We start from the raw sequence: 57531 nt of genomic DNA, 5'->3' as shown, positions 1-57531 counted from the left end.
ACGGACACTCGTATCCGGCTGGAGCATGCTTCATAAGGCCTGACCCTCGCGTCGGTCCGTTTCTTGCTCGCGCGCGTTCATGCGCGGATTAAAATTGTCGTGCGGTAAAACCAGCCGAATTCGAGCAGCGGTACAACCGTACGGTCGTCATCCCGGCGAAAGCCTGGACCCAGCGACTTCGCGGCGCGAATAGAGACACTAGGTCCCGGCTTTCGCCGGGATGACGGGATGGCGTCGTGATCGGCGTGTTGTGCCCGGTCCACGTTCGTCGCGGCTCAGTCCAGCACGATGCCGGCCAGGCGCTTGAGCGCCTCGGCGTAGCGCGCGGCGGTGCCTTCGATGATGCGGGTCGGCAGCGACGGGCCGGGTGCCTTCTTGTTCCAGTCCAGCGTCTCCAGGTGATCGCGCACGAACTGCTTGTCGAAGCTCGGCGGGCTGGTGCCGACCTTGTACTCGTCGGCTGGCCAGAAGCGCGAGGAGTCGGGCGTGAGCATCTCGTCCATCACGTACAGCGTGCCGTCGGCGTCGGTGCCGAACTCCAGCTTGGTGTCGGCGATGAGGATGCCGCGCTCGGCCGCGTGCGAGGCGGCGAAGCGGTAGATCGCCAGGGTCGCCTCGCGCACCTTCTCCGCCAGTTCGCCGCCGATCTTGGCGACCATCTGGTCGAAGCCGATGTTCTCGTCGTGGTCGCCGGCCGCGGCCTTGGTCGAAGGCGTGAAGATCGGTTCGGCCAGCTGCTCGGCCTGGCGCAGGCCGGTCGGCAGGTCGATGCCGCAGAGCTGGCCGGTGGCCTGGTAGTCCTTCCAGCCCGAGCCGATCAGGTAGCCGCGGGCGATGGCCTCGACCGGCACCGGCGTCAGTTTCTTGGTCACCACGGCGCGCTTTTCGTACAGGGCGACGTCGGTGCCTTCCGGCAGCACCTCGGCGACCGGCGTGCCGGTGAGGTGGTTGGGCATCAGGTGTGCGGTCTTGTCGAACCAGAAATTGGAGATCTGCGTCAGCATCTCGCCCTTGCCCGGGATCGGGTCGGGCAGGATCACGTCGAACGCGGACAGGCGGTCGCTGGCGACGATCAGCAGGCGCTCGTCCGACAGTTCGTAGACATCGCGGACCTTGCCGCGGTAGGTCGGTTGCAGACCCAGCAGGTCCGATTGCATGAGGCAGGTGGGCACGGCGAGACATTCCTGGGGAACGGACACTCATTGTAGCGGCGCGCGGCGGCGAACGCGCGGCGTCGGGCTGGTAGAATGAGGGTCTTTGACACGGCTTCGGAACGGCGATGAAGGCTTTTCCCCTGTGGGCGGCACTGCTGCTGGCCGCACCCGTCGCGGCGCAGGCTGGCGCTGCAACGCCTCCGCCGCAGCTCGGCATGTGCGCGGCCTGCCACGGCGAGCACGGCATCGCGGTGGTGCCCGGTGCACCGAATCTGGCGGCGCAGCGCGTCGACTACCTGCTGGACGCGATGCACCAGTACCGCGACGGTCGCCGCGACGTGGCGGTCATGCGCGCGGCGCTTGGTCCGCTCAGCGAGGCGCAGCTGAAGGCGCTGGCGACATGGTTCGCTGCGCAGCCGCCGGCGTCGCCGCAGACGGAGGCGTCGCCGTAATGGGCGCGATCATCGGCGCGGTCATCGGATACCTGGTGCTGCACAACTTCATGGGGGCGCTGCTCGGCGGCGTGATCGGCTGGTTGCTGACGTCCTCGCAGCGCGCCGCGCGGCCGCGCACCTCGTTCGATCAGGTGGTGCAGCCGCTGTTCGCGCTGCTCGGCGCGGTGGCCAAGGCCGACGGCCGCGTCAGCGAGAAGGAGATCGCGGTTGCCGAGCGCCTGATGACGCGCATGGGTCTGAACCAGGAACAGCGCCGTCACGCTGTGGCCAGCTTCAACCTCGGCAAGCAATCGGACTTCGACCTCGACGCGGCGCTGGCGCAGCTGCGCGCCTGGACCGGCGGTCGCCGCGACCACGCCATCACCATCCTCGACGTGGTGGTCGAGACGGTGCTGGCCGAAGGCGCCAGCGAGGGCAAGATGCAGCTGCTGCGCCGGCTCGCTGCGGCTCTGCGCATCAGCGAGATGGAGCTGATGGCGGTGATGGCGATGAAGGGCTACGCCTGGACGCCGCCGGGCGGCGGCGGACGCGGCTGGGGCGGCGCGGGCGCGGGCGGCGGATACACGCCGCCGCGACGCGAACCGTCCGGTCCCGATCCGCACGCGATTCTCGGTGTCCAGCGCGATACGGACGACCGCGCCATCAAGCGCGCCTACCGCAAGCTGATCTCCGAACATCACCCGGACCGCCTCGGCGACCTGCCCGAGGATCTGCGCAAGCGCGCCGAAGATCGCGCCAGCGAGATCAATGCCGCCTACGAACGCATCAAGGCCGAGCGCGGCTTCAAGTAAGTCCGCGCGGGCCGCTCGTGCTACAACGGCCTGCGTGCAGACAGGCCGCTCCTCGTCCCTTCAACGACCGGATTCCATCATGGCCAGGCAAACTCCCGTCATCGCTCCGTCCATTCTCTCGGCCGACTTCGCGCGGCTGGGCGAGGACACCCGCGCCGTGCTGGAGGCCGGCGGCGACTGGGTGCACTTCGACGTCATGGACAACCACTACGTGCCCAATCTGACGATGGGGCCGATGGTGCTCAAGGCGCTGCGCACGTACGGCATCACCGCGCCCATCGACGTGCACCTGATGGTCAAGCCGGTGGACCGCATCGTGCCCGACTTCGCCGAGGCCGGCGCGACCCTGATCAGCTTCCATCCGGAGGCCGTCGAGCACGTCGACCGCACCCTGGGCCTGATCCGCGAGTGCGGCTGCCAGGCCGGTCTGGTGTTCAATCCGGCCACGCCGCTGAGCTACCTCGACTACGTCATGGACAAGGTCGACCTGGTGCTCATCATGTCGGTCAATCCGGGCTTCGGCGGGCAGAAATTCATTCCCGCGGCGCTGGACAAGCTGCGTCAGGCGCGCGAGCGCATCGATGCCAGCGGCCGCGCCATCCGCCTGGAGATCGACGGCGGCGTGAAGGCCGACAACATCGGCGACATCGCGGCGGCCGGCGCGGACACCTTCGTCGCCGGCTCGGCCATCTTCGGTGCGACCGATTACAAGGCTGAAATCGACGCGATGCGCCGCGCGATCGGCTGACTTTTCGGTGTGGCTCGGGTGAGCGGATGCGAACCCTAGAGAGGGTTTCATCGCAAGCATCGAGGGACCACGGATTCCGTGGTGTTGGAGTTCGCGCTGCTCACTCCAGCACGGTGCAGTCACCGTCAACCGTGATCCCCCGCCTGCGCGGACGCGACGCGCTGCGCAAAGACCGTGTAGCGCAGCGGCCCGCCAGCCATCACCGCGTCGAACGGGTAGCAGGTCACCAGCAACAGGCCGTCGGCGCTGTCGGCGGCCGGCAGGCGTGTGCGGCGGCTGTCGACGACGTCCGCGCGCACGACGCGGTAGCGGGTCGTGCCCTTGGCGCTGTCCAGCACGATGCCGTCGCCCGCGCGCAGCGCGCCGAGAAAGTCGAATTGCGTGTCGCGATGGGCGCTGATGACGCTCAGACCGGGTGCGCCGGGCGCGGCGCTGGAAGGTGTCCAGCCCGGTCCGAAGGCCAGCGCCTGGCCGCTGTCGCGATCCAGCACGATCAGATCCCGGTGCAGCCGCGGCACCCGCAGCCGCGCGATCGGCGCCATGTCGGCCCACGGCCACGGTCGGCGCAGATGGCGGCCGTGGTCGCTGCCGGCCCAGGCGCGTTCCAGCAGCACCTGGGCCAGCATCGCCTTGGCGTGAATCCAGCCGGCGCGGCCGCCCAACAGCACGGCGATACCGAGCAGCGCGGGCACCAGCCAGCGGGCGCGGCGCAGACTCACGCACGTCCCTCCGCGTCGCGCCGCTGCCACCACGATGCGGTCAGGGCGAACAGCAGCATCAGCGCCGCCAGCAGCATCCACACGCGCGCCGACGTGGCGGTCTGGGCGAAGGCCGAACCAGCCGGCAGCACGTTGGGAATCTGCGTGTCGCGCAGCGCCTGCGGTTTGTCGCGCGCCGGCGTGCGGTCGACGGCGACCAGGCTGGTGTAGCGGCTGACCAGATGCGCATCCAGCGCGGTCTTCACGATCTGCGGGCGCAGCGTGTTCTCGTCGCCGCCCTGACGCAGCTGCTCTTCGAGATGGTCGATGCGTGCCTGCGCCCACAGCCGGTTCAGGCCGCGCGCCGGGCGCGCCGCATCCAGCGATACCGGTGCGGTCCAGGCGCGGTCGGCAAGCTGGCCGTGCAGCTGCACGCGGCCGCCGGGCGCGTCGAGGCGCGCGGTGACCAGCAGCGGCTCGCCCAGGTACAGGTCGGGCAGGGCGCGCGGATAGGCCTGTGCGCCGTGCGGCCAGTCGATGCGCAGGTTGCGCAGCGCCGGATGGCCGAGCCGCGCCAGCAGACCGCGCATGGCGTCGCCGACTTCATGCAGATCGGGAATCAGCGTCTCGCTGCCGCGGCCGTGCACCGCCGCCTGCTTCAGGAATCCGGCGTTCGGCGCGCTGCCGATGCCGACCGGGAACAGGCGCGAATCGCCGAGATCGCGATCGATCAAATGAATGAGGCCGGCATCGTTGTCGACCGCGCCGTCGGTGGCGAACACGACCTGGCGCACGTAGCCCTCCGGCGCATGCCCGTCGAGCGCGGCCTTCAGCGCCGGCGCCATCTCGGTGCCGCCGCCAGCATTCAGCGCGGCGACCCAGTCGCGTGCCTGCTGCACGGCTTCGGGCGTGGCCTGCACCGCCTGCGGATGCAGCATCTTCATGTCGGAATTGAATTCGATGACGTTGAAGCGGTCCTCCGGGCGCAGGTTCTTCAACGCCAGATCCAGTGCCGCGCGCGCCTGGCGGATCGACGCGCCTTCCATCGAACCGGACGTGTCGATCACCAGGATCAGCTCGCGCGGCAACGTGCGCGCTTGTTGTTGCGGCGGCATCACCATCAGCGTGGCGTAGTGCGCGTCGCCGACGGTTTCGACGAAGCTGGCGACGTTCGGCTGGGTCTGCGGTTGCGGCGTCCAGCGCAGGATGAAGTCGCGGTCGGGCACCACGCTGGCGTCGCGCAGCTGCACGTTCCAGGTCGCGCCGTGGTGCGAGGTGTCGATGGCATGGCTGGGGCTGACGACGTTGGCCAGCGGCACGCCGGTATTGAGCGTGACCGCGATCTGCGTACGCAGCGGCGGTTCGCTCTTGGCCGAAGCGAAGGTCTGCGTCGCGGCGATGCCGGGATCGTGCGCCGCCGGCATGGCGCCTTTCGCCATGTGGTAGCGCGGCGTGTAGGTCAGCGGGAAGTGCAGCGAGAAGGTGCCGTCGCGGTAGTCCACGCGCTGCCAGTAGTGCAGCTCGATGTCGACCTGCTCGCCGGGCGCGACGTTGGTCACCGCGGTACGGAACAGGTTCCCGCTGTCGGCTTCGATCAAGGCGGCCTTGTGCCCGCTGGCGCGCGCTTGCGCGAAGACCTTGCGCGCGGCCTCCTTCTCGCGGATCTCGCCGACGACGGTGCGCTTGCCGATGTGCAGCGTCATCGCGTACACCGCCGCACCGTCGGGCAGCGGCAACAGATACGTGCCCTGCATCCAGTCCTTGCTGTCGTTGCGGAAACGCTGATGCACGGTGACGTCGGCGACCAGGCCGTCGACGCGGTAGGCGACGTCGGTGTCGAGACTGGCCTGCACGTGTGCCATGCCGCCGGCGTCGATCAGGCGCAGTTCGCCGCTGCCGGGCGCCTGCTGCGCGCGCAGCGTGGCGGTGCACAGCAGCAACAGCAACAGGACCAGCGGCGGGCGCCAGTCCAGGCGGCGGGCGGAGCGTCGAGCGAGGTCGTTCATGGCGAGGCGTCCTTTCAGTGGCGGTGATGCCATTGCAGGACACGCGTGGGTCCGGCAAGCGTCCGCGATCGGACCGAATGCGGGCCGCATATGGCGCATTGCGGGCAGTGCTATTTGGGCGGCCAAAAAAAAAGACCCCCGCGAGCGGGGGTCAATCGGAATCACCCAAGGGCGGGCGGGAGTTTTACAGCGGATGCCAGTCCGGATCGGGCTCGACCGGTTCCACGACGGCGGCGAATCCTTCCGCCGCCGTCGGGCCGGCGCCTTCCACGGCAATCGGCAGAAAGTCGTCGAACAGGTTCATGGGCGTCTCCTGAAGCTTCATCACAGCAGGCCGACCAGCAGGCCCAGCAGCAGCGCGCCGATCGCCAGGATCACGCGCAGCGGTTCGATGCCGCGTTGCAGGTCGGTGTTGTCGGTGGCGGTGGTCATGGTCGTCTCCTGTGTGCGTCCTCGGTATCCATGAAAGACGGCGGCGCGGCGCGCGCGGGGACGCGCTGCGGGCAATCCGCCGACCAGATGTGGCCGAATGCGGGCAGAGGCGGTTTGCGCCTTGCGCGGGACCGCGCGCCGATGCAGGCTGCACGACAACGACCACCCATCCGCAAGGAGCCCGCTTATGGGGCGCAGCATCGCTATCGTCGAAGACGAACCGTCCATCCGCGCCAACTACGTCGAAGCGCTGACGCGTTTCGGCTACGAAGTGCGCGGCTATCCTTCGCGCCGCGACGCCTCCAACGCGTTCGGCTCGCGGCTGCCGGAACTGGTCATCATCGACATCGGCCTGGGCGACGAACCGGAAGGCGGCTTCGACCTGTGCCGCGAGCTGCGCGCGAAGTCGTCGACGCTGCCAATCATCTTCCTGACCGCGCGCGATTCGGATTTCGACGTGATCTCCGGTCTGCGGCTGGGCGCCGACGACTACCTCAGCAAGGACACCAGCCTGCACCACCTGGCCGCGCGCATCGGCGCGCTGTTCCGCCGCATCGAAGCGCTGAAGACGCCCGAGGCCAGCGAAACGGTGATCGAGCACGGCCCGCTGAAGCTGGAATCCGAGCGCATGCGCATCACCTGGAACGGCGCCGAGATTCCGCTGACGGTGACCGAGTTCTGGATGGTGCACACGCTGGTGCGCTTCCCCGGCCATGTGAAGAACCGCGATCAGCTGATGCGCGAAGCCGAACTGGTGGTCGACGACGCCACCATCACCTCGCACATCAAGCGCATCCGCAAGAAGTTCGTCGCCATCGCGCCGGACTTCGACGCCATCGAAACCGTGCACGGCGTCGGTTACCGATGGAAGCCTTGAGAGCGATGCCGCGCGCCATCCTTCTTGGCTTCGCGTTGTTGCTGGGCCTGTGCGCAACAGCCGCACAGGCGGCGTCTCCAACCGGAAAGTCCGCCGTGGCCTATGGCCGGGCCGGGGACAAGTGGCCCGGTTGGTCCATCGTTACCGACGTGCCGGCGGGTTGGACGGCGGACTGCTGCGATCATGCACGCTGGGTCGGCGTGCCGATGGTGATCTATCGCGGTGAATGGACCGGCAAGCCCGAGGGCGTGATGGTGCTGAACGTCTGGCTTTCGGACGGCAAGACTCTCGGACAGGATCTGGACAAGGATCGGAGCGAGTATCTGCGGCGCGATCCGAAAGCGACCGTCGCCGTGCTGTCGGCGCCGGAACCCAAGGGCGTGACGTGCGTCGGAGTGCGGTACCGCGGCAGCGATCGTGTCGAGGATGCCGTGGTGTTCTGCGATCCGGGCAAGCGCACCGGCATCCACTACAGCTGGTCGATCAGCATCGGTGCAAAGGACCCGCAGCGCGCCGCAAAGCTGACCGCGTTCGAGCGGGTGGTCACGCATTCGCGGTACCTGCGCTACGACCCCGCTTCCGGTCCGCCCGCCGTGTCCGGGACGAAGTAAGCTGGTGAGCGATGTGATCGCGCGACGGAACCCTCCTGCATGACCCTGCGCCGCAAACTGCTTCTGGTCGCCCTGTGCACGCTGGTGCTGCCGTTGGTGGGTCTGCTCTATGTGCGGCAGATGGAGACGCTGCTGCGGCGCGGGCAGGCGCAGGCGCTGGCGGCCTCGGCGCATGCGCTGGCGCGTTCGCTGGTGGTGGTCGGCGCGGCGCTGCCGAAGAGCAGCGGCTGGTACGTGCAGCGTCCGGTCGATGCGATCACCGTCGACGGCTACGGCGACGACTGGGGGCCGATGACGCCGTGGGCGCAACCGCTGGGCGATCGCGGCCGGCTGATGCTGGCGCACGACGATGCCTGGCTGTATCTGTTCGCATCGATCCGCGACACCACGCGCACGCGTCGCGACGCCGATGCGCCGGACGCGATGCGCGCCGATCACGTGCTGCTGACGCTGGCGCGTGGGCAACGGCTGTGTACCTATCTGATCGCCAGTGCCGCGCCGGGCGGTTTCTCCGCGCCGGCACTGAACGACTGCCGCGACGACGGCTTTCCCGACCACATCAACGGACAGTGGCAGGACGACGGCAGCGGCTACCGCATCGAACTGCGTCTGCCGCGGTCGCTGGGCGTGAACGGACTCGGCCTCAGCGTGCACGACGCCGATGCCGCCACGGCCGATCTGACCGAACCGGTGCGGCCGCTGCTCAGCTATTCGCGCTCGCTGTCGGCGGAACTGGCGCAACTGGCGCCGGACGGCGTGCAGGCGCGCGTGCTCGGTACGCGCGCGTGGCTGCTGGCGACGGCCGGTTCGCTGCGCACGCACGAGGACCCGCAACGGCGTCCCGGCTGGCTGGCCTACACCATCTACCGCCTGCTGATCGCCGCGCCGTTCGATGCGGCGCAGCCGTGGACCCAGGACGCGCCGCGCTTGGACACGCCGCAGGTGCGCGAGGCGCTGGCCGGCAAGGAGGCGATCTCGTGGACGCTGGGCGAACAGCGCGGCAGCGTGATCCTCAGCGTCACCGTGCCGGTGCGCGACGCCAACGGCGTGCTGCGCGGCGCGTTGCAGCTCGATCAGGCCAGCCTGGCGGTGCCGCTGCTGGCCAACCGCGCGCTGTTCGCGCTGCTGCTGGCCAGCCTCGGCGTGCTGCTGGCGGCCGGACTGGTGCTGTTCGGTTTCGCCACGCGCCTGAGCGTGCGTCTGGGTCGGCTGCGCGACGCCGCCGAGCGGGCGCAGGCGCGCGACGGCCGTCACTCGGGCGCGTTCCCGTCGCACGACGATACCGACGAGCTGGGCGATCTGGCGCGCAGCTTCGAGCGTCTGACCCAGGCCGTGGCGGGGTACACCGATTACCTGCGCACGCTGGCTTCCAAGTTGTCGCACGAACTCAACACGCCGCTGGCGATCGTGAAGTCGTCGCTGGACAACCTCGAACACGCCGGCCTGCCCGAACATGCGCGGCCCTATCTGCAGCGCGCCCGCGATGGCGTCACGCGCATGGGCTCGCTGGTGCGGGCGATGAGCGAGGCCAGCCGCATGGAGCGCGCCATCGAGGCGGCCGAGGCCGAGACCTTCGACCTGCGCGAGGTCGTGCACGGCTGCGCCGAGGGCTATCGCGCCTTGGCCGCGCCGCGTCGCATCGAACTGGAACTGCCGGCTTTGCCGGTGACCTTGCACGGTGCGCCCGAACTGATCGCCCAGGCGCTGGACAAGCTGTTCGGCAACGCGGTGTCGTTCACGCCGGAGGACGGCTGGATCCGTCTCGGCCTGCACGTCGAGGGCGACGAGGCCGTGCTGGAACTGGCCAACCAGGGTCCGCCGCTGCCGGCGGCGATGCAGGACCGTCTGTTCGATTCGCTGGTCAGCGTGCGCGAGGATCGCGGCCACGAGGGCGCCACGCATCTGGGGCTGGGGTTGTACGTGGTGCGGTTGATCGTCGAACGGCATCAGGGCCGTGCCGAAGCCCGCAATCTCGACGACGGCAGTGGCGTGGTGTTCACGCTGCGTCTGCGCGGCATGCCGCGCGAGCGGCTGGCCTGACGCAAAACCTCGGCGGCTTCACGTTGATGGCGTCACGCTTGCAGTAGGATCGAAGTCCGGTCGCGGCATGGCGTTCGTTTGGACGTCCATGCTTGCGCCGCAGGGGAGGCTGGACAGGGGCGGTCTCGCATCCCGCGCATCCGCATGCGTCGAAGTCCTCGACGCATGCGCGATCGCGCGCTTCGAAACATGGAGGGATCGCCATGAGGCTGTGTCTGTCCGCTCCGCTGCGCATGGCAGCGGTATTCCTTTTTTCCTGTTCTCTGGCCGGCGCCGCATGGGCCGCAGGCGCGTCGTCGGACGCATCGCCCCCGCCGCTGCTGGGCGAGACCGGCGCGGTCACCGCGCTGCCCGACGTGCCCACGCCGCCGACGCGACCGTGCGTGGTGCCGCTGTTCTCCGACGTGCCGTTCGCCAATTTCACGCCCAAGTCCTTCGATTACACGCCGCCCGCGCGTTGCCGCGGGCCGTGGGCGCGCGTGGTGCTGGTGATGGACTGGTCGGTGACCGCCGGACGCCAGTTCGACCGCACCGCGAGCCTGTGGCTGGGCGGCGTCAACATCTACTTCGGCACCACGCAGGAACCGTCCTCGAACATCAGCCCGCACTGGCAGATTCAGCGCGATCTGACCGACTACAGCGCGCTGCTGCGTCAGCCGCAGTCGGGCCGCAGCATCCTCGGCAACGTCGTCAACAGCACCTACACGGGCATCATCAGCGGTAGCGCCAAGCTGGTGTTCTATCCCGGGCCCGCGCCGAAAACGCCGGACATGATCGTGCCGCTGTCGTCCAACCCGGACGGCGACACCATGTCGGTCAGCCCCGGTGCGCCGCAGGTCGGCCGCACGCTGGACCTGCCGCGCAACATGGTGGCGATCTACATGGACGTGTACGCGCAGAGCCAGGCCTCGGACGAGTTCTGGCCATTCTGCGTGCCGGATGTCGTGGCCGACGAGCTGTATACCTGTGGCGGCTCCGGCTTCCGTCAGACGATGGTCTACATCGACGGTCAGCCGGCCGGCGTGGCGCCGGTGTATCCGTGGATCTACACCGGCGGCGTCAGTCCCGCATTGTGGCGCCCGATACCGGGCGTGCAGACGCTGGATTTCCGCCCGTTCCGGGTCAACCTGACGCCGTTCGCGGCGCAGCTCGACGACGGCCAGCCGCACGCCGTCACCCTGGGCGTGACCAACACCGGCGATCATTTTTCGATGGCCGCGAACCTGCTGATCTATCGCGACCCGGTGCGCAAGATCGTGACCGGCGCGCTGACGCGCAACACGCTCGAGGCCGATCCCGCGCAGCAGGACGACATCGAGACGCTGAGCGACACGCAGACGCGCGTGACCACCACCTCGGCGCGTGATTTCAGTCTCGCCGGTTACGTGATGACTTCGCGCGGCCGCGTCGATACGCAGGTGCATCAGCAGATGGCGTTCTCCAGCGTGCAGGACTTCACCATCTCCGACACGCAGTATCGGCAGACCCTGGACCAGCACACGCAGGTGCACGTGACCACGCAGGTCGACGGCCTCGGCCCGACGCGTACCACCACGCGCACGATCGCCTTCCCGCTGTACTTCGACTACAACGACTACGTCGGCAGCGACGGTCTGGAACGGCTGGCGATGCAGGTCGATCAGTCCTTCGACCGCACGCGGCGCAGCGAGCAGGCCGGGCACGTGCTGTTCCGCGATCACCTGCACAACGAGGTGACGCCGGCAGTGCAGTACAACTTCGATGCGTCGGGCAACCTGACCAGCGTGTCGCCGTGGACCGGCGCGCAGCACGTCCATTACGACAACAGCCTCGGACAGTGCTTCGACCGCCGTCTGACCAGCGATACCTACGACCTGCTGGACGTGACGGACGGCGAGGGTTGCGGCGGCCACAATCGCTACAACTGGACGCCGCTCATGAATCTGGGCGGCGGCTTCGTGATCGGCAACGAGGATGCGTTGTGGCGCTGGTGAGCCTCTGACGCGGGACTGCGCTTCCACTGCCTGGATGGCGGAAGCGCGGAGGCGGCAGGCGGCACGCTTATGCCGCCTGCTGCTGTCCCCGCACCGGCGCGGCCTGCTATCTTGCCGCGACCGATTCCCTGCCATGCCATGCCCGTGATCACCCAGGACGAATTCAACGCGCTCGCCGCCGCCGGCCACACCCGCATCCCCGTGGTGCGCGAAGTGTTGTCCGATCTCGACACGCCGCTGTCGGTGTACCAGAAGCTCGCCGACGGCCCGTACACCTTCCTGTTCGAGTCGGTGGAGGGCGGCGAGAACTGGGGCCGCTACTCGATCATCGGCCTGCCGGCCAAGCGCGTGTTCAAGCTGCGCGCGAACACGCTGGAAGTCGAGGACTTCGGCGAGGTGGTCGAGACGCGCGAGCTGGACGATCCGCTGGCCGAGATCGAGGCGCTGCGCAAGAGCTACGATGTGCCGAAGCTTCCTGACCTGCCGGCGTTCACCGGCGGCCTGGTCGGCTACTTCGGCTTCGAGACCATCGGCTACATCGAGCCGCGCCTGGCTCAGTGGGACCGCCCCGACGAACTGGGCACGCCCGATGTGCTGCTGATGCTGGCCGAGGAACTGGCGGTGTTCGACAGCCTCAAGGGCCGCCTGTACCTGATCGTGCACGCCGATCCGGCGCAGCCGCAGGCGTGGGCGCGCGCGCAGCGGCGGCTGGAGGAGTTGACCTTCCGTCTGCGTCATTCCGGTTCGACCTACCCGGAGAACCTGCATCCCGAGCCGCTGGCCGAGAGCGACTTCAAGTCCTCGTTCACCCGCGCCGAGTTCGAGGCGATGGTGGAGACGGCCAAGGAATACATCCGCGCCGGCGACATCTTCCAGGTGGTGCCATCGCAGCGGCTATCGGTACCGTTCCACGCGCGACCGGTCGACGTCTACCGCGCGCTGCGCGCGCTGAACCCGTCGCCGTACATGTACTTTCTGGACCTCGGCGCGACGCAGATCGTCGGCTCCTCGCCGGAGATCCTGGCGCGGTTGAAGGACGGCAAGGTGGTGGTGCGTCCGCTGGCCGGCACCCGCAAGCGCGGTGCCACGGATGAAGAGGACAAAGCGTTGGAAGCCGAGCTGCTGGCCGATCCGAAGGAGTGCGCCGAGCACGTCATGCTGATCGACCTGGGTCGCAACGACGTCGGCCGCGTCAGCGTCGACGGCAGCGTGCAGGTGTCCGACGCCTTCAGCATCGAGCGCTATTCGCACGTCATGCACATCGTCTCGGAGGTCCAGGGCACGGTGCGCGACGGCATCGGCTACATGGATGTGCTCAAGGCTGCGTTCCCGGCGGGCACCCTCAGCGGCGCGCCGAAGATCCGCGCGCTGGAGATCATCCAGGAGCTGGAACCGTACAAGCGCAACATCTACGCCGGCGCGATCGGCTGGATCGGCTGGTGGGGCGACGCCGACACCGCCATCGCCATCCGCACCGCGGTCATCCACGACGGTCGCCTGCACGTGCAGGCCGGCGCCGGCATCGTCTACGACTCCGATCCGGCCGCCGAGTGGGAAGAGACCATGAACAAGGGTCGCGCCCTGTTCCGCGCAGTGGCGCAGGCGGCCGAAGGGTTGTAGCTTCGTCGCATTACCCGGGGAGGGAGCGACGATGAAACGATGGATGTTCGTGCTGGCGGCGCTAGTGTTGCCGGCCGTGGCGCAAGCGCAGGTTCATACCTTGCCGGACGCGCCGCATCTGCTGGTCAAAGGGCATGCCGAAGGACGCTACGTCCCGGACCGCTTTACGGTCGATATTCAGGTGACGGTGATCGACCCTTCGCCTGGAAAGGCCCGGGTCGCCGTGGAGCGGCATGTGCTTGCATTGTTCAAGTCCATTGACGCGCATGGGGCCATCAAGCACCTCACGCGTGCCAGCAGTCTGTCGATGAGCGAAGCGACCAGCTACAAGGATGGCGAGCAGGTCCACAAGGGGACCGAAGTCGATCGCAACGTGTCGGTCACATTCGATAGCCTGAAGCGACTGCAGGGCTTCATCAGCGACCTTCCCGCGAGCAAGGAAGTCCTGGTGCAAGCGACACGAGTGGGCCGCAGCGATCAGGCCCAACGGATGATGACATTGCGTACGCAGGCCATAGCCAACTCCAAGGTTGCGGCACGTGCGCTGGCAAAGGCCTACGGCATGCAGATCACGGGCGTGTACAGTATTTCGGAGGTCGCTCCAGATTTTAGTTACGGTGTTCAGGCTGGAAGTTGGGATGTAGGCCCTACGGGTAGCGGGAATGCTCCGCCACCGCCGCCAGTAGGGCGTGGCCCAGCATTGGCATCCATGGATGTGAAAGCCGTGCCCACAGCCCTGCGCACGGGGACGATTGAGCTGAGCCAGAACATGTATGCGGTGTATCTGATTGCTCCGAAGAATTAATGATCCATCGCTTTGATTGTCGTGTTGATGACTGTTCGAGCTGACTCGAACGGTCTGTCGTGACGATTAAGAGACAGGAGAACGGACATGCTGGTCGTCACCACCGAAAACGTCCCCGGCAAACGGGTGCGCGAAGTGAAAGGGCAGGTATTCGGCGTGGTTGTGCGCAGCCGCGGCATCGGCGGCAACATCATGGCTGGCCTGCGGTCCCTGGCGGGCGGCGAGATTCACGAATACACCTCGCTGCTGGAAGAGGCGCGCCGGCATGCGCTGGATCGCCTGGTCACCAATGCCTCGGCGATGGGCGCGAACGCGGTGGTGATGATGCGCTACGACTCTTCGGAGATCGGCCAGACCATGAGCGAGATCGTCGCCTACGGCACCGCGGTGGTGCTCGAGCCGGACGCCTGAGGACGCGGTCATGTTGCGCACCGTCTTGCTCACGCTCGGCGTGTTGTGCCTGCTTGGCGCACTCGCAGCACTGCTGACAGGACACGGTCTGCATGCGCTGCCGTGGCTACTGTATGGCGCGCTGGTGCTGGGCGCGGGCGTGGCGTTCGAGCGCTGGCGTTACAAGCGCATCGGGCCGACGCGCATCGAGTCGCACTGGCAGGACACCGGCGAGCGCTTCGTTGATCCCGAGACCGGTGTCACCACGGCGGTCTACTTCGATCCGCGCACGGCGGAGCGTCACTACGTGGCCGTCGACCCACAGCAGCGTTGATCGCCATGCATTCTGGCGCAGAGCCTTCGTGAGCACGACAGGGAAGCCGTCGCCTTATCGCTGGAGAACGGCGATACGGAGGCATTTGCCCTGGTTTTTTATCGAGGGCGGTCTCTGTGGCAAGGGAGAGGATTGCGAGGCCGCTGGCGGTAGCCACTCCTGGTACAACCACGAGGGCGAGAGCAGCGCGTGCTATCACTGCAAGGTGATTCGGTCTGGTCGCTTGTGGGAGGAGTTCGATGCCTGATCATGCATTCGAGACATGCGGTGTTACCGAGGTTGGGCTCAGGTGATGGTCGCCATGTCTGACAGCGGTTATTGGCTCATGCTGTTTGTGATGTTCTATGGCCTGATGGCGTGGATGCCCATCCTGTGGCCGACCTGGATCGCATGGCGACACCGCCGACGGATGCCTCGCCGCGCGTGGTTCGTGGGCACGGTGGCCAGTCTGTCCTATGGCGTGCTCATGCTGTTGTTCTTCGCCGTCGTGCTGCCGCTGGAGCTGTATGCGACCCATGTGGCACCGGTGCGGCAGGACAGTGGGCATGCATACGCTTCGCCGTTGGTTGCGGGCGCCTGGTTCTTCGGCGGCTACGCGTGGTTGATTGCGCCGCTTCTGCTGCTGGCGGTCACGTTCTTCGTGACGCACCGTCTTGCCGCGCGGTGGCCCGGCATCTGCGAGGCATTGCGCAGCTGAAGTCTCAAGGACTCGACTGTGTCGGCTCCGTTGTTTCGGATGTGCGCAGCGCGGCGAGTCGGGCGTGGCGCGCCTTCGCGGGCAATACCGACAGTCTGCGCACAGCCTGGAAGAAGGCTGGCCAGCTGCGATGGACTTGCGCGAACAGGGCAGCGAAGGCGGGCACGTCGCGGTCGTAGAGCGCAAACGGTAGTAGGGTGGCGTTGTTGAGCGGTTGCGCCATCCAGGCGTCGTAGTCGTCGTGATCGCGCCAGGGGCCTTCGCGCAGGGCGCGGTACTGCGCGCGCAGATCGGCGAACGCCGCCTGTTTCAAGCGCAGTTTCTCGGCATCGCTGCGGTCGCTGGCGTACAGCGCGGACAGGCGCTCGCGTGTGGCCAGCACCAGCTGCGTGAAGCGCACCGATCGCTGTGCCGCGCCGGGATCGGACGGCGCGAGGTGTTCGGCGGCATGCCACTCGCGCAGCCCTTCGCGCTGCACGAAGGTGGCGTAGGCCTCGTTGAAGGCCGTGTCGCCCTTCAGGTACAGCTTCTGGTGCGCGAGTTCGTGGAAAATCGTGCCGACCAGTTCGTCGTCGCTCCAGCGGTTCATGCTCGACAGCACCGGATCGGCGAAGTGGCCCAGCGTGGAGTAGGCGGGCACACCGCCGATGTAGACGTCATCGCCTTTGGCGCGCATGCGTCTGGCTTCGGCCTCGGCGCGAGTCTTGTCGTAGTAGCCGCGATAGGCCACGCAGCCGGCGATCGGAAAGCAGTGCGTGATCGGCCGCATCGACAGCGGCGGCGTGGCGAACACGTTGTACATCACGAACGGACGGCCGATGTCGGCGTACAGGGTGTAGCTGCGGTTGCGCGGCAGGTCCAGCCGGTCGGAGGCGAAAGCGCGGGCGCGCAGCGCCAGGGTCAGACGCGCCTTCAGCGCCGGGTCGGTGGTCGGCGCGTCGATGACCTTGCGGATCGGCTCGCGACGCATCAGCAGGCGCGTCTCGCCGCTGGCCAGGTGCAGGTAGTAGCAGCCGCCGAGAGGCAGCAGGAGCGACAGAATCAGCACAGTGCGCAGCAGACGGAGCATGACGCCATTGTCCGATAAAGCGCGCTCATGCGCTTCGGGTGTGCCGCCGTCCTCTCGTCATCGGCATCTGGATGCGTCTTCGTTCGACCGATCCCCGCCGCGAAGGGGTATGGTGTGCGCGTGGCAAACAGTAGGAAGCGAACATGAAGATCCTGGTCATCGGCGCAGGCGGGACGGGCGGCTATTTCGGCGGCAGGCTGCTGGCGGCCGGTCGCGACGTGACGTTTCTGGTGCGTCCGAAGCGTGCGCGCTTGCTGGCCGAGAGGGGCCTGCGCGTGCGCAGTCCGGTCGGCAATCTCGATCTTCCCGCGCCGCCGACGGTGACGGCAGATGCGCTGGATAGGACGTTCGATCTGATCCTGCTCAGCTGCAAGTCCTACGATCTCGACAGCGCGATGGAGGCCTTCGCCCCGGCGGTGGGGCCCGATACGCGCATCCTGCCCTTGCTCAACGGCATGCGGCATCTGGATGTGCTGCGCGAACGGTTCGGCGATGCGGCCGTGCTCGGCGGCCTGTGTCTGATCTCGGCGGCGCTGGATGCCGATGGCCGGATTCAGCATTTCGCGCCCGTGCACACCATGGTGTTCGGTGAGCTGGACGCCGCGAACGCGCCTTCGACCGCCGCCGTGCTGCACGTGCTGGCCGATGCCGGTTTCGATGCGCGCTTGAGTGACGATATCCGCCAGGACATGTGGGAAAAATGGGTGCTGATCGCCAGTGTCGCCGGCATCACCTGCCTGATGCGCGCCTCGGTGGGCGACATCATCGCCGCCGGTGCGGGCGACCTGTCGCTGAAATTGCTGGAGGAATGCATCGCCATCGCCGGCCATTGCGGGCATGTGCCGAGCGAGGCTGCGGCAGCGCGCGTGCGCAAGATGCTCAGTGACGCCGATTCGATGCTGATGGCCTCGATGCTGCGCGATGTGGAAACCGGCAGCCGCACCGAGGGCGACCACATCCTCGGCGACCTGCTGCGACGCGGCGGCGAAGCCGCCTACCCGGTGCTGCGCGCGGCGCATCTGCACGTGCGGGCGTACGAGGCGCGACGCGAGCGAGTGACGAAGGGCAAATGACGCCGGCCGCAGCGCGCGGCGACGGTGCTGCGATACGCTGCGCCTCCACGCAACGAACACACCTGTCATGAATGAGCCGTATCCCGAGGTCGCCGTCATCGGCGCTGGCAGCATCGGCTGCTTCGTGGGCGGGCATCTGGGCACGCATGCACGGGTACGCCTGATCGGTCGCGAGCGTGTGCGTGCGGTGATCGCCGCGCACGGCATGCGCCTGACCGATCTGGAGGGCGGTTCGGTCGAGCGAGCACCGCAGGAATTGGACTTCGTCACCGACATCGCCGCTGCGAGCGCGGCGCGGCTGGTATTGGTCACGGTGAAATCCGATGACACGCCGGAAGTGGCGCGCGCCCTGGCGCCGGTGTTGCGTAAGGATGCGGTGGTGCTGAGTCTGCAGAATGGTCTGCGCAACGTTGCCGTGTTGCGCGAGGCGTTGCCGGCGCAGACGGTGCTGGCGGGCATGGTGCCGTTCAACGTGCTGCATCGCGGTCACGGTCGATTGCACCGCGCTTCGGCGGGCACGCTGATGGCTGAACGGCATCCCGCGTTGGAGCCGTACGTCGAGCGCTTCGCGGCCTGCGGTCTGCCGATGATCTTGCGTGACGACATGCGCGAAGTGCAGTGGGCCAAGCTGCTGCTGAACCTCAACAATGGCGTCAACGCGCTGTCCGATCTTCCCCTGCGCGAAGAACTGGCGCTGCGCGCGTACCGACGCTGCCTGGCGTTGCTGCAGGATGAGGCATTGCGTGCGCTGAAGGCGGCGGGCATCCGTCCTGCGCGTCTGACGCCGCTGCCAGCGCGTTGGCTGCCGTCCCTGCTGCGTGCGCCGGACGCGGTGTTCGGCTTGCTGGCGCAGCGCATGCTGGCCATCGATCCGTTGGCGCGTTCCTCGACCTGGGACGATCTGGCCGCGGGCCGACGCACGGAGATCGAACATATCAACGGCGAAGTCGTACGGCTGGCCGAGCAGCACGGCATGCGCGCGCCGGCCAACGCGAAGCTGGTGGCTCTGGTGCACGCGGCCGAGCAGGGCGATCGCCGCATCTGGTCGCGCGAGGAACTCTGGGGCGCATTGCGGGCTGCAGCGTCGGCACGCTGAGCGCCTTCGCGACGCGATGCCGCAGGTGCGCGGCGACGGCCCGTGCCATGCTTGCACCGTCCGTGCATGTGCGCGGCATGGGGTTTCACGGGGCTCGTTGCTTGATCTTTTCGCGTCGACCATTCCGCTTGCTGGCCTGGCTCGGCCTGGTGGCGTTCGCGCTGACCGCGGTCGCGCCGGTGGTCTCGCGTGCGTTGATGCCGCCGATGTCCATGGCGGTCGACTGCGGATCGGCGACGACGCACCCGGCATCCGAAGGGCATCGGCAGCCGCATGGCGCGCCGCTCGATGCGTGCGCCTATTGCGGCCTGTTCTGCCATATCCCGCTGCAGGTCAGCGTGCCGCCCGCGTTGGTGCTGGAGGCGCCGCTGCCGCCGCTGCCGCCGGCCGGTCCGGCGCCCCTCGCCGACACGCCGCATTCCATCCTCGCTTCGCATCCACGGGGACCGCCGCAGGCGCACGCCTGACGCCCGTCTCCACTCCGCGCGCGGTCTTCGGCCGCGGGCGGCGATGCGTATTGTTTGCAGGATGAATCCATGAATCTTCTCGTTTCCAACGAGCGCGTCCGCGCGCGCCGCATGCTCGCGGCCGGCATCGCGCTGGCCCTCGTCTTTCCGTCGGCCGCCTCGGCGGCGGCCACCCAGCCCGACAAGCACAAGACTGCAGGCGACCACGCCCAGGCGCTGCAGCCCGTGGTCGTGACCGCGCCGATGCAGGATGCGCCGCTGACCGTGACGCTCGATCCGAAGGCCGCGCATCAGCCGGTGCCGGCCAGCGATGGCGCGGACCTGCTGAAGACCGTTCCCGGCTTCGACACCATCCGCAAGGGCGGCAGCAACGGCGACCCGATGCTGCGCGGCATGGCCGGTTCGCGCCTGAACATCCTGGTTGACGGCGGCCAGATCGCCGGCGGCTGTCCGTCGCGCATGGACCCGCCGACGGCCTACATCGCCCCCGAGCTGTACGACAAGGTGACCATCATCAAGGGTCCGGAAACCGTGCTCTACGGCCCGGGCAACTCGGCCGGCACGGTGCTGTTCCAGCGCGAGCACGAGCGCTACGACGCGCCCGGCTGGTCGTTCGACGGTAGCCTGCTCGGCGGCACGCGCGGCCGCAACGACCAGATGGCCGATTTCCGCGCCGGCACGCCGCTGGGCTATCTGGAAGTCGACGCCAACCACACCCACGCCGGCGACTACGAGGACGGCTCCGGCCGCCGCGTGCACAGCCGCTACGAGCGCTGGAACGTCGACACCACGCTGGGCTGGACGCCCGACGACGACACCCGCGTGGAGCTGACCGCCGGACGCGGCAACGGGCAGGCCGCGTACGCGTTCAGCGGCATGGACGGTGCGCAGTTCCTGCGCAAGAGCGCGGCGCTGCACGTGGTGCGCGAAAACCTGGGCACGCACTTCGTCAAGCTCGATGCCCGCGCGTACACGAACTACGCCGATCACGTGATGGATAATTTCACTCTGCGCCATCCGGACCCGAACAGCAGGATGCCGATGGCGATGGCCAGCAATGTCGACCGGCGCACGGTCGGCGGCCGCGTCGCCGGCACGTTCGCGTGGGGCGACGACGTGCGTCTGACCGCGGGCGTGGACGGCTCCGGCAACGTGCACAGCGCGCGCAACGGCGGTCCGCCAGGCAGCATGCACTATTACAAGAACCTGCCGCGCGTGCGCGATGCCCGCATCGAGACGGCGGGAGCATTTGCCGAATTGCACTGGACGCTCTCGGAACGGCAGCGACTGATTACCGGCGCGCGCCTGGACCGCGCACGTGCGCATGGTTACCACCTGGCGGACGACGCGATGGCATCGGGCATGGGCGGCATGTCCTCCGGCATGGGCATGAGCGGCGGCATGTCGAGCACGTCCGCCGACGTCGCCGCCAGCCGCAGCGACACGCTGCCGTCGGGCTTCGTGAGCTACGAGCGCGATCTGGCATCCGCGCCCGCGACCTTCTATGCCGGCATCGGCCACGTCGAGCGCTTTCCCGACTACTGGGAGCTGTTCGGACAGCACGTCGACACCTCGCTGAGCGCGTTCCTCGACACGCGTCCGGAACGCACGACGCAGCTCGACATCGGCCTGCAATACCGCGATGCGCGCACCAAGGCGTGGGTGTCGGGCTACTACGGCGCGATCGCGGATTTCATACTGATCCATTACCCCACGGGCATGACTGCCGGTGCGGTGCGCAACGTCGACGCGCGCATCGCCGGCGGCGAGGCCGGGTTCACCCACGCGCTGACGAAGCGCTGGAAGCTCGACGCCACGCTGGCCTACGCCTGGGGCGCCGACCGTACCGAGCATCGTCCGTTGCCGCAGATGCCGCCGCTGGACCTGAAGCTGGGCCTGACCTACGACACCGGGAAGTGGTCGGTCGGCGGCCTGTGGCGTGGCGTGGTCGCACAGCATCGCGTGGCGGTGGGCGAGGGCAACATCGTCGGCCAGGACCTCGGTCCGACGCCCGGTTTTGCCGTGTTCTCGCTCAACGGCGGCGTTCGTCTCAGCGACGCGCTGACGCTCAGCGCGGGCATCGACAACGTGTTCAATCGCACCTACGCCGAGCACGTCAACGCGGCGTCGGTGGAACTGGCGGGCTACATCGACACCGTTCGGGTGAACGAACCCGGGCGCACGGCGTGGATCAAGCTGGCCGCGCACCTGTAGCTCATGACCAGCGGTCAGGTGACGGCAGCGCATGCGGCCGTCACAATAGGGCGCCCTGGCGGCGCCCGTGCCGCTCCATGCGAGGACATGCTCCGTGCTGTTGATGATCGACAACTACGACAGTTTCACCTGGAACCTGGTGCAGTACCTGGGCGAACTGGGACAGCCGGTGAAGGTGGTGCGCAACGATGCGCTCGATGTCGACGGCATCCGTGCGCTCAAGCCCTCGCACATCATGATTTCGCCGGGGCCGGGCACGCCCGACGACGCCGGCGTGTCGCTGGCGGCGATCGAACAGCTCGGCGCGGAGATTCCGATCTTCGGCGTGTGCCTCGGGCACCAGTCGATCGGCCAGATCTACGGCGGCAAGGTGGTGCGCGCCAAGCAGATCATGCACGGCAAGACTTCGCCGGTGCGCCATCGCGGCCAGGGCGTATTCGCCGGGCTGCCGGACCCGCTGGAGGCTACGCGCTACCATTCGCTGGTGGTCGCGCCCGATGCGGTGCCCGATTGCCTGGAGATCACGGCCTGGACCGAGAATCCCGACGGCAGCCTGGACGAGATCATGGGCCTGCGCCACAAGACGCTGCCGGTCGAGGGCGTGCAATTTCATCCGGAGTCGATCCTGACCCATCACGGACACGATCTGCTGCGAAACTTCCTCGGTTTGCCGCTGCCGCGCGCGGCGGCCTGAAATAGATACGAAACGGAGTCGATTCATGCCTTTCACCCCGCACGAGGCCCTGCAGCGCACCATCGAGCATCGCGAGATCTTCCACGACGAGATGATCGATCTGATGCGTCAGATCATGGGCGGCAAGGTCAGCCCGCTGATGACGGCGGCGATCCTGACCGGTCTGCGCGTGAAGAAGGAGACCATCGGCGAGATCACCGGTGCGGCGCGCGTGATGCGCGAGCTGTCGACGCCGGTGCCGGCGCGCGGCACCGAGCACCTGGTCGACATCGTCGGCACCGGCGGCGACGGCGCGTCGAGCTTCAACATTTCCACCACGGCGATGTTCGTGGCGGCCGCGGCAGGCGCCAAGGTAGCCAAGCATGGTGGCCGCAGCGTGTCGTCGAAGTCGGGCAGCGCGGACCTGCTGGAATCGCTGGGCGCGCGCATCGATCTGACGCCCAAACAGGTCGCAGACTGCCTGGACGAGACCGGCATCGGCTTCATGTACGCGCCGAATCATCATCCGGCGATGAAGGTCGTCGCGCCGGTGCGCAAGGAAATGGGCGTGCGCACGCTGTTCAACATCCTCGGCCCGCTGACCAATCCGGCCGGCGCGCCGAACATCCTGATGGGCGTGTTCCACGAGGATCTGGTCGGCATCCAGGTGCGCGTGCTCGAACGTCTGGGCGTATGGCGCGCGCTGGTGGTGTATGGCCGCGACGGCTTGGACGAGATTTCCCTGGGCGCGACCACCAAGGTCGGCGAGCTGCGCGACGGCGTGGTGCGCGAATACGAGATCGAGCCGGAGGAATACGGCCTGGCGATGGCGTCCAGCCGCAATCTGCGCGTGGAGAGCGCCGAGGAATCGATGCGCATGGTGCACGAGGTACTCGCCGGCACGCCGGGCGTGGCGCGCGACATCGTGCAGCTCAACGCCGGTGCGGCGCTGTACACGGCCGGCAGCGCGGACAGCATCGACAGCGGTATCCACGCCGCGCGCGAGGCCATCGAGAGCGGTGCGGCCGAGCGCAAGATGCTCGATTTCGTGGCTGCGACCAAACGTCTCGCGGAAGCCTGATTCCGAGGTGCAACAAGTGCGGCGTTTGCCGTTAAGATGCAAACCGAGTCGACTTTCCTCCACACCCCTTTCGACCCATGTCCGACATCCTGCATCGCATTCTCGCCCGCAAGACCGAGGAGATCGCCGAGCGCGAGGCCCAGGTGCCGCTCGAAGAACTGGCGGCGCGGTGCGCCGACCTTCCGGAGACGCGCGGTTTCGCCGCGGCGATGGAAGCGCGCATCGACGCCGGCGATCCGGCGGTGATCGCCGAAGTGAAGAAGGCCAGCCCGAGCAAGGGCGTGATCCGCAACGACTTCGATCCGGCCAAGATCGCCAAGGCCTACGCCAAGGCCGGCGCCGCCTGCCTGTCGGTGCTGACCGACAAGGATTTCTTCCAGGGCAGCGAGGCCTTCCTCAAAGCGGCGCGCGAAGCCTGCGATCTGCCGGTCCTGCGCAAGGATTTCATCGTCGCGCCGTATCAGGTGTACGAGGCGCGCACCATCGGCGCCGACTGCATTCTGCTGATCGTCGCCGCGCTGGAGGACGATGCCCTGCTGGAGCTGACCTTGCTGGCCGCACAGCTCAACATGGACGTGCTGGTGGAAGTGCACAACATCGACGAGCTGGATCGCGCGCTGGCGGTGCCGGCGTCGCTGATCGGCATCAACAATCGCAACCTGCGCACCTTCAAGACCTCGCTCGACACTTCGATGGATCTGCGCGACTACGTGCCCTACGACCGCGTGCTGGTCACCGAAAGCGGCATCCGTTCGCCCGAGGACGTCGAACAGCTGCGCGACGCGGGCATCGAGGGCTTTCTGGTCGGCGAGGCGTTCATGCGCGCCGACGATCCGGGTGCGGAACTGAAGCGGCTGTTCTTCAGCTGACGACGATGCACGAAGACAGGGGAACGGAGGCCGGAACCGAAGCGGTTGCGGCCCAGCGCATCGTCCTGTTCGATTTCGACGGCGTGGTGCTGCGCGGCGATGCCTTCGCCGCCTTCGTGCGTGCGCGTCTGCAGCGTCGGCGCTGGCGCAAGTGGCTGGGGCTGTCGCTGTGCGTGCCGCTGCTGCCGACCTTGTTGTTCACCCGGCGCTGGGCGGTCAAGGCCCTCATCTTCGCGGTGCTGTGCGGTTTGCGCGAAGACGACTACCGCCGTCTGGCGCAGGCATTCGGCGTCGAGCTGGTGCGCCAGCCGCGCCGCTTTCACCGCGAGGCACTGACGCGCCTGCGGCAGCATCTGGCCGAGGGTGACCGCGTCATGGTGGTGACCGGCTGCGAAGAGACCCTGGTGCGCAGCATCTTCGACGAGCTGGGGCTGCGCGACCTTCCGATTCTGGCTTCGCGGCTGCGCAGCGGTCCGCTGGGCATGCGCGTGCAGCTGCACAACGTCGGCGTGCGCAAGATCGAGTCGCTGCAGGCGGCGGGCGTGCAGCCGCCGTGGGCGGTGGCCTACGGCGACTCGGCCTACGATCTGCCGATGCTGCGCGCGGCCGACGAGGCGGTGCTGGTCAACGCCTCGCCGAAGTGGTGCAAGCGGGTCGAGCGGGTGCTGGGCCGCAGCGTCACCCGCGTGCACTGGCATTAGCCACGCCGATATAGGTTGGCGTGCCGCTTGAACCCTGTATCAAATCGCATCCGGCGAACTTGCCGGTTGCTGTTGGCATCTCATCCTGACCTGCGCGTCGGATGTGCACAGCCTTGGCAGGAGCGCCACAAGGCGCGGCCGCGCGGGGCGACACATCCTGTGTCGACATCACCGCATCCGGTGAAGTGGTCCGCTGGGTTCGCAGGCTGACCCCAAGCTGTACATACGAGATTAGCGCGTGCCGCGCACCACGATGGTCTTGCCGGATACGTCGATCATGCCCTGCTCTTCGAGCTGCTTGAGCACGCGGCCGACCATTTCGCGCGAGCAGCCGACGATGCGACTCACTTCCTGGCGCGAGATGCGGATCTGGGTGCCTTCCGGATGGGTCATCGCGTCCGGCTCCTCGCACAGGTCCAGCAGGGTGCGGGCGACGCGGCCGGTGACGTCCATGAACGCCATGCGGCTGACCTGGCGCGAGGTGCGCAGCAGGCGGTTGGTCAGCTGGAAGCCGATCGCGAACAGCAGTTTCGGGCACTCGTCCTTCAGCGTGGTCTCGAACAGCTGGAACAGACGCTCGTAGTTGATTTCGGCTAGTTCGCAGGTGGTGCGCGTGCGGACCAGCGATTCGCGTTCGGACTGGTCGACGAACAGGCCCATCTCGCCGATGAACTGGCCTCGATTGATGTAGGCAAGGATCAGTTCGCGGCCGTTCTCGTCCTCGCTGCAGACCGTGACCGAGCCGTCGATGATGTAGTAGAGCGTGTTGGCCGGATCGCCGGGGCGGACGATGGCGGTCTTCTTCGGATAGCGGCGACGATGGCAATGCGCCAGGAAGCGCTCCATCGATTGCGGGTCGGGACCCAGCCCACTCGGGGCGTGATGGCGGACGAACTGCTGCTGCAGCAAATATTTAAGTTGAGCCACGATGTACTTCCGTCAGCGACTGTCGGCGGGCCTTGCAAAGTCTCCCCCTGTGCAAGGCCGGGGATGCGTGTTGTTCATACTATATCTACTTGTGCAGCGTGCGCCTAAGCCATATCGGAACCCCCTCCGATGCGTCGAAACGCGGCTTGCGCATGGTCGACCTGCTGTCAGCAGGTCGGGCCAGCATCCCTTCAAATCGCTGCGACCATGACGCATAATTGCGCTTTCCGGCGCCGGCGTCCATGCCGCGTGCCTCATGCCGTGCGGCAGGTTCGGACTTTTCGACGATCCGCCTTGACCGCTGACTCAATTCTGCCGGTGACCTCTGCCCAGAGCCGACCCGAGCATTTTCGGAGGGTAGCCGTGGTGAAACCGCTTCCGCGTCTTCGACTCCAGGGCTTCAATAACCTGACCAAGGCCCTGAGCTTCAATATCTATGATGTCTGCTATGCCGTCTCCGAGGAGCAGCGGCAGCGCTACATCGAATACATCGACGAAGCCTACGACGCTGATCGGTTGACGCAGATCCTCACGGACGTGGCCGACATCATCGGCGCCAACATCCTGAACATCGCGCGCCAGGACTACGATCCGCAGGGCGCTTCGGTGACGATTCTGATCTCCGAGGAGCCGGTGGTCGAGAAGCTGGGCCGCGATTCGATCGCCGGCGCGGTCGCGCATCTGGACAAGAGTCACATCACCGTCCACACCTACCCGGAAACGCATCCGCACAACGGCATCGCGACCTTCCGCGCGGACATCGACGTGGCCACCTGCGGCGTGATCTCGCCGCTGAAGGCGCTGAACTACCTGATCGACAGCTTCGAGTCCGACATCGTCATCATGGACTACCGCGTGCGCGGCTTCACCCGCGACGTGAAGGGCAAGAAGCACTACATCGACCACAAGATCAATTCGATCCAGGACTACCTGGCGCGCCACATCCGCCAGAAGTACGAGATGTTCGACGTCAACGTGTATCAGGAAAACATGTTCCACACGAAGATGCACATCAAGGACTTCGACCTCGACACCTATCTGTTCGAGGCGCATGCGGACGAGCTCTCCTTCAAGGAGCGCAAGCGCATCGAGCTGCTGGTGCGGCGCGAGATCGAGGAGCTGTTCCACGGTCGCAACCTGATGTGACGACACGGCCCGCACGATGCGGGCCGTGTTCGTATCGACGACCGTTTCTTCACGTCCATGCATCGATCCCCGCAGACGCCGGACCTGGCGCTGTTCGATTTCGACGGCACCCTGACTACGCGCGAGACCTTCGCCGACTTCGTGCGCGCGGCCGCTCCGCCGTGGCGCCGCCGACTGGGCGGTCTCTGGTTCGGTCCGATGTATGCCGGCTACAAGGCCGGCTGGGTGTCCGGTAACCGCATCCGAGCCGAGGTCGTGCGTTTCGGATTCCGCGGCCTGCCGGCGGCCGCGCTGCGCGCGGCGGGCGAAGCTTTCGCGCGGGACGTGCTGCCGACGCTGCTGGATGCGCGCATGATGCAGCGCCTGGACGATCATCGCCGCTGCGGCGACGTGGTGGCCGTGGTCTCCGGCGCGCTGGATGTGTACCTGCAGCCCTGGTGCGTGCAACACGGACTGCCCGTGATCTGTTCACGCCTGCAGGTGGTCGATCATGTCGTCACCGGACGCTACGAGGGCGCGCAGTGCGTGGGCGAGGAAAAAGCCAGGCGCGTGCGGATGTCCTGGGATCTGTCGAGCTTCGGCGAGATCCATGCCTACGGCGATACCGCCGAGGATCACGCCATGCTCGCGCTTGCTCATCGCGCCTACTTCCGTGGCCGGCGCATGGACGCCAGCTCAGCACGGGTCCGTTGAACGGTCCGGTCGCTCGTGCGGCCGTTTCCGCGCGACGTTTTCCATGCAAGCGAGTGCCGATCATGCCGTTGCACGCCATCCTGTGCGACTCCATAGCCGGATCAGGTGACTAGGCGATCTTCATCACGCGCGGCTGCCATGCCTCTCGGTCGCCATTTTGGAAAGCTGAAGTCCTGCATGGCCGCCATCCAGGATGGCCGTGATCCGAGGGTTCCGATCCCGGATAGTCGTGACCTCAGATAGCCGTAATCTCAAGTAGCCGCGATCGCACACAGTCGTCATCCCGGCGAACGCCGGGACCCAGCGACTCAAGCCCCGCATGCATCCCGAGAAAAGGCAGGCACCGCAGGATCGCCCCGATCAAATCCGGTAAGCGACGGCCTTCATCACCTTCGAGGTCAGCGCCATCAGCGTCGGGATCGGCGCGGGCAGCTCGATGCCGCCGCGCGCCAGCGCATTGTCGGCGTGGCGGATCTCGTCTTCCTGCATCTGCCGGAGTACGACGCGCGAGCGCTCGTCCTCGGCGGGCAGGCGTTCGATGTGCTCGGCCAGGTGCGCTTCGACCTGGCGCTCGGTTTCGACCACGAAGCCCAGGCTGACGCGGTCGTTGACCGCGGCGGCGGCCGCGCCGATGGCCATGCTGCCGACGTACCACAGCGGGTTGAGCAGGCTCGGACGGCTGTCCAGTTCGCGCAGCCGGTCCGCGCACCAGGCCAGGTGGTCGGTCTCTTCCTCAGCGGCGTGCAGCAGGTGCTCGCGGGTGTCCTCGTCGCGCGCCAACAGGGCCTGGCCCTTGTACAGCGCCTGTGCGCACACTTCGCCGGTGTGGTTGATGCGCATCAGGCCGGCGGCGTGGCGGCGGTCGGCATCGTCCAGTTCGACCTCGGGCTGGGTCAGCGCCGGCGAGGGACGGTGAGCGTCGGGGCGACCGGCCACGGCTTCGAGCGCGTTCTCGACGCCGATGAGGAAGCGGTCCAAAGCGGTCAGGGTGCGAGCGGTCATGCGGATTCCAGTTGACGGGCCAGCAGGCTCAAGGGGTGTTCGGTCGGCAACGCGCGGTCGCCGGCGGCCAGATGCAGTCGGCACCCGATATTGGACGACAGCAGACAGTCCACTGCCAAGTCGGCAAGCGGCGCCAGCGTCAGCGCGCGCAGGCGTTCGGCGCGCGTCGGAAAAGTCAGCGCATGGCTGCCCGCGGCGCCGCAGCAACCCGCGGAAACGGGCAGGACACGCAGTTCCAGCCCCGGAATGCGCTTGAGCAGGGTCTGCACGTCAGCCTCGTCGCGCGGCCCGTTGCGGCGTGAGCAGGGCACGTGCAGTGCGACGCGAAGCCGCAGGGGCGCAAAGCGCAGGCGGTCGGCATGACGCGCCAGAAAGCCGAGCACGTCCTCGACACGAGCTTGCGGCAGATCGTGCCCGAGCGTGTCCAGACAGCCCGGCGTGACGGTCAGCACGGTGTCGATGGCACCGGCCTCGCGCCATGCGCGCTCGGTGGCCGAAGCGGCGTTCGCGGCGCGCGCGGACAGGCCGTCGTGGCGGTCCATCGCGCCGCAGCAGCGGGCGGGCAGGCGGTGCACGTCGAAACCGGCCGCCTCGAGCAAGGAGGCGGCGGCTTCCAGCGCGGCGCGATCCTTGACGGAGGCGACGCAGCCCGGATACAGCGCGACGCGGGTGCGCGCCGATGCGTGTTGCGTGGAACTCGGGGCGACCGTCCGCGGCGTCGGGCGCGGCGGACGGGAAGTATCGAGCATGCGCAAGGCGGCGAGCATCGCGCTGTCGCGCGCCATCCCGAATCGCCGCAACAGCGCGGGCATCCAGCGGGGGGCGCGCGCAAGACGCGTGGCAACCGCTATCATCTGTGTCAGGCGAGGGCGACTCAGCAACCTCAGTAGACGCGACGGCCGCTGTGGCGCCGGGCCGATCAGGGCCCGCGTGCGGACCATCAGCTCGCCGAAGCGTACCTGCGACGGGCACACCCGCTCGCACTGGCGACAGCTCAGGCAGTGGTCCAGATGCAGGCGCGCCGCGTCCAGTTCCCCGGTCAAGGTGCCGTCCGCCAGCGCGCGAGCCAGTTGGATGCGACCGCGCGGGGACTCGGCCTCGGTGCCGTCCAGCGCGTAGGTCGGGCAATGCGGCAGGCACAGCCCGCACATCACGCACTGGTCGGCAAGTTCGGCGATGGATGCGTGGGGGTCGTCAAACATGCGATTCATGCTATCATCGCTCTCTTACGGTCGGTCGGTTGACCGGCTTGCGCGGATCGCCGGATTCGGCTATTCTTTCGCGCCTTTCGTTTCACCATTGCGGTCCGCCCCATCGGGCGGCTAGACGGGTATTTCGAGATGAATACGTTCAGCGCCAAGTCCGAGAGCGTCAAACGCGACTGGTTTGTGGTCGACGCCACGGGCAAGACGCTTGGTCGGCTCTGCTCCGAGGTCGCTCGCCGCCTGCGCGGCAAGCACAAGCCGGAGTTCACTCCGCACGTCGATACCGGCGATTACATCGTCGTGATCAACGCGGAGAAAGTGGCCGTGACCGGCAAAAAGATGGGTGACAAGACCTATCACCGCTTCACCGGCTACATCGGCAACATGAAGCACATGTCCCTGCAGGACATGCTGGCCAAGCATCCCGAGCGCGTGATCGAGATCGGCGTCAAGGGCATGCTGCCCAAGAATCCGCTGGGCCGCGCGATGTACCGCAAGCTCAAGGTGTACGGCGGCGCCGAGCACCCGCATGCCGCGCAGCAGCCCCAGGCGCTGGAAATCTAAGGAAACATCATGGCGACTCAGCAGAATTACGGCACCGGCCGTCGCAAGTCCTCCGCCGCCCGCGTCTTCCTGCGCAAGGGCACCGGCACGATCACCGTCAACGGCAAGCCGCTGGACGAGTTCTTCGGCCGTCAGACGTCCAGCATGATCGTGCGTCAGCCGCTCGAGCTGACCGAGATGAGCGACAAGTTCGACATCAAGGTCACCGTCAGTGGCGGCGGCATCACCGGTCAGGCCGGTGCGATCCGCCTGGGCATCGCCCGCGCGTTGGTCGAGTACGACGAAAACCTGAAGTCGCCGCTGCGCAAGGCCGGCTTCATGACCCGTGACGCCCGCGAAGTCGAGCGCAAGAAGGTCGGTCTGCACAAGGCCCGTCGCGCCACGCAGTTCTCGAAGCGCTAACGCTTCGGTACAATTGCGATCCGTTTTTGGGGGATCGTCTAATGGTAGGACTGCAGACTCTGACTCTGCCTATCTAGGTTCGAATCCTAGTCCCCCAGCCAGTTCAAAAAGCCCTTGGAAAACCAAGGGCTTTTTGCTTTTCGGAAGACCGCCGATGGATCAAATCTTGGATCAAACCAGGATGATCCATGCGCTTGCCTCACCACCTCATCTATCGCCCTTCGGGCTTCACCTTTCGGCTCATCGTCCCGACTGACCTTCGCGCCAAACTTGGCCGGGTCGTCATCAGCCGGTCTTTGCGCACTCATGACCGGGCCCAGGCTCAGGTTTTCGCGTTGGCCCTCGCAGCGCAGTATGCTCAAGTCTTTAGGGAGCTTCGGGGGCAGGGTGTGGCCAAGAAGGGAGCGCCATCCATTGAAGACATCGTGGGTGCATTCGGGCAGGGGAAGGTGCGCCCTTATGAGATCGACCTGGTCAACGGCACGATACGCACCGACGGCTCCGCCGAAGAACACGAACGAGCCATGGCCGCCTTGGACAAGGCCGCCAAGGTCCGGGCACAGATGCCAGTTCAGGCCGTGCCCTCTGCTGCGATTGCTCAGCCTGTAGCGTCCCCCGTCAAATCCAGCATGCCGCTCTATCAGGCGATCCGGGATTACTCGGAAGTGGAGGGCCCGAACCTGCACTCAAACACCTGGTCTGGGCGGCAGAGGGCTTTGCGCTCATTCGAAGAGGCCGTGGGCCGGCAAAGGCCCGTTGCCACCATTACCCGTCCGATGGCCGCCAATTGGGCGAACGACCTGGTGCGCAGCGGCATGAGCAAGCGCACGGCGGTCAATTACGTGTCCAACGTGGCGCAAATCTTTGCCTACTTGATTCGCCAAGGACACCTCACCGACAACCCGGTCAAAGGCGTGATGGTGATGACCAAGCGCGAGAAGGCCAAACGTCGGGCCGAAGGCCATGAGTGGGAGGCCTTCACGGTCGACCAGCTGAGGCGCATCTATGCGCCCGAGAACATCGGCAAGATGAGCCAACTGCACAACCGCTGGGCGGCAGTGCTGGGGCTGTATACCGGGGCAAGGGTGGGTGAAGTCGCCCAAATCTTCCTGCGCGACATCGTCAAAGAGGGTGACATCTGGTGCGTGCGCCTGACCGTGGAAAGTGACGGTCAGGCCCTCAAGAACGAACATTCCCGGCGCTTGGTGCCCCTGCACCCGGATCTCATCACCATGGGATTTGCTGATTACGTGGACCGGCTGCGCAAGATGGGCGAAGAGCGCCTGTTCCCCCAAGTGAATCTGGATGGAAAGGCTGGTAAGGGTTCGGCCATATCCAAGAATTTTGGGTATCTGTTGCAGCGCAAAGAAGTCGGCGTCAGGCCTCGGCGCGAGCATGGCCGGGTGGGGTTCCACTCATTAAGAAAGACGGTCGTTCAGAGCCTGCAAGGGACGGGTGTATCGGACGAGCGGCGACGTGCTTTTGTGGGGCATGAGCAGTCGGACGATGTGCATGCCACCGTCTACATGCGTGCATGGACGGCAGAGGAGCTGTCCAGTTTGTGGGCGGGCCTCAAGTGGGGCGAGTGGCTGCGGATGGATGAGTTGCGGGCGTTGCTGATTTAGGCGGATGACGAGGCCTTCTAATCAAAGCGAAGGTCAGCGAAATGGTGTGATTGCCGCATCTGGTGGGCCGAACTCGAACTCGATCCAGTCATCGCTTTCGTTCTCATCGGTCTTGATGATGCTCATCTGTGTTGGTAATCGACTTGCTCGGAGTTGTGCGTCGATCCACTGCGGCATCGAGATGGAGTGCCCGCTCCCGTGAAGCGCCTTGTGTTGTTCGTTGATTTCTTCTGCGGTGCGTTGACCCGCGAGAACTTCAAGGATCTCTCTGGCACTAAATCTTGCACGCTTTCCGCTCATCGTGAATCCTCCGTGGTAGCCCCACCCGAAGCCACTGTCCTTCGCTCGGTGTGATGCGTTGATTGGCATATTCACCGGTTTCGGAAAGGCGTCGAGCATGCCTCTGAACAATGCTTCAAGCTTGGCTGAGATGTCGTCGGGCAAAGTGGACACCAAATCCACCTCTAGCCACATCTTGCGTTCGTGAACCTGATACCAGGTGTGCGGCTCTTCGCGAACAGTGATAAGAAGGACGAAATTGATCGAACTGTATTGCCTGAGGAACTCTTCAGCAATTGCTCGGCCAGTTAGGGCGGTTGACCCTGTCAGGGGTTTGGCGAGCGTGCCGGTGGAGCTGTCCCCAACGATCACCCCGACAATGCCAGGTGCCTTTCGAAGCTGCTTGGCCTTAGCCTTGAGTGCTTCGTAGAGAGGGTTCTTGTCACGAATCGTTGGCGATGTATACGAGGCGTGTGACATCGTGCTGAATGTGGGTTTACTCGGGTCGATGGTGATGCGTAGAGAAGCCGTCTCATTCTTGATGGAAACGTGGAGCACGCGGCCCCCTGCATCAATCTGTTCCTTCAATTTCGGAACAATTTCGTCGCGAACGAGCTCAGGCAGACGGGTCGACGAGGGCAGACAAAGTCTCGTTCTCACTCCCCGAGACGTTTCTTCTTCTCGATAGTCAATGTCCAGATTCATGCCGGCCTGGGAAAGGCCAAGTTTGAGTTGCTGCTCGTATATGAGGTCATGCAACTTTTGTGCAGGATTGATTTCGTGCAAGCCGTCATCCGAAACTGTTGTGACGTCAGCCGTGATTTCGAGGTCGCTCGATTTGAACTGGATGTCCGGTTTGCGGCCAGTTTCGAGCGGCAGCTCATGTCGAAGAACGCCTAGCTTAGACAGGCCGTGGAATGTGACGACTTCCCACATGGCCGCCAGACGGTCTTTGCCCGGTGTGTTTAGTCGGTCGGCAAGCTTTTGGATACTCTCATCTCCGAGGGTTGTTCGGAGTTGGTCCAAGCGGTTTTGAATTGCGCGTCGAGCGAAGATCATGTGGGGCTCCATGCATGCGCGACCTTTCATGAAGCGTATCGTAGTGCCAGCAGGTCTCTCCCCCCAGCACACCTCCCCAACACAGCCTTGCACCTCGTGGGCCATCGTCACTTCGCGTCGTTCGGCGCAAGACGCAGGGTCTCGTCCACGTTGTTCCCGCCTTCCAACGTCCACACGGTGGCCGCCTCCAGGTGCTGCCTGCCTTTTCCGCTTCGTTTCTGGAAGGCCACGGCGCAATTCAGCGTCGGGGAGATAAGACATGGGCATCGCGAAAGACAAAGCTGGCAACTACCGCCTCACAGGTAAGACCACAGAATCTGACATCCTTGAAGCTGCCGAACAGTTTCTCCGCAGCAAACTCGAACGGCTCGGCAACATCTCCGACCCTACCGATGCCGGCGACTTCCTCCGCATGCGCCTGGCTGGACTCTTACATGAAGAGTTTCATGTTCTTTGGCTCGACAACCGCCACCGCATCCTCGACTGCCAGAAGCTATTCGCTGGGACAGTGGACGGCGCGTCAGTTCATCCCCGGGAAGTGGTCCGGGCAGCGCTGGAATGCAATGCAGCCGCCGCCATCCTGGCGCACAACCATCCCTCAGGGGTAGCCGAACCCAGTCAGGCGGACCGAAATATCACTGTGGAGCTTCGCGCAGCGCTGAAGCTCGTGGGGGTTCGGATTCTCGACCACATCGTGGTTGGTGGCGAAGGCTGCACGAGCATGGCGGGGAGGGGGCTCATTTGAGCCCTTTAACTTGTCGGTTCATTACTCGGGTAAAGTTTTGAGCCAGTCCGCGATGCCTGCGATGCGACCGTTTCGGTAAGGCAGGTAGTGAACAGGCAATCCGAAGCGTTTGCGGAGCATCGCCAAGTATGTGTTCGCTTCAACGCCAGCTTCAGACGGTCCGACGATGAGCAGTGTTTGGCATCGGTGCTTATCCGGCCAGTAGGCGTATTCCATGAGCTGGGAAAGGGCGTCGCGGATGATTTTTCGAGCGGGACCGAAGGTCTTCAGTTCGATGAAGATCTCGCGCTTTCCGAGGGCAAGGACAACATCGACACGGTGCCCGCCAACTGTCCGCTCGATATCCACCTTCGCGCCTTTGACGTCTTCCGACAGTGTGTTCTCCAGTGATTGCTGCCACTGCGTCTGAATCAGGTCGACTTCATATGAACCACCGGAAACATGACGTGTGGCCTTGGTCTTGCTCAAGTTGCGCCCAGAAGATTCTTCTTCGTTCTCGCTCTCTTCAAGAATGCTTGATATGGGGGTGACTAGGCGCTGCAACTGACCATACCGAGCCGACTTAAGAAGCCTGTAAGGGAACGGTTTCAGGTCGTCGAACATGTGCAGGCTTTCAGGTCGGTAGCGCACGTTGACCAAGGTTTCCGCGTCATTGAGCGTGGCGGGATTCAGTTCCAGACTTCTGACCTCTTCTCGCATCGCTCGCAACCAGCCTTCCTTTCGGAATTGATGGCTGATGCGTCGTGCATCGCGCTTGGTCAGAACCTCAGCATCATCAATGGTTCCGATCCAGTAACGCTGCTTGGAATTGTGATCGATGGCGTACAGAAGCAAGCTGAGATGCTGGCCTTGATACTTCTCCTGTGAGCGATTGAGCGCTTGAATAAAACCGTACTTCCAGCCATCGATTAGGGTGCTGTGGTTGAACAGCCATTCTTCGTGCCCGAAACCGTGCTCACCTTCAAAGGTGTCGACATCGGTCAACTTGCCTTCGCGGCCACTGGGGCTGTGCCAATAATTCGTGTTCCAACACAGCCGGGCTGCTTTGTACTCGGTGTTGCCAGTTGCACGGGAATGCTCGCTTTCGATGGCTTCGTATAGAGGCCACAGCATGTTGAGGACGTGGGCCGCATCCGCAATCGCGCGTCGCGGAACACCGCTGGCTGGAACCCGGACACGTCGTCCCAGGAAGATGAACACTCCGTTGCGCATCCAGTGGCTGTCAATTGGTCCGGTGGGGAGGTGGTGACTCCGGTCGCCTTCGTTGACCCACATCTGAAGATTGAGCAATTTCGGGAAGTGCTCGATGAGGCGGTTGAACAGCATCATCTTGGGTACAAGTTGCACGGCTGGGTCGGGTAGGTCTTGGCTTGGTTCTAGGCTGAAAGCAACGCCGTACCGGAAGTATTTCCCGTCGTCCTCGAAGCCCACATTGAACTGAAGCTCTTCTCGTCCACCCTTATGGAAGGCGTAACCTTGCCGGGAGCGCTTTCCCCCTCCTTGAATTTGTAAAAGTGGCCCGTTCCACTTGTTGCCACCGTTCAACTTCTTGCGTTCTGCATAGAAGTTTTCCAGCAGTGTTTCGGTCAACTGCGCATCGATGGCCGTGACGATTTCGGACAGCTTTTCCATGATGATCCCCTATCCTTGTTGATCCAAAATTGGTCCTGAAGCGTCTACCTGATGAAAAAATCATCATAGCCTGCTAACCTCAATTCCAGAAGGTCTGTAAGTCGCTTGATGATTGTCTAAGCATTCGGTTCAAGGATCGATTGGCAGCAAAGGGAGAAGACCGATGGGTGTGGCAAACTTTTTCTTTAGTTCAATTGTTGCGGGCTTGGTTGTCACGTTGCTGATTTATTTTATTGGCAGAGTTGGCAAGTGGTGGGGGGGGCGGCGCTGTCTGGGATTACATCAATTATTATCGGTGGGATCCTGATCTGGGTTGTTATTTTTGCCTCTAGCAAGACAGCGAACAACTTCGGGGATGTCGCAGAAAATGGATCTCTATTTATAACCAAGCTGCTGTGTTCCATTGGTTGGTTCGGGGCTTCCGGTGTTCTTTGTTGGTTTCTCCCTCGTAGTTAATGAATTAAGTCATATATTATCGTTGCAATCTGGGTTAATGCCAGGATACTTACTAGGGATATGACAAATGCTTTGTCATATTTGCCAAGGTCGCGCCATCTGCGGAAAAAGCGGCTTTCTTTGGATGTTTCTGATTTTATTTTATGCATAAATCACCTATTGGCTTAATGAATATCACCAGTAGCATATTGCGAATACTTGTCAATACCGAGAGCGCGTCTTAGTGTTGTCCCAACACAACGCGTCTGGAGCGCCGCTCCAGTTCACCAAACGCTAAAGCGTCGCCAATTCGGCGGCGCTTCTTTTATGTCAAGTATCCTTGACATTTCTGAGAAATCTGCTTGGATGACTGGAGAACGCTAAGCGTTCATCCAGCGGCTAAGGACAGCCGCAATACGGTCACGGAGGACCCTATTCATGCACGCACACGCCAGACCTCACCTGGAAACCCACAACCGCGCAAAAGGCCACTCTTCAGTGGCCGGCGCGGCGTATCGTCTCGGTCTCAAGCTCTTCGATGAACGGACCGGAAAATGGCACGACTTCCGCCGCCGCAAGCTCGGCGAAGAAATCGTGCGTGCCCTGACCGTGGCACCCAAGGATGCGCCAGCCTGGGCGACCGACCCCGGTCAGCTGTGGAACCGGGTCGAGGCGATGGAGAACAGGAAGGACGCGCAGGTTGCCCGCGACTACCGCATTCCGATCCCTTTCGGCCTCAGCGACCAACAGGCCGGCGACTTGGCCGAAGAGATGGCGCGATACATCGCAGCTAATCTCAACGTGCCCGTCAGCATGGGTCTGCACCGGGATGCCGACACGGATGTGCTCGGGGTGGTCAAGCCCAACGATAAGCAGGGTTTCCACGCGCACTTGTATTTCCCCACCCGACGCCTGGCCAAGGAAGACGGCAGCGAGGGAGAGAGTGGCAAAGGGTTCGGGGCCAAACTGACGCTGCTGTCCAACAAGCGCACATCAGCCGCGTTCGTCGATACCTTGAACCAGAAGTGGGCTGAGTTGGCCAACAAGTATCGAGCTGGTCAGGGCCTGTCCACAGATTACGATCACCGCAGCTACAAACGGATGGGTGTGTTCAAGGAAGCCGAGCCTACGGTAGGTCAGGCCGCAACTGCCATGCAGCGAAAGGGCATGGACACCCGGAAGGGTGCTCAGCTCCAACAAGCCCGCAAGCTGGCTCGCGTCTTCGAGCATGTGCATGCCGAAGCCCTCAAGCATCAGCACGTCCAGGCCAAGGCCGATGTGGTGCGTGAGACGAAAGCCAAGCTGCCGGCACTGTCGGGTGTCGGTATTGCTGGCAGGCTGAAAGCGAGGCGAGTGGGCAAGGGCTATTTGCGGCTTGGACCGATGGCCTCCAGGCTCAGGTCCACTTTGCCCCCGCCAAAATCTAAGGCCGACCAGGAGGCATTGGCACGTTCACTCATCCTCACCGATCTCATCGAGCAGATCCTTCGGTCGATGCGGGACGCACAAAGTCAGGTCAGAACTCTACAGACCACCATCAGCGAGGCGACGACACGCCGGCTGGATGCAGAGTTCGAGCGGGACGAAGGGCGGCGCGCTCGGAGTCGGGCTGTGAAACGCTTGAGGGTGTGGGAGCAGGAACACCCCTGGCGACGCAGGGCGGCCAAGCTCGTTGGCTCAAAGGCTGCCCAAGAGAGAGCGACGTTGCGTTCTGATATAGACAGTCAGAACCAGTGGGTGCAGGTGATGAAGACGGTTGTGGCTCGTGAAGCTGCGGCAGCCGAGAAGGCAAAAGGCGGGCAGGCTGAGTTGGAGAAGGTCTTGCGTGCAAATCAGACCGATCTACAGCAAGCGCTGGCGGAATTGGAGGCGTTGGACCTGTCGGCGAACGGTTTGATGACCGTGGCGCCGGAGGAGCTGCGGGGCGTGCTGGAGGGGGCGGTGGAGAGAGGTCAGCGTGATGAGGGTGGTGTGCCTGTTGCTGAGCCGGAGCAGGTGGGGCGGCTGAAGGAATCACTCAAGAGTGGTCTGGCGGTGCGGTGACTAGATACATGATGTGGCGATGGCGCATTGACTCAAGAGTTTGATTCGTTCCCCGTGGCGATTCTTAGATTTAGCGATAGACTTTGTCTTGGTGAGATCAGGGAGGGGAAGGAAGTGAGCTTGACTCAAATTCATCACTTAGAGCAATGGAAAGGCACAGTTGATGCCCGGTATCGACTTGCCGACATTCTGATAAGACTGACTACAGCCACCCTTCCGATCGGCGCGATAAAGAGACTGCGATTCTTGAGCGGAACGGCAACCCAGCTCAGTGGATGGGATGGATTGGTAGATAGTGGCAATGGCAATGCATACCTCCCTGAGGGAAAGTCAGTATGGGAGCTTGGGGTTGGAGCTAATGATCTCGCGAAAATTCGTTCAGATTTCACCAAGCGGTCCAAGGATCCCGAGCTTCCTGATGGTTGGGATGCTGCTGAAACTACGTATGTGGCAGTCACGCTGGCAAAACTTCAGGATGCGGCTAAGCAGGCCACTGATCTCGCAGAAGATGAGTCACCTTGGAAGAGTGTTCGGATACTAGATGTTGTTGAGCTCTACCACTGGTTAGGCCTTAGTGATGCAGTTGATGTTTGGGCCTACGAGGTAATTACAACAACAAGCATGGAAGGCATGCAATCCCTATCAGGGGCGTGGGGCATGTGGTCTTCGGTCACAGAACCCGCAATTCAAGCCCTGCTAGTAACGACTGCGCGCGAAGCGGGATTTCAGAGTCTGCAAGAATCTCTATCAAGAAATTCAGATATTTCTCCCATCAATGCCGATTCGCCCGACGAAGCAGTGGCTTTCATATATGCTGCAATTCAAGGTCTAGATGAACTGAAAAAAGAAGAGCTTGGTTCAAGGGCCCTTGTTATTTCAAGTACCGAGGCGGTTAAGTGCATATCTAGGCAATCACCGCTGCTTTTTGTGCTGAAGGGTGATGCAAGCTCACATGCAATGCAACTGCTTAGAGAGGGGCATCAAGTTGTAAGCGTGCATGGGCGAAACGCGCATTCTGTTAAACAAGGACTTAAGCTGGAGCGCCAGCCAAGACAGGAGTTTGCCAAAGCTTTGGTCGAGATGGGTGTTCCGGAAGAAACGGCAGATATTGACGCTAGGGCGTGTGGGTCGAGTGCTTCAGTGTGGCGGGTATGGAACCTTTACAATCACGCAAATGCCGATGCATTTCTTCCGGCATGGATTAATGAAAAGTATCTGCCCGTTGTAGTTCCAGTCGTTTTGCTTGGTGGGTGGGATACAAAGAAAGACCTTGATGTGCAAGTTGTGGAGGCTGTATCAGGTATTTCTCACGCTGATTTGCGCGATAAATTAGACGAGATTCACAACCTCGCTGACCCGTTTATAGAAATTATAGCCGACACAATTGTTGTGTCTGCGCCGGCCACAGCATTTGCTTTAATTGTTCGATCCATTGGGTCGGGCATTCTTGACCGGTTTACCGAGCAAGCGCGGACAGTATTTCAGACGCTAGACCCTAACGTCGAAGAGGGTTCAGAAGAGCAAATGTATGCCCCGTTCCCGGGCGATCAGATGCATTCGGAATGGCTGCGTGACGGGATGGCGGGAACATTGCTTAGGATTTCAGTGCTCGGGCGCAAGTTAGAAGAATCAGGGAGGCTTAATGGAAGATCTTGCCAACAGTTCGTCAACGATTTCGTCCGGGGAGTGCCGGGACTCAAAGAGGATACGCGGCTTCTGGCGAGCCTCCGAGATCAGCTACCGGTTCTTGCGGAGGCCGCACCGGTCCCTTTCATGGAAGCCCTGGAGGCGTTGCTCCAGGGCCATCGTAATGAATTGGCGTCTTTGTTTGCCGATACCAGCGAATACGGCGGTGCGTTACACCCCTCGATCTTGTGGGCATTAGAGACCATTGCATGGGAGCCTAGTTGGTTGGCACGAGCAGTGCTGATTCTCGGTGCGCTTGATGATCTAGATCCAGGCGGCAGGCTTAGTAATCGACCGGCCGCATCTATCGTAAGCATTCTCCTTCCTTGGTATGCAGGGACATCCGCTACTTCTAAACAAAAGGTAGATAGTTTGAATGCTTTGATTGACAGCTATCCAGTGGGTGGTTGGGGCGTACTCTTAAATCTGTTGCCTGGCAAGCAGTCCTTCACAAGTGGTACGAGGCGGCCTGAGTGGCGGGAAACTAGATATGGAGATGGTGCGCGTATACCGCGCAAGGAAGTTGCGCAACTCTACAGTTCATATGTTGAATGCGCGATTGTGAGGGCCGCGAGCGACGTGGATCGGCTTGCCAGTCTTGTTGATTCATACCCCAATTTCACTGCGACGCATCGGAGGAAGCTAGAAGGCGCAATCCAAGAATGCATTACATCTATGAAGGACAGAGATCCTTTGAGCCCGCTCTGGGAGGCCTTACGGAAGCTTATCGGGCATCACCGCCAGTTTCCTGATGCGGCATGGGTTCTTGATAATGATTCCCTCAAAAGGCTCGAAGAGCTTTCAAATGAATGTGAACCTTCCGGTTCTATAGCGCGTCATCTGTGGCTTTTCAGCGATTCCATGCCTGACATACCTTTTTCGCGTTCGGATTCAGATGCGTATTACAATGAAGTGGCTATTCTTCGCAAGAATGCAATTAACGAATTGTGGTCCGGCGGAAAAGGTCTCGAAGCACTTCATGAGTTAATAAATCGATGCAAATTCCCAGGCATCGTTGCGATGACATTCGCAGCCGTAGAAAATAGTTTCGAAATTCTTATCAATGTTTATGCGGGCGCATGCGTCGGTTCAGAAAATGAAGAGATATTTTCAGCGGTGTTGTCCGCTGAAGGCTATGAGATGTTTAAAGACCAGTGGACAACAAATGTTCTCAAAGTTTCTGATAGTTGTTCAAATCCAATCGCTTCCAAGGTAACAGCGTTACGTGCGTATCCTGATTCTTTAGCTTTATTCGATACTTTACAAGCATTGGGGCCAGAAGTTGAAAGTGATTTCTGGAGGCGTCATCGTGGTTTTACTTCGATTGATAGCCAAGAGGTTGTTCGGCGTGTTGTTCGTTCTCTGACTAAATATCATCGAGCGAGGGATGCAGTAGCTATTGTTGCGCACGAATTGAAGGCATTTGGATCAGAAGAGGCTCTAGATATCCTCGATGCAACATTGAACGAACTTAATGAAGGATTGCAGCCGTCTGGTACAAGCTCCATAGGTTTCTGGATAGCACAAGTTTTTGAAAAACTCCGCAAAAATCCCGAATCAGATCGTCTGCGGGTTGCGAAGATGGAGTATCGCTATCTTCCGCTCCTTGTGCGGGGGCTAGAGAAGAAAGATCTTTTTTTGCATGAAATGCTGGCTACTGAACCGAGTTTCTTCGTGGATGTCTTGTGTGATCTGTATACCCCGGCGAGCGGTGAACTCGATGATGCGCGACCCATCGAGGAACGCCGCACCCGAGCTCGTCACGCATGGCAACTGTTGCATTCGTGGCGCCTTGCTCCTGGTATGTTGCCGGATGGTTCCCTTGATGCTGATGCTTTGAACCGCTGGATTGTTGAAGTTCGTCAGCGCGCCGAAGAAGCGGATCGGGTCAAGGTAGCCGATCAGCAAATTGGTCAAATTCTGTATCACACGCCGGAAGATCCAGAAGACGGAGTATGGCCTCATGTGGCGGTGCGGCGACAATTAGAGACGCTACACAGTGAGCAAATCGAGTCTGGCATTCATACTGAACAATTTAACTCAAGAGGCGTAACGACAAGATCGCCATATGACGGTGGTGAGCAGGAGCGAGATCTTGCGAATTTATGGCGGCAGAGAGCGGAAACCGTTGGCGCCAGATGGCCCCGAACACAAGCATTGCTTCTACGAGTTGCCGACTCTTGGGAGCATCATGCTAAGCGTGAAGATGAAGATGCCGAGAAGAACAGGTTGCGAGATAGGTAGTTGTCTAGTTAAACACTATAGAAGCTCTGTTCCTTTTTTGGACTTTCTATTTATGATCCCGCTCAAGGCGGGGCAAGATTCAGTGGTGTGTGCCAAAAAATTGAACAGCTAGTAGCCAGACAGCCCACAAGGCCCAAGGGACGGAGATGACGGCTTGAACTGCCAGTATGGCGTTACCGAGCACGTCCGAGGCCGTCGAATGAGCGAGTTTGTTGGTGCCCCAGAGAAACAAAAGCAGCAGGGTGAAGATGAAGACTCCCATGGTTGGTTTCCCTCCTTAAGTATGGGTGCAGCGCGGACGTCGATGTCACTGCATGAGGTGAAGGAACGAAAAGACCGCGCCGCCAAAGATCACCAAAGCCACGATCCCAACCGCCAATGCAATCGCGCCGAGCACAACGCCGGCAGTCGCCATGCCACTCCCGGTGAGGCCGGGAGTGGTGCGTATGTGTTTCTTGGCGGTGAGGCCGAAGGTCAACGCCAACACGCCGAACAGTAGGCCGATGCCGGCGAACGATGACAGCAGGCTCAGCAAACCAAAGACCAAGCTCGCGATGGCCATGCCACTGTTGCGGCGGTCAATGGGGGCAGTTTGCGTTGGGCCATTCGTGGGGGAGGGCGTTGCGGTGCTTGCGCCCCGATGCCCTGTTGGCATCTGCTTGAACAAGATGACCATGCAGGCAGCGATGATGAGCAGATTCGTGATGCTACCGATGACCCACAGCGCGTTCGCAGTAAAGGGCGAATACAGCGAAAAGTGATGGAGAAGATTGAAGCTTTGGATGGCGTCGACGGGGGAAGGAGCAAACCAGCAAGAGGCGGCCCGGCATATGGCCAGGTAGCGGTCGTGCAAGTTCAGGATTTGCAAGGCCAGGCCGGCAATCGATACCGTGCCCAGAAGAGCCAGCAAAATCCATTTGGCCAATTTGCTGGCGAGAAACATGGCGCCGACAATGGTGGCGCCATAGATCAAGTGCAAAACGATGTTCCAAATCTGGCCGGCTGTAGCGACGTTCGATCTTGGGTGCAGGCTCATCGCCAGCAGGTTGATGTCGGTAACCAGGCAGACGATGACGCCAAACATGAGAAGGCTGAACAAGCCCAGATAGAGCTTCCGTGCGGTCGATGCGGTCATGCGTGTTGTCCCCTGTGAAAGTCAGTCGGGTTTGACTGGAGCGAGTCCGATCCTAACTCTTTCGGTAGCATCAAAGTCAAGAACCTGCATGCCGATGAAGGATCGGGGCACAGCCTTGGGTCAGTCTTTCAGGGGAGAGAGGCCGTCCGGCAAATAGGGCAGCAGTTGCTTGAGCAGTGCTTCGCGCTTGCCAGCCGGCATACGATGAAATGCCAGAATCAAAGCGGCCATTTCATCGTCGGTGGTGAGCAGGTAAGCCGTTGGAACCCCCAACGCCTTGGCGATCTTCTCCAAGGTTTCCGGGTCAGGGTTGGCCTTGCCTGACTCGTAACGGTTCATGCGCACCGACGCCGACTTGTAGTCCTTGGTGATGCCGGCATCCAGGCCAAGCTGGGCCTGACTGACACCCAAAAGCGTCTGTCTTGCTGTTCGGATGCGTTGGCCCAGCATGGTGACGCGTCGACGCACGAAGGTGGCCTGCGATAGTCCCTGTAAGGCATGGCATTACACCTTGTCGTCACCCGGGCGAACACTACCGGAAAATATAGCGCTGTGCGCCTGAGACAGTCGTATACTGGCTCAGTGACGGAGAAGGGGGCTGGGCAATGAAGCTCAAGGGTGCATGGGGAATGGTGCTGGGTCTGGCTGCTCTGGCAGGGTGTTCATCGCACTCGGGCAGCCTGGATGCTCGATACGAAGGCAAAACCCAAAATGAAGTGATCATGCTTCATCTGGTTGAGGCGCCTCCTGGTCATCTGGGCGGGAGTTTCGTAGTGACCAAGCTCGATGGCAGCAGCCATTCAGGCACCTCTGAAAGCTCTCGCGATGTCACGGGGGCCATCAACAACGGCAATGTGAACCTTCACGTTGGCGAGATCAAGCTGCTCGCAACAAACCTTGTTGGTCACATCGACGGTGACACCCTCACCATCAGCGCGGGCAGCCAGACCGGCCAGATGCAACGCGTCTCAGAGACGCAATACCAGGCAGATTTGGCGGAGTTGGCCAAGCGTGGGCGGCAGGTGTATGCCTGGGGCCAAGCCAAGGCGTCCGTCCAGAACATCCTCAACAAGCGTGAGCAGTTGAACAAAGACCTGAAGGCTTATGTGGCCTGGGGGCAGCAGCGCATTGATAGGGCTCCGAACGTCAAGAAGTGGTATGCCGGCCATGTGAACTATTACCAGCGGTGCTTGAACACCATCGGTTCTCTCGCACGCCGTCACGTGCCCAGATACGAATGGCAAGAGTGCGTCTTGACCATCCAAAATGATGATTACGATCGCAAACAGTCACTGGATAGCGTGGCATCGCTTCAGAAGACCAACCGCGACCAAGTGGCCGGATTGAATGCTCGTATCGAAAATGGACCTGCAATGATGGCTAGGCTCGAAGCGGACATGCACACACTTTCGACCGCGTGCCCGACAAGCGCACATCCGGAGACGTGCGAATCGAGATTTCAAGCCATTAGCAGTCAGTCCCCGGGAAGCCTGGTCGACACAGACACCTTGAGCGCATACAGGTCCATGGTCCCCAAGGTTCAAGCAACGCTGGATGCTGAAGCCAAGACGCAGGCGGAAGGAGAGAAGCAGCTCAAGGTTTTGAGTGCGAGGGTGCAGCGAATCTATCAGGACGGGATGTAACGCAGGACTAACCCTTTGTCTTCGAGTTGGGCTTTTTCTTCGCTTTCCGTGCGGACAGCAGGCCCATGATGTATTCGATGCCTTCCTCTTCCGGGAAGAAGCCCACAACGTCGGCCACGGTCAAGTTGTGGCGCTTGCAAAGCTCCAGGAACTCGGCCTTGGCCTGAGCCATGGGGGCGGTGCTGGTTGGTGCCTGCTCGTCGATGGCGGCAAGGTCTTTCTGGAACTGGCGGAAGTCGTAGGCGGTCATGCTGCAATTTTAGAGCAAGGAGGGGCTATGGAGCAGATGAACAGGGCGCATCGCTACCTTGAGCGGATGCGTGCCCAGTACGAAGGTGTAGACAGCGCTAGGGGAAGCAAACAGCAACTTCTAGACGACGTGATCTCGTTTTTCATGCATTGCCACCACATCCGCGACTGGATTGTCCATCTGAACAAGGTCGGCGTCACCAGTCGTCAGGTCGATGCCTTCATCGATGCCCATCCAGAACTTCAGGTGTGCGCGGACCTGTGCAATGGGTCCAAACACTGCAAGCTTGATCGGACCATCCGTTCGGGGCGTCAGCCGCACATTGCAGGGGAAACTTATAGGAAGTCGACCTGGCTTACCGGTGATGGTGGTATCTGCATCGTCCAATGCCGCTATACCATCTTGACCGCCACGGGACCGATTGACGCCTTGGCTCTGGCCGAAAAATGCATGAAGTTGTGGAATGAATACGTCGGGCAACTTCGTCCCGACCAGGAGCAGGTATGAGAGCAATCAGATAAGCACGCGCAGTGAGAATCAATTGTCGCCGGAAGGCGCGCATTTCGGCATGGCATCAATCATCTCTCCGAGCAACTTCTCATATGCCCTAAACGTGCGAACAGCGGCACTGTATTGCTGCATATTCGCCTCATACACGTCTTCGAATCGAAGCGGTGGCGTGCCGCCGAAGCCGTAACTGACAGCAAGCTTGCCCGGAATTTCGGTTTCGAGAACGGTGCCATCGGGCTGTATGTCTATCTTGGTTGCGGGAACAATGCTGCGGGTGATGAAGTTTGTGAGTCCAAATCTAAAGCGCGGGGCAATGCCATGACTGGCACGGTTACGGAAGTTGGCTGTCTGACCCCGATAAGCCTTGTTGTCGATCATTCCGAGGGCTTGCTTGAATGGTGGAAACGACTTCCAGCCTTTCCCTAAGCTCTTGAGCTGCTTTTCACGTTCGGGACGGGTGAGATGTCGGTTGCGTTTTTTCTTGCCGCCCATGTCGTCATCTTGCACCAGCCGGTCCTTGTAATCGTTTATGACGGTCAGGTTCGCTTGATGCATCGCAGTCTCGGCGACGAGGCCAAAACGATCTCGGGTCGCGCTGGGCTGAAACAAGCAATGAAAGGCGAGAGGGTCCACGAAGTGCCGCTGAATGGACCAAGCTTCGTCATCATCAACAGGCTTGTCCTTCAAGATGCCAATCCATATGGACAAGAGCAGAAGGTTTTCGCGCCAGAGATTGAGTTCATTGATGAGCTCAGAAGTGTCTTCATTGACTTGCATGCCCATAAACGCGGTTCTCCACTCGACATCTTGAACGCGTTCGGCGATGGCATACGGAAGCGGCCAGTCCTTCGGTGTCGGGGCCGTCTCCATGTTTTCCAAAAAGAGTTGGTAGGCCGTCTCATAAGTGTCTCTGAGTGCCTTGCGGTCGTGCTTGGCGGCTTCGCTGAGTTCGGTTTTCTTGGTCATGCTCATATCCCTGTTTGACACAACATAGGCTACTGCGGGTCGATGTTTGTGCAATCACTGAGTGGGGTCCGTTCTACGCCGCCTTTTCCTTCTTGGGTTTCTCCCGCTTCATCTGCCGCCTCTCAGCTGCCTTGTCAGCGCGGGCGAGATAGGTGTCAAAGCGCCCCTTTTGGTAGGGCTGCAAGACCAACTCGGGGAACTCGATACGGCCCAGGTTCTCGGCGCATTCATTCACATCAGCCCGCTGAATGTAGTGTCTGCGGGCCACTGAAGCCCCACGGCTGTGCCCCAACATCTTGGTGATGACGGTCTCTGAGACCCCAGAGCGGTCAGCCATCGTTGCCAAGCTATGGCGGAAGCAATGGAAGGTCTTGGTCTCGCCCAACACGCCTTGCTTCTTGCGGTATCGACCAAACCACTCACTGATGGAACTACCAGGCCCGGGGCCAGACCAGTTGAGGCCAGGGAAGAGGTGCTTGCAGCCAGCGGCCTTCACATCAGCCACATAGTCCATGAAACCCAGTTCAATCAACTTGGGATGGATAGGCATGTGGCGTTCGGCGTTGGCTGATTTCAGATGCTGGCCGTCACGATAGGGGGCGATGCTGAAGCAGGGCGTTTTGCCCACCCTGTCGATGTCGGCCACATAGAGCTGAGCAATCTCGTTCACGCGCATCCCTGTATAGAACGCAATCAAGGGTGCCCAGTAGAACTGCGGTCGCTTGAGCTTGGCCATCGCCTTGGGGCAGAACAGGGCGTCCAAGTCCGCTCGACTGAAGGCTTCTTTGGATGAGCCCGTTGGACTGATGTAACGCTCAGACTGAATCTGCCGGGTTGGGTCGGCTTCCAGGTCGCCGCTCTCGATGCACCAATGGAAGAACGCTTTGAGATACAGGATGTATTTGTGCTGGGTGCCCTTCGAGATGGGCTCATCACCTTGAGCCTTGGCTTTGTCCACGATGTTCTTGAGGCGCATGTGCTGGAACTCAGGACGGCTCAAAGCCCGTGGGGGAAGGGCGGCCAGGACATCGAGGAAGGCATCCACATCCCCTGTGGTGACTTCCACGATGGGTTTGTCGCCTGTCAGGTCCAGAAGTAGATCCAGCGCAAAGCGTGCTGACCCCATGCTGGCCTTGGACACTCCGCCACGTTTGAGGTTGGCCAGGTGCTTTTCGATGTGCTGGGCCAGCATGGGGGCCAGCTTCTTGGGCTTGCTCTCCGCGCCGCCTGCTTGACCCAAGTAGGTTGCCAGCCCCTGCACGACACTATCGACAAGCTGTTGGGATGTGTCCTTGGGCGGCGGAGGTGTATCGCAGGACTCAGGTGCATCCCCAAGGATTGCTGACACCTCGGCATGACTGATTGCGGGTGGCGGCGGTGGGGGCGTCCTGAGCGTGATGGATCTGCCGTTGGCATCATCGCCAGGCAGAAAAAATGGGCCGGCTGGAGTGATGTCATGCTTGCTGACCAACTCGACGACCTGTTTCACGGCCTGCATCATCCATTCATCTGCGCCAGGGCCGGATGCCGAGAGGCTGCAAAGGTTGGGAATGTCGATGTTGTAGGTGAGTGCGGGGCAGGCCCCTGACTCCTCTAATCGTTGTTGTAAATACATAGAGCGTCCTTGATTTCATCACCACTCCCGAAGCAGCGGTGGACGCTCGGTTTAACTGATAAAAAGGCGCTGTCAAGGGCTTTTGAACCACTAATTTTACAGCGATCTAAATGCCGTTTTTGCGCATGAAAAAATGGCTAAGTCATGCGGTTTTCGTCGTTAAGTCTGATCCGATTTAGAGAAATTAATTTCAAAAATTGTTTGTTGACAAGTTTGAAATTTGTGACAGGGTGCATCAATCAATCGGAGCAAATATGAAATTTCCCCCATCTTTTTTCGTCCCAGTTCTTCTTTGAAGGGGCCAAGGGAAATTCAATAGTATTAAGCTCACTCTTGAAAAGAGATGTAAGCCCTTGATGGGGAAATCAGAAAATTTATTCCCCATAACGCACTACTACTGCTTCTAGGGTCAGCGACCAGCGTCAGAATCCCCCTACAGACATCCAGCTTCAACAGGTTCATCCTGATACGAGCTTCCCACTCTGTTGCCGACCGGATGTCCAGGCAGTGCCGACATGGGGTCATGGCCTCAGCGGGAAGCCACATCCACTTTGGGGAGGAGGGAGACATGGCAGGTTTCTACGAACTTAAGAAGAGCTCAGACGGGCAGTTCATGTTCAATCTCAAGGCCGGGAATGGCGAAATCATCCTGACCAGTGAGCGCTACACGGCCAAGAGCAGTGCCGAGAACGGCATCGAATCGGTCCAGACCAACAGTCCCAAGGACGAGCGTTACGAAAAGAAGACCTCCACGCGTGGAGAGCCGTACTTCGTTCTGAAGGGAGCCAATGGTCTCACCATTGGTCGCAGTGAGATGTACTCATCGACTTCGGCGCGCGACAACGGCATCGAGTCGGTCAAGACGAACGGACCGACCAAGGATGTGCGCGACAAGACTTGACCGCGCGTGTCCAGGTGGCGACTTCGCCCATGCTAGGCTTGGATCAAACTTTGGCACACAAATTCCAAGGTTTGATCCACGCAAGGGCAATTGAATCAATGGGTTGGGCTGGGCTCAAAAGATCCTAGTCCCCCAGCCAATGAAAAGACCCCGCTTCGGCGGGGCTTTTTTATTGGTCATGGGCCTGGCATTCCGGGAGAGCGTACGTAATCCGCTCGATGAATGACCTTCGCCCCGCCTCATGCGGTCCGAGATGGACCCTGGCCCGGGTTTCACGAATCAGAAGAGGGCGTCGCGCCTACGGATTTCTTGCGGAAGGATGGCCCGCATCGTCATGACGGTCGCTTTCGCGTGTAGCGCGTTTCTTCGACAGTTTCTCTTCCTTTTGCTTCTTCTTCGCGATCTCGCGTTGACGCTTTTCGTATGAGTAGTTGGTCTTTGCCAATCCGGAACTCCTGCGTTGAGTGAAAAAGTCTTGGGCTGTGCCCTTGTGGCGCCCTTTGGATCAGGGTGATGTCGAGCGCGAGTACCTGTGTTCCTCTGACAGCCAGTCGTCAGGCAGGTGTCAGGGACGCGACCTGCGCATGTTGTTCATCATGTTCGGCGCGGACGGCCCGGCAATAGGGGCCATTCATGACAAAGCGCCGGCAGACGGACGGGCGCGTTTCGTAGATGCCGCAGTTCATGCGGGCACCGTCCATCGCCACGCACCAGCCCTCCGGATCCTTGGCCATCACATGAAGACCGTTGGCCGTATGCGTGGTGAGATGGTCCGGAATGTGGTCCGACGCCTGAAGAACCACGGTCAGGCGGCAACACACCGCATCGCAGGCTGAGCAATGGGCCTTGCCCGGCGCGGGCGGCTTGCGCGCGCTCATGCGGAAAGCTCCGACAGATACAGCGGCAACCTGCAGGAGGTTGCCATGCGTTTGACAAAGTCGTGCCGTGGACGATGATGGCCGAGATCGGGCCGGCGGCAGTCGCGCATGACTGAGAAGACGTGCGAACTGCACGAGAAAATGCTGGGCATGGTCGCTCCCGGGGACAGGATCCCGCGGTATGGCATGAGAGGGAGCGAGGCGGGCGGCAGACGGCCGCGCGGAACGCGCAAAGCAAGTCGTGTCGAATGCGCTTGCTCTCCCACCATACATCATTGCGGTCAGTGCGGTGGTGCAGCAGGTGTTACAGGGAGCAAGATCTCTACGTGATTGCTTCAGCTGCTTTTCCGCCACTTCGTGAATATCCCTCGGGCGTGGAGCTGGCCGAGCCTGGTCAGGCTTTGCGGTATCGCGACAAGAGGTAAGTGCTTGCTACGGTGCCGGAGTGTGCTTCGTCCCCAGGCGAGCGCGAATGGTGAGTGCGGCATCGGCGATTGCTTGGCGCATCAAAACATCCGATCAAACGTTGTTCGGTTGCCTCACCCGATCTGTAGCCTCCATCCCCGAACCCAGTACACTGTCCCCGGCCGTTCCCAGGGACACGGGCGGCGGTCTGGCTTGGCTGCACCGAATCGTGTCGTGACTACTGGCAAGAAACCCACTTCCATCGATATCGCGTATCTGACCGGCTTTTCGCAGGCCACGGTGTCGCGCGCCTTGCGCAACAGTCCGCTGGTCAGCGAGGAGACGCGGCGCAAGGTGCAGGAGGTGGCGCGGCAGCTGAACTACAAGGTCGACAAGAACGCCTCGAATCTGCGCACGCAGCATTCGGGGACGCTGGCGCTGCTGTTCTTCGAGGACCCGACCACGGACGATTCGCACATCAATCCGTTCTTCGTGTCGATGCTCGGTTCGATCACTCGCGCCTGCGCGCAGCGTGGGTACGATTTGCTGATTTCGTTCCAGCAGGCGTCGGACGACTGGCACGCGGACTACGCCGACAGCAAGAAGGCCGATGGCATCATCCTGCTCGGTTACGGCGATTACGTGACCTACTGCGACAAGGCCCGCAAGCTGGTCGAGCAAGGCACGCACTTCGTGCGCTGGGGCGCGGTGTTGCCGGATCAGCCCGATACCTCGGTCGGCTGCGATAACTACAGCGGCGGCCGCGCGGTCGCCGAGCACCTGTTGGAGCAGGGCTGCAAGCGCATCGCGTTTCTGGGCGAGGCGACGCGGCACTATCCGGAATTCTTCGAGCGTCATCACGGCTATGCTGAAGCGTTGGCCGACGCCGGTCTGAAGGTGGATCCGGAGTTGCAGGTCGATGCCGAGAGCACGCAGGAGTCCGGCCACGCCGCGATGACCGCGCTGCTGGATCGCAACGTGCAGTTCGACGCGGTGTTCGCCGCCAGCGACCTGATTGCCATCGGCGCGATGCGCGCGATGGACGAGCGCGGGTTGCGCGTGCCCGAGGACGTGGCGGTGGCCGGTTTCGACGACGTGCCAAGCGCCAGCTTCGCGCATCCGCCGCTGACGACGGTGCGTCAGGACACCAAGGAAGCTGGCAGCATTCTGGTCGACAACCTGCTGCACCTGATTCACGGCGACCCGGTGCAGACTTCGATCCTTCCGATCAAACTGGTGGTGCGCAAATCCAGCGTGCGTTGAGGCCGCGGTTTCGCGATGGGTGGCGATCTGCGCGCCCTTGTTCTACGTGGAAGAGGACGCACCCGATCGCGACGCCGTGATGCAGGCGTCGCGACGGCGGTGCAATCAATGTGTATAGACGCCGCTCGGATGCCCGCGTTCGGTCATCAGGCGCGTGAGTTCGGCGACCAGTTCCGGCTGCCGGGCGATGGCGTCCAGCAGGTAGACGCGTGCGCCGTGCGCCGGGACGCTGGCGTGCAGCGTGCCGCCAGCGGGCACCTCGACATCGGCGCCGCCGAGCGCCGCTTTCCAGTGGCCGCCCTGCAGGTAGCGGTGGATCGCGAAGTCGGCGTCCGTATCGCCCTTGTTCAGCAACACCAGCGCGATCTGGTGGGTGCCGTCGTGCTGCAGGACACGGTAGAACGCGGCCTGATCGCCATGCATGCGTTCGACCAGCATCAGCCCGCGCTGCAGGGCCGGCGTGCGTGCGCGCAGCTGCGCGATGCGTTTCAGATGCTGGTAGATCGGCGACTGCGGCGCGGCGTCGATGCGCTTCTGACCGAAGTAGTTGCGGTTGCCCTGGTGCTCGCCCTTGCCGCGCTCGAAGCCGATCTCCGAGCCGTAGTAGATCGCCGGAATGCCGCGCGTGGTGAACAGGAAATTGTTGGCGTCGATGAAGCCGTCGTCGCTGGCGTCCAGACGTTTCATGTCGTGGTTGTCGTAGAACGTGACCAGGCGGTAGGGGTTCGTATACGGGCCGTTGGTCAGGTACAGCACGGCCTGCAGCTTGCCGAAGTCGCTGTGCGGATGCTCGAAGACGTCGCGCATGGCGTCCTTCAGCGGGAAGTCCAGCAGGCTCATGCTGCCGCCGCTCTTCCAGGTGTACTTGCCGAGGTTGTCGACGTTGGCGTCGAACGCTTCGCCGAACATGAAGAAGCCCGGATGCCTGGCGTGGATGGCCGCGGCGAACTTCGCCCAGAAGCGCGTGGACATGTGGTTCATGGTGTCGATGCGGAAGGCGTCCGCGCCCTCGCCGATCCACTTCAGGTACGCACCGACGAAGTACTTCAGCACCGCCGGATTCTGGTCGTCGTTGTTGGACAGCTGCGCCAAGTCCGGCCAGGCGTTGTAGAAGCGCTGCAGCGGGTGCTTGACCGGGTCGAGCTTCCACGGCGGCAGGTTGTCCTCGTCGGCGATCAGCTTGCCGTCGGCGTCGAAGATCTGGCCGAACTGCGGCTGCTTGACCGGCATGCTGAAGGCGGGCGAGCCGTGGTTGAGCACGATGTCCTGCACCACCTTCAGGCCGGCGGCGTGCATGCCGCGGGTGAACTGCGCGTAGTCGAGGTGCTTGCTCGGCAGGTGCTCGTCGACGCGGTAGAAATTGATGCCCCAGTAACCGTGGTAGCCGCTCTTGCCGCGGTCGGTGAGGATGCTGCCCCACTTCACCGGGTCACCGCCGGTGAAGGCCTGATCCGGGTTGTCGACGATGGGCGTGATCCACACCGCGCCGAAGCCCATGTCGCGGATGTAGTCGGCGTTTTCCAGCACGCCCTTGAAGTCGCCGCCGAGGTAGCCGATGTTCGCGGTCTGACCGTTCGGACCGTGCACCGGAATGTCGAAGCTCGGATGCGCGCCGCCCTGGTGACGATGGTCGTTGGACGGGTCGCCGTTGACGAAGCGGTCGGTGACCACGAAGTAGATCGCGTTGGAGGCGAATGGCTGGGTGGTGCCGACGAAGTCGGTCGGCGCGTTCGGAGCGGCTGCGGATGCGCTGCCGCCGACGGCGAGGCACAAGGCCAGCGCAAGACCGCTGGCGGAAAGACGACGCTGGATGGACATGACAGCTCCCCTCTGCATGGATTCGTGGGCGGTCAGCCCGGTTCGCGCACGCGCAGCGTCAGCAGGCCGGCCAGGATCAGGCTGGCGCCGCCCAGCACCAGCGCGTACATCGGCTGACCGTGGAAGAACACGCGCAGCAGGATGCCGAGCACGCTCGCGGCCAGCAGCTGCGGGATGACGATGAAGAAATTGAAGATGCCCATGTACACGCCCATCTTCTCGGTCGGAAGGTTGTCCGACAGCAGGGCGTAAGGCAGGGACAGGATCGACGCCCAGGCGAAGCCGACGCCGACCATCGACAGCAGCAGCCAGTGCGGATCGCGGATGAACAGGAACGAGATCAGGCCGAGGCCGCCCAGTACCAGATTGGTCAGGTGGCTCATGCGCAGGCCGATGGCGCGCGCCACCCACGGAATCACCAGCGCGGCCAGCGCGGCGAAGCCGTTGTAGGCGCCGAACAGCACGCCGACCCAGTTTGCGCCCTGGTTGTACAGCGCCGACTGCGTGTCGGTGGTGCCGTACTGCACGGCGGTGACGGCGGACGTGGTGTAAATCCACATCGCGAACAGCGCGAACCAGGAGAAGAACTGCACCCAGGCCAGTTTCTTCATGGTGTCGGGCATGCCATAGAGGTCACCCATCACCTGACGCGTCATGCCGGTGCTGCGGGTCTGGCTGAGCCAGACGAACAGACCGCCGAACACGATCAGCATGCCGGCCAGCAGGTACAGCTCCTTCTCCAGCGCTCCGTAGTAGATGACGAACGGAAGCGCCAGGCCAAGCACCAGCAGCACCAGTCCGAGCATCCAGGCGCGCGAGGCGTCCACCGGCGCGGGCGTGCGCACGGCGTCGCTGAAGTCCTGCAGCTGCTCGGGCGGGTATTCGCGGGTGGTCAGCACGGTCCACAGGATCGCACCCAGCAGCACCGCGCCGCCGACGTAGAAGGCGATGTGCACGGTGGCCGGGATGTGCCCGGCGGGCGCCGTGTTGGCGACGCCGAACTGCGCCAGCACCCACGGCAGCACCGAAGCCACCACCGCGCCGACGCCGATGAACACGCTCTGCATCGAGTAGCCGAGCGGCCGCTGCTTGGTCGGCAACTGATCGCCGACGAAGGCGCGGAACGGCTCCATCGAGATGTTGAACGAGGCGTCCATGATCCACAGCAGACCCGCCGCCACCCACAACATCGGCGCGTTGGGCATGGCGATCAGCGCCAGCGTCGCCAGCACCGCGCCGGCCAGGAAGTACGGCCGGCGGCGGCCCAGGCGGTTCCAGGTGCGGTCGGAGAAATGACCGATGATCGGTTGCACGATCAGGCCCGTCAGCGGCGCGGCGATCCACAGCGCGGGAATCGCGTTCACGTCCGCGCCGAGGGTCTGGAAGATGCGGCTGACGTTGGCGTTTTGCAGCGCGAACCCGAACTGGATGCCCAGAAATCCAAAACACATGTTGAAGATCTGCCAGAACGACAGCTCGGGTTTGCGCGTCATGCTCTAGTTCCCCTGTTGCGGCAGCGGCGCGATGTGCAGCTCGCCGACATCCGCTTCGTTGAGCGGTCCGGTTGCACCGCCCTCACCGCCGGTGAAGTGCACGAAGTGCTGCAGGTTGCTCATGTTGAAGCCCTGTTCGAGCGCGAAGCTGCAGGACTGTCCGGCCACGGCGTGGAACTGCACCATGGTCGAGTTCTGCTCGGCGATGCTGTGCGGCAGCACGATCGGACGGATTTGCGGCGCGAGCTTGCCGCAATAGATCTTCATGCGTTTCACGCCGGCGGTGACGCCGGTGTTGATCGGGCCGTGATCGTTGTCGTAGCGCAGCCAGGCCGTGAACGTGCCGCTGCGTGGCGCTTTCCAGCTGCGCGGCCAGTGACCGGCCAGCGTGGCGATGTCGCCCACGCAGGTTTCCGGGCTGTGCAGCGATTCCAGACCGTCCGCACCCTTCGCGGTGACGCTGAAGCATTGCAGACCGTCGACCCTGGCGATCGCGGTGGCATGCTGAAGTGCGCCGTGGCGTCGGCCGTTGACGTACAGCACGCCCGGCACGGTGGTGCTCACGCGCCACGTGGCGCCATGGGCGACGACCTTCGGTGCGGCCGGCGTCGCCGGCAGGTAGAACGGCGCGTTCATGCGCAGCGGCGGGGCCTTGACGGTCTTCGCCACCAGCTGCACGACCGTGGTGTCGCCGTTGCGCTGCACGGTGCCGGCGACCAGCAGGTTGCCATCGAGCTTGGCTGGACGCTTCAGCGTGACCGTGCGCTTGCCCAGGTGCAGCGTGATGCGGTCGCGGTCGCCGAACAGCATCGGCGCCAGCGACGTGGGCAGCTTCGGCTGCACGGCGTTGTCGTTCTCCAGGCCGAACACGCCATGCAGCACCATGTCGAGGTAGCCGGCGACCGACCACTCCTGGCGCGGCGAATCGACCACCGGCCCGCTGAGCTTGCCCTCGTCGACGTGGATCGACTGGGTGCGCAGCGAGTAGTTCTCCATGTTGGTCGCTTCCAGCGCCGCGCCGCGCATCTGCGTGCGCAGCTCGTGGGCGATGCGCGCCGGATCGTCCACTTGGCGCGCGGCGCGCAGCGTGTACTCGCTGACGAACGGCCAGATGGCGCGGTTGTGGTAGATCGGCTGGTGGCGGCGTTCGGGCCAGATTACCGGGCTGCCGGCCGGCCAGGTCGGGTAGTTGGCCAGCGCCTGGCGCGCGCGCTCGGGACCGGCAATGCCGCTGACGATGGCCAGGTCGGTGCCGAGCAGATCGTAGGCGTCGAACGGGGCCGGGTGCACGCGGCCGCCGATGTAGCTCATGTACAGGCCGCGGTCGGCGCGCCAGAAGTGGCGGTTGATGGCCTTCTTCAGCGCATCGGCTTCGTCGCGGTAGCGCGTGGCGGCCTTGGCGTCATGACGATCGTCCGCCATCCGCTGGCCCAGGCGCAGCGCTTCGTAGTGCAGCACGTTGGTGGACAGCGCGAACGACTGCGCGATGAACACCACGTTGTTCTGGGTCCAGTCGGGGTAGGTCTGTTCGCGCCAGTCGAGGAACGAGGTCTCGCCGCGGTACAGCCCGGTGACCGGGTCATAGGCGTACAGGCGGTCCTGGCTCATGGTGTCGTTCAGCGCGGTGTAGACGCGGTCCGCGAATGCCTTGTCGCCGAGCAGGTGACGCGCGCCCAGGAACCACACCACGCGGTCGGTGCTGATCGGCCAGCTGCCGCCCGAGCCGGTGTCCTGCATCACGTACTGACCCTGCGGCACGTCCTTGCCGCGCGTCGGCGAGAGCTTGAACAGCAGTGAGTTGCGCGCGCGCTCGGGCACGAAGCGCCACAGGCCCAGGTCGATCGAGAAGGACAGGTCGCGCGTCCACACGAACGGCCATTTCTTGCCGGCGATCAGGCAGTGGCAGGGAATCGGCTGGCCGTGGTCGAAGGCGCCGTCGGTGATGTTCTCGACCGAGATTTTCTTCAGGTCCGACTGCGCCATCGCGAACAGGCCATCGAACAGCGGGCTGGCCGTCTCGACGGTGTAGGCCTGCGGTTCGATGGTGCGCGTGGTGGTATCGGTCTTGAGTACGTAGCCGCCGCCGGGCGCGG

Annotated in this window: 52 protein-coding genes and 1 tRNA gene (1 of these 53 cut by a window edge); 33 read left to right on the top strand and 20 right to left on the bottom strand. The window is 63.0% G+C overall.

Going from position 1 to position 57531, the window contains the following annotated elements:
- Positions 1 to 275: 275 nt before the first annotated feature.
- On the bottom strand, positions 276 to 1172 hold the full coding sequence (locus tag LF63_RS13475; RefSeq protein ID WP_043102621.1) for a phosphoribosylaminoimidazolesuccinocarboxamide synthase: 897 nt from the start codon (positions 1170 to 1172) through the stop codon (positions 276 to 278).
- Between the two features lie 107 nt (positions 1173 to 1279).
- Here LF63_RS13475 and LF63_RS13470 point away from each other — a divergent pair, with 107 nt between their 5' ends.
- The 3 genes from LF63_RS13470 to rpe all read left to right on the top strand — a co-directional run bounded on the left by LF63_RS13470 (position 1280) and on the right by rpe (position 3148).
- Complete coding sequence (locus tag LF63_RS13470) at positions 1280 to 1606, top strand: c-type cytochrome (RefSeq protein WP_043102620.1); 327 nt, start codon at positions 1280 to 1282, stop codon at positions 1604 to 1606.
- Positions 1606 to 2400, top strand: coding sequence for a co-chaperone DjlA (djlA, locus tag LF63_RS13465; protein WP_043102619.1), 795 nt, complete (start codon positions 1606 to 1608; stop codon positions 2398 to 2400). Before LF63_RS13470 ends, djlA begins: the two co-directional genes overlap by 1 nt.
- A gap of 79 nt (positions 2401 to 2479) precedes the next feature.
- Positions 2480 to 3148: a ribulose-phosphate 3-epimerase gene (gene rpe, locus LF63_RS13460; RefSeq protein WP_043102617.1), complete on the top strand. Its 669-nt coding sequence runs from the start codon at positions 2480 to 2482 to the stop codon at positions 3146 to 3148.
- Positions 3149 to 3273: 125 nt separating this feature from the next.
- Here the strand turns inward: rpe and LF63_RS15605 are convergent, their stop codons facing one another.
- Together LF63_RS15605 and LF63_RS13450 are read right to left on the bottom strand one after the other, a co-directional pair.
- Positions 3274 to 3867 carry a class GN sortase gene (locus LF63_RS15605; protein ID WP_043102616.1) on the bottom strand — a complete coding sequence of 198 codons (594 nt, stop codon included), beginning with the start codon at positions 3865 to 3867 and terminating at the stop codon, positions 3274 to 3276.
- Complete coding sequence (locus LF63_RS13450; RefSeq protein WP_052395105.1) at positions 3864 to 5852, bottom strand: marine proteobacterial sortase target protein; 1989 nt, start codon at positions 5850 to 5852, stop codon at positions 3864 to 3866. Before LF63_RS13450 ends, LF63_RS15605 begins: the two co-directional genes overlap by 4 nt.
- Before the next feature lie 619 nt (positions 5853 to 6471).
- On the opposite strand from LF63_RS13450, the gene pdsR reads away from it, so the two are divergent.
- The 9 genes from pdsR (at position 6472) to LF63_RS13405 (ending at position 15631) form a co-directional block, all read left to right on the top strand.
- Entirely contained in the window at positions 6472 to 7161 is a 690-nt protein-coding gene (gene pdsR, locus LF63_RS13445; protein ID WP_043102614.1) for a proteobacterial dedicated sortase system response regulator, read from the top strand.
- A gap of 5 nt (positions 7162 to 7166) precedes the next feature.
- Positions 7167 to 7772 (top strand): hypothetical protein, encoded by a 606-nt coding sequence (locus LF63_RS13440; RefSeq protein ID WP_043102613.1) that lies wholly within the window; start codon positions 7167 to 7169, stop codon positions 7770 to 7772.
- 39 nt (positions 7773 to 7811) lie between these two features.
- A complete protein-coding gene (locus tag LF63_RS13435; RefSeq protein ID WP_043102611.1) occupies positions 7812 to 9812 on the top strand; it encodes an ATP-binding protein in 2001 nt (666 codons plus the stop codon).
- Between the two features lie 203 nt (positions 9813 to 10015).
- Positions 10016 to 11785: a peptide-N4-asparagine amidase gene (locus tag LF63_RS13430; protein ID WP_052395104.1), complete on the top strand. Its 1770-nt coding sequence runs from the start codon at positions 10016 to 10018 to the stop codon at positions 11783 to 11785.
- Between the two features lie 144 nt (positions 11786 to 11929).
- Positions 11930 to 13405, top strand: coding sequence for an anthranilate synthase component I (gene trpE, locus LF63_RS13425; protein ID WP_043103919.1), 1476 nt, complete (start codon positions 11930 to 11932; stop codon positions 13403 to 13405).
- Between the two features lie 31 nt (positions 13406 to 13436).
- A complete protein-coding gene (locus LF63_RS13420) occupies positions 13437 to 14210 on the top strand; it encodes an SIMPL domain-containing protein (RefSeq protein ID WP_043102609.1) in 774 nt (257 codons plus the stop codon).
- Between the two features lie 87 nt (positions 14211 to 14297).
- The gene (locus LF63_RS13415) at positions 14298 to 14621 is read left to right on the top strand and encodes a YbjQ family protein (RefSeq protein WP_043102607.1); all 324 of its coding nucleotides are present in this window, start codon (positions 14298 to 14300) and stop codon (positions 14619 to 14621) included.
- A 10-nt stretch (positions 14622 to 14631) separates the two neighbouring features.
- Positions 14632 to 14934, top strand: coding sequence for a hypothetical protein (locus LF63_RS13410; protein ID WP_043102605.1), 303 nt, complete (start codon positions 14632 to 14634; stop codon positions 14932 to 14934).
- A gap of 301 nt (positions 14935 to 15235) precedes the next feature.
- A complete protein-coding gene (locus LF63_RS13405) occupies positions 15236 to 15631 on the top strand; it encodes a hypothetical protein (RefSeq protein ID WP_152569338.1) in 396 nt (131 codons plus the stop codon).
- A gap of 4 nt (positions 15632 to 15635) precedes the next feature.
- On the opposite strand, the gene LF63_RS13400 is transcribed toward LF63_RS13405, so the two are convergent.
- Positions 15636 to 16700 (bottom strand): aminopeptidase, encoded by a 1065-nt coding sequence (locus tag LF63_RS13400; protein WP_043102601.1) that lies wholly within the window; start codon positions 16698 to 16700, stop codon positions 15636 to 15638.
- A gap of 143 nt (positions 16701 to 16843) precedes the next feature.
- Here LF63_RS13400 and panE point away from each other — a divergent pair, with 143 nt between their 5' ends.
- The 8 genes from panE (at position 16844) to LF63_RS13360 (ending at position 24874) form a co-directional block, all read left to right on the top strand.
- Positions 16844 to 17773, top strand: coding sequence for a 2-dehydropantoate 2-reductase (gene panE, locus LF63_RS13395; RefSeq protein ID WP_043102599.1), 930 nt, complete (start codon positions 16844 to 16846; stop codon positions 17771 to 17773).
- Between the two features lie 67 nt (positions 17774 to 17840).
- Entirely contained in the window at positions 17841 to 18869 is a 1029-nt protein-coding gene (locus LF63_RS13390; protein WP_043102598.1) for a 2-dehydropantoate 2-reductase, read from the top strand.
- Positions 18870 to 18997: 128 nt separating this feature from the next.
- Positions 18998 to 19336 carry a DUF2946 family protein gene (locus tag LF63_RS15340; RefSeq protein ID WP_052395100.1) on the top strand — a complete coding sequence of 113 codons (339 nt, stop codon included), beginning with the start codon at positions 18998 to 19000 and terminating at the stop codon, positions 19334 to 19336.
- Between the two features lie 69 nt (positions 19337 to 19405).
- Positions 19406 to 21550, top strand: coding sequence for a TonB-dependent copper receptor (locus LF63_RS13380; protein ID WP_043102597.1), 2145 nt, complete (start codon positions 19406 to 19408; stop codon positions 21548 to 21550).
- Positions 21551 to 21644: 94 nt separating this feature from the next.
- Entirely contained in the window at positions 21645 to 22244 is a 600-nt protein-coding gene (locus LF63_RS13375; RefSeq protein WP_043102596.1) for an anthranilate synthase component II, read from the top strand.
- A 25-nt stretch (positions 22245 to 22269) separates the two neighbouring features.
- Positions 22270 to 23304 carry an anthranilate phosphoribosyltransferase gene (gene trpD / locus LF63_RS13370; protein WP_043102594.1) on the top strand — a complete coding sequence of 345 codons (1035 nt, stop codon included), beginning with the start codon at positions 22270 to 22272 and terminating at the stop codon, positions 23302 to 23304.
- Positions 23305 to 23381: 77 nt separating this feature from the next.
- Entirely contained in the window at positions 23382 to 24173 is a 792-nt protein-coding gene (trpC, locus tag LF63_RS13365) for an indole-3-glycerol phosphate synthase TrpC (RefSeq protein WP_043102592.1), read from the top strand.
- A 5-nt stretch (positions 24174 to 24178) separates the two neighbouring features.
- Entirely contained in the window at positions 24179 to 24874 is a 696-nt protein-coding gene (locus tag LF63_RS13360; RefSeq protein ID WP_043102591.1) for a haloacid dehalogenase-like hydrolase, read from the top strand.
- A gap of 231 nt (positions 24875 to 25105) precedes the next feature.
- On the opposite strand, the gene crp is transcribed toward LF63_RS13360, so the two are convergent.
- Positions 25106 to 25720, bottom strand: coding sequence for a cAMP-activated global transcriptional regulator CRP (gene crp / locus LF63_RS13355; protein WP_184655151.1), 615 nt, complete (start codon positions 25718 to 25720; stop codon positions 25106 to 25108).
- 444 nt (positions 25721 to 26164) lie between these two features.
- Between crp and speD the strand changes: the two genes are divergently transcribed.
- Together speD and LF63_RS13345 are read left to right on the top strand one after the other, a co-directional pair.
- Positions 26165 to 26947 (top strand): adenosylmethionine decarboxylase, encoded by a 783-nt coding sequence (speD, locus tag LF63_RS13350; protein ID WP_043102588.1) that lies wholly within the window; start codon positions 26165 to 26167, stop codon positions 26945 to 26947.
- Positions 26948 to 27004: 57 nt separating this feature from the next.
- A complete protein-coding gene (locus LF63_RS13345) occupies positions 27005 to 27640 on the top strand; it encodes an HAD-IB family phosphatase (protein ID WP_043102586.1) in 636 nt (211 codons plus the stop codon).
- Positions 27641 to 28000: 360 nt separating this feature from the next.
- Here LF63_RS13345 and coq7 read toward each other — a convergent pair whose 3' ends face one another.
- Positions 28001 to 28642 carry a 2-polyprenyl-3-methyl-6-methoxy-1,4-benzoquinone monooxygenase gene (gene coq7 / locus LF63_RS13340; RefSeq protein WP_043102585.1) on the bottom strand — a complete coding sequence of 214 codons (642 nt, stop codon included), beginning with the start codon at positions 28640 to 28642 and terminating at the stop codon, positions 28001 to 28003.
- Complete coding sequence (locus LF63_RS13335; RefSeq protein ID WP_043102584.1) at positions 28639 to 29853, bottom strand: (Fe-S)-binding protein; 1215 nt, start codon at positions 29851 to 29853, stop codon at positions 28639 to 28641. Before LF63_RS13335 ends, coq7 begins: the two co-directional genes overlap by 4 nt.
- Positions 29854 to 29982: 129 nt before the next feature.
- On the opposite strand from LF63_RS13335, the gene rplM reads away from it, so the two are divergent.
- From rplM to LF63_RS13315, 4 genes are all read left to right on the top strand, one after another.
- A complete protein-coding gene (gene rplM / locus LF63_RS13330) occupies positions 29983 to 30411 on the top strand; it encodes a 50S ribosomal protein L13 (protein WP_043102581.1) in 429 nt (142 codons plus the stop codon).
- Positions 30412 to 30420: 9 nt separating this feature from the next.
- Positions 30421 to 30813 (top strand): 30S ribosomal protein S9, encoded by a 393-nt coding sequence (gene rpsI / locus LF63_RS13325; RefSeq protein ID WP_043102577.1) that lies wholly within the window; start codon positions 30421 to 30423, stop codon positions 30811 to 30813.
- A gap of 27 nt (positions 30814 to 30840) precedes the next feature.
- Positions 30841 to 30914 (top strand) — tRNA-Gln (locus tag LF63_RS13320).
- Between the two features lie 87 nt (positions 30915 to 31001).
- A complete protein-coding gene (locus tag LF63_RS13315; RefSeq protein WP_043102576.1) occupies positions 31002 to 32438 on the top strand; it encodes a DUF6538 domain-containing protein in 1437 nt (478 codons plus the stop codon).
- A gap of 33 nt (positions 32439 to 32471) precedes the next feature.
- On the opposite strand, the gene LF63_RS13310 is transcribed toward LF63_RS13315, so the two are convergent.
- Entirely contained in the window at positions 32472 to 33776 is a 1305-nt protein-coding gene (locus tag LF63_RS13310; protein WP_152569337.1) for a hypothetical protein, read from the bottom strand.
- A gap of 259 nt (positions 33777 to 34035) precedes the next feature.
- Between LF63_RS13310 and LF63_RS13305 the strand changes: the two genes are divergently transcribed.
- Positions 34036 to 34521, top strand: a complete 486-nt coding sequence (locus tag LF63_RS13305) for a JAB domain-containing protein (RefSeq protein ID WP_043102573.1) — start codon at positions 34036 to 34038, stop codon at positions 34519 to 34521.
- A 21-nt stretch (positions 34522 to 34542) separates the two neighbouring features.
- Here the strand turns inward: LF63_RS13305 and LF63_RS13300 are convergent, their stop codons facing one another.
- On the bottom strand, positions 34543 to 36153 hold the full coding sequence (locus LF63_RS13300) for a hypothetical protein (RefSeq protein WP_043102571.1): 1611 nt from the start codon (positions 36151 to 36153) through the stop codon (positions 34543 to 34545).
- Positions 36154 to 37026: 873 nt separating this feature from the next.
- Here LF63_RS13300 and LF63_RS13295 point away from each other — a divergent pair.
- Together LF63_RS13295 and LF63_RS15925 are read left to right on the top strand one after the other, a co-directional pair.
- Positions 37027 to 38631: a MobA/MobL family protein gene (locus tag LF63_RS13295; protein ID WP_081945223.1), complete on the top strand. Its 1605-nt coding sequence runs from the start codon at positions 37027 to 37029 to the stop codon at positions 38629 to 38631.
- A 120-nt stretch (positions 38632 to 38751) separates the two neighbouring features.
- Entirely contained in the window at positions 38752 to 42561 is a 3810-nt protein-coding gene (locus LF63_RS15925; RefSeq protein ID WP_152569336.1) for a hypothetical protein, read from the top strand.
- A 79-nt stretch (positions 42562 to 42640) separates the two neighbouring features.
- Here LF63_RS15925 and LF63_RS13280 read toward each other — a convergent pair whose 3' ends face one another.
- The 3 genes from LF63_RS13280 to LF63_RS13270 form a co-directional block, all read right to left on the bottom strand.
- Positions 42641 to 42823, bottom strand: a complete 183-nt coding sequence (locus tag LF63_RS13280) for a hypothetical protein (protein WP_043102561.1) — start codon at positions 42821 to 42823, stop codon at positions 42641 to 42643.
- A gap of 45 nt (positions 42824 to 42868) precedes the next feature.
- Positions 42869 to 43696, bottom strand: coding sequence for a DUF4190 domain-containing protein (locus LF63_RS15335; RefSeq protein WP_052395096.1), 828 nt, complete (start codon positions 43694 to 43696; stop codon positions 42869 to 42871).
- A 120-nt stretch (positions 43697 to 43816) separates the two neighbouring features.
- Positions 43817 to 44146: a helix-turn-helix domain-containing protein gene (locus LF63_RS13270; RefSeq protein WP_043102558.1), complete on the bottom strand. Its 330-nt coding sequence runs from the start codon at positions 44144 to 44146 to the stop codon at positions 43817 to 43819.
- A gap of 155 nt (positions 44147 to 44301) precedes the next feature.
- Between LF63_RS13270 and LF63_RS13265 the strand changes: the two genes are divergently transcribed.
- Positions 44302 to 45339 (top strand): hypothetical protein, encoded by a 1038-nt coding sequence (locus tag LF63_RS13265; RefSeq protein WP_152569335.1) that lies wholly within the window; start codon positions 44302 to 44304, stop codon positions 45337 to 45339.
- A gap of 7 nt (positions 45340 to 45346) precedes the next feature.
- On the opposite strand, the gene LF63_RS13260 is transcribed toward LF63_RS13265, so the two are convergent.
- On the bottom strand, positions 45347 to 45589 hold the full coding sequence (locus LF63_RS13260) for a hypothetical protein (RefSeq protein ID WP_043102553.1): 243 nt from the start codon (positions 45587 to 45589) through the stop codon (positions 45347 to 45349).
- 27 nt (positions 45590 to 45616) lie between these two features.
- Between LF63_RS13260 and LF63_RS13255 the strand changes: the two genes are divergently transcribed.
- Positions 45617 to 46096 carry a hypothetical protein gene (locus LF63_RS13255; protein WP_043102550.1) on the top strand — a complete coding sequence of 160 codons (480 nt, stop codon included), beginning with the start codon at positions 45617 to 45619 and terminating at the stop codon, positions 46094 to 46096.
- Positions 46097 to 46126: 30 nt separating this feature from the next.
- Here the strand turns inward: LF63_RS13255 and LF63_RS13250 are convergent, their stop codons facing one another.
- Together LF63_RS13250 and LF63_RS13245 are read right to left on the bottom strand one after the other, a co-directional pair.
- Entirely contained in the window at positions 46127 to 47065 is a 939-nt protein-coding gene (locus LF63_RS13250; protein WP_043102548.1) for a hypothetical protein, read from the bottom strand.
- Between the two features lie 73 nt (positions 47066 to 47138).
- A complete protein-coding gene (locus LF63_RS13245) occupies positions 47139 to 48680 on the bottom strand; it encodes a site-specific integrase (RefSeq protein WP_081945222.1) in 1542 nt (513 codons plus the stop codon).
- A 568-nt stretch (positions 48681 to 49248) separates the two neighbouring features.
- Here LF63_RS13245 and LF63_RS13240 point away from each other — a divergent pair.
- Positions 49249 to 49581, top strand: a complete 333-nt coding sequence (locus tag LF63_RS13240; RefSeq protein ID WP_043102545.1) for a YegP family protein — start codon at positions 49249 to 49251, stop codon at positions 49579 to 49581.
- A 298-nt stretch (positions 49582 to 49879) separates the two neighbouring features.
- Here the strand turns inward: LF63_RS13240 and LF63_RS16330 are convergent, their stop codons facing one another.
- Both LF63_RS16330 and LF63_RS13230 read right to left on the bottom strand, forming a co-directional pair.
- The gene (locus LF63_RS16330; protein WP_235205332.1) at positions 49880 to 50026 is read right to left on the bottom strand and encodes a hypothetical protein; all 147 of its coding nucleotides are present in this window, start codon (positions 50024 to 50026) and stop codon (positions 49880 to 49882) included.
- A 109-nt stretch (positions 50027 to 50135) separates the two neighbouring features.
- Positions 50136 to 50459, bottom strand: coding sequence for a YkgJ family cysteine cluster protein (locus LF63_RS13230; RefSeq protein ID WP_043102540.1), 324 nt, complete (start codon positions 50457 to 50459; stop codon positions 50136 to 50138).
- Between the two features lie 639 nt (positions 50460 to 51098).
- On the opposite strand from LF63_RS13230, the gene LF63_RS13225 reads away from it, so the two are divergent.
- Entirely contained in the window at positions 51099 to 52127 is a 1029-nt protein-coding gene (locus tag LF63_RS13225) for a LacI family DNA-binding transcriptional regulator (protein ID WP_043102538.1), read from the top strand.
- A gap of 105 nt (positions 52128 to 52232) precedes the next feature.
- Here the strand turns inward: LF63_RS13225 and LF63_RS13220 are convergent, their stop codons facing one another.
- The 3 genes in view from LF63_RS13220 to LF63_RS13210 are tightly spaced (at most 32 nt apart) and all read right to left on the bottom strand, a layout consistent with a single transcriptional unit that may run on beyond the window.
- Positions 52233 to 53945, bottom strand: coding sequence for an alpha-amylase family glycosyl hydrolase (locus tag LF63_RS13220; RefSeq protein WP_043102537.1), 1713 nt, complete (start codon positions 53943 to 53945; stop codon positions 52233 to 52235).
- Positions 53946 to 53977: 32 nt separating this feature from the next.
- Complete coding sequence (locus LF63_RS13215; RefSeq protein WP_043102535.1) at positions 53978 to 55438, bottom strand: MFS transporter; 1461 nt, start codon at positions 55436 to 55438, stop codon at positions 53978 to 53980.
- A 3-nt stretch (positions 55439 to 55441) separates the two neighbouring features.
- Positions 55442 to 57531: the 3' portion of an alpha-L-rhamnosidase-related protein gene (locus LF63_RS13210; RefSeq protein WP_043102532.1), read on the bottom strand. The gene runs 103 nt beyond the window's last position; only the last 2090 of its 2193 coding nucleotides appear in the window; its start codon lies beyond the right edge, outside the window; its stop codon occupies positions 55442 to 55444.

It is taken from the genome of Oleiagrimonas soli, assembly GCF_000761445.1.
Lineage (GTDB): Bacteria > Pseudomonadota > Gammaproteobacteria > Xanthomonadales > Rhodanobacteraceae > Oleiagrimonas > Oleiagrimonas soli.
This window is presented reverse-complemented; position numbering and strand designations above follow the sequence as displayed.

Bases quoted from the DNA above. Each gene is read 5' to 3' on its own strand.
- djlA (WP_043102619.1), top strand. From the start codon at position 1,606: ATGGGCGCGATCATCGGCGCGGTCATCGGATACCTGGTGCTGCACAAC.
- LF63_RS13265 (WP_152569335.1), top strand. From the start codon at position 44,302: ATGAAGCTCAAGGGTGCATGGGGAATGGTGCTGGGTCTGGCTGCTCTG.
- LF63_RS13380 (WP_043102597.1), top strand. From the start codon at position 19,406: ATGAATCTTCTCGTTTCCAACGAGCGCGTCCGCGCGCGCCGCATGCTC.
- LF63_RS13310 (WP_152569337.1), bottom strand. From the start codon at position 33,776: ATGATCTTCGCTCGACGCGCAATTCAAAACCGCTTGGACCAACTCCGA.
- LF63_RS13230 (WP_043102540.1), bottom strand. From the start codon at position 50,459: ATGAGCGCGCGCAAGCCGCCCGCGCCGGGCAAGGCCCATTGCTCAGCC.
- LF63_RS13270 (WP_043102558.1), bottom strand. From the start codon at position 44,146: ATGCTGGGCCAACGCATCCGAACAGCAAGACAGACGCTTTTGGGTGTC.
- LF63_RS13360 (WP_043102591.1), top strand. From the start codon at position 24,179: ATGCACGAAGACAGGGGAACGGAGGCCGGAACCGAAGCGGTTGCGGCC.
- LF63_RS13315 (WP_043102576.1), top strand. From the start codon at position 31,002: ATGCGCTTGCCTCACCACCTCATCTATCGCCCTTCGGGCTTCACCTTT.
- LF63_RS13295 (WP_081945223.1), top strand. From the start codon at position 37,027: ATGCACGCACACGCCAGACCTCACCTGGAAACCCACAACCGCGCAAAA.
- LF63_RS13450 (WP_052395105.1), bottom strand. From the start codon at position 5,852: ATGAACGACCTCGCTCGACGCTCCGCCCGCCGCCTGGACTGGCGCCCG.
- LF63_RS13470 (WP_043102620.1), top strand. From the start codon at position 1,280: ATGAAGGCTTTTCCCCTGTGGGCGGCACTGCTGCTGGCCGCACCCGTC.
- LF63_RS13420 (WP_043102609.1), top strand. From the start codon at position 13,437: ATGAAACGATGGATGTTCGTGCTGGCGGCGCTAGTGTTGCCGGCCGTG.
- LF63_RS13345 (WP_043102586.1), top strand. From the start codon at position 27,005: ATGCATCGATCCCCGCAGACGCCGGACCTGGCGCTGTTCGATTTCGAC.
- LF63_RS13250 (WP_043102548.1), bottom strand. From the start codon at position 47,065: ATGACCAAGAAAACCGAACTCAGCGAAGCCGCCAAGCACGACCGCAAG.
- LF63_RS13335 (WP_043102584.1), bottom strand. From the start codon at position 29,853: ATGAATCGCATGTTTGACGACCCCCACGCATCCATCGCCGAACTTGCC.
- LF63_RS13400 (WP_043102601.1), bottom strand. From the start codon at position 16,700: ATGCTCCGTCTGCTGCGCACTGTGCTGATTCTGTCGCTCCTGCTGCCT.
- rpe (WP_043102617.1), top strand. From the start codon at position 2,480: ATGGCCAGGCAAACTCCCGTCATCGCTCCGTCCATTCTCTCGGCCGAC.
- coq7 (WP_043102585.1), bottom strand. From the start codon at position 28,642: ATGACCGCTCGCACCCTGACCGCTTTGGACCGCTTCCTCATCGGCGTC.
- LF63_RS13435 (WP_043102611.1), top strand. From the start codon at position 7,812: ATGACCCTGCGCCGCAAACTGCTTCTGGTCGCCCTGTGCACGCTGGTG.
- trpD (WP_043102594.1), top strand. From the start codon at position 22,270: ATGCCTTTCACCCCGCACGAGGCCCTGCAGCGCACCATCGAGCATCGC.
- LF63_RS13415 (WP_043102607.1), top strand. From the start codon at position 14,298: ATGCTGGTCGTCACCACCGAAAACGTCCCCGGCAAACGGGTGCGCGAA.
- LF63_RS13430 (WP_052395104.1), top strand. From the start codon at position 10,016: ATGAGGCTGTGTCTGTCCGCTCCGCTGCGCATGGCAGCGGTATTCCTT.
- LF63_RS13405 (WP_152569338.1), top strand. From the start codon at position 15,236: ATGTCTGACAGCGGTTATTGGCTCATGCTGTTTGTGATGTTCTATGGC.
- LF63_RS13410 (WP_043102605.1), top strand. From the start codon at position 14,632: ATGTTGCGCACCGTCTTGCTCACGCTCGGCGTGTTGTGCCTGCTTGGC.
- LF63_RS13440 (WP_043102613.1), top strand. From the start codon at position 7,167: ATGCCGCGCGCCATCCTTCTTGGCTTCGCGTTGTTGCTGGGCCTGTGC.
- LF63_RS13240 (WP_043102545.1), top strand. From the start codon at position 49,249: ATGGCAGGTTTCTACGAACTTAAGAAGAGCTCAGACGGGCAGTTCATG.
- LF63_RS13220 (WP_043102537.1), bottom strand. From the start codon at position 53,945: ATGTCCATCCAGCGTCGTCTTTCCGCCAGCGGTCTTGCGCTGGCCTTG.
- LF63_RS13300 (WP_043102571.1), bottom strand. From the start codon at position 36,153: ATGGAAAAGCTGTCCGAAATCGTCACGGCCATCGATGCGCAGTTGACC.
- LF63_RS13245 (WP_081945222.1), bottom strand. From the start codon at position 48,680: ATGTATTTACAACAACGATTAGAGGAGTCAGGGGCCTGCCCCGCACTC.
- rpsI (WP_043102577.1), top strand. From the start codon at position 30,421: ATGGCGACTCAGCAGAATTACGGCACCGGCCGTCGCAAGTCCTCCGCC.
- LF63_RS13260 (WP_043102553.1), bottom strand. From the start codon at position 45,589: ATGACCGCCTACGACTTCCGCCAGTTCCAGAAAGACCTTGCCGCCATC.
- crp (WP_184655151.1), bottom strand. From the start codon at position 25,720: ATGGAGCGCTTCCTGGCGCATTGCCATCGTCGCCGCTATCCGAAGAAG.
- LF63_RS13215 (WP_043102535.1), bottom strand. From the start codon at position 55,438: ATGACGCGCAAACCCGAGCTGTCGTTCTGGCAGATCTTCAACATGTGT.
- rplM (WP_043102581.1), top strand. From the start codon at position 29,983: ATGAATACGTTCAGCGCCAAGTCCGAGAGCGTCAAACGCGACTGGTTT.
- panE (WP_043102599.1), top strand. From the start codon at position 16,844: ATGAAGATCCTGGTCATCGGCGCAGGCGGGACGGGCGGCTATTTCGGC.
- LF63_RS13280 (WP_043102561.1), bottom strand. From the start codon at position 42,823: ATGGGAGTCTTCATCTTCACCCTGCTGCTTTTGTTTCTCTGGGGCACC.
- pdsR (WP_043102614.1), top strand. From the start codon at position 6,472: ATGGGGCGCAGCATCGCTATCGTCGAAGACGAACCGTCCATCCGCGCC.
- LF63_RS13305 (WP_043102573.1), top strand. From the start codon at position 34,036: ATGGGCATCGCGAAAGACAAAGCTGGCAACTACCGCCTCACAGGTAAG.
- LF63_RS15335 (WP_052395096.1), bottom strand. From the start codon at position 43,696: ATGACCGCATCGACCGCACGGAAGCTCTATCTGGGCTTGTTCAGCCTT.
- trpC (WP_043102592.1), top strand. From the start codon at position 23,382: ATGTCCGACATCCTGCATCGCATTCTCGCCCGCAAGACCGAGGAGATC.
- LF63_RS13390 (WP_043102598.1), top strand. From the start codon at position 17,841: ATGAATGAGCCGTATCCCGAGGTCGCCGTCATCGGCGCTGGCAGCATC.
- LF63_RS13255 (WP_043102550.1), top strand. From the start codon at position 45,617: ATGGAGCAGATGAACAGGGCGCATCGCTACCTTGAGCGGATGCGTGCC.